This window comes from Psychrobacter aestuarii (genome assembly GCF_904846035.1).
Classification (GTDB): domain Bacteria; phylum Pseudomonadota; class Gammaproteobacteria; order Pseudomonadales; family Moraxellaceae; genus Psychrobacter; species Psychrobacter aestuarii.
Window position 1 is genome coordinate 1,672,474 of the sequence record NZ_CAJGYT010000001.1, and the last position, 57,126, is coordinate 1,729,599.

Below are 57,126 nucleotides of genomic sequence, written 5' to 3' on the forward strand. Positions count from 1 at the left end.
TCTATACTCACCCACAGAGCTTCAATCAACCCATACATAATGATGTAAGAACAAAACCAGACATAGAAAGATGGATTTTAAACAATTTTATATTAAAAGGACTTATGACGATGACAGCACCCCAGCAAGACACCATAAAGCAGCTATACGACAGCCACCCGCTATTAAATAGCCTGAGCGCGACCAAAGAAGTGTGCTGGCTCAATCCCAAGTTGCAGCGCTTTACAGACGTGCAAGTGTCACTACCGCTCGGCGCAAGTGATATCGCAGACGCCGCCGAGCGTTTACAGCGCTTTGCGCCTTATATCGCCAAGGTATTCCCCGAAACGGCGGCGAGCAACGGCATTATCGAATCGCCCTTAACCGCCATTCCGCAGATGCAGCAGACGCTGCAAGCGTTTTATGGTCAGACATTATCAGGGCGGTTATTTTTAAAATGCGACAGCCATCTGCCTATCTCTGGCTCAATAAAAGCACGTGGCGGGGTGTATGAAGTGCTCAAATACGCCGAGTCCGTCGCGATGGCAGCAGGGCTATTGACTCTAAAAGATAATTACCAAAAGATAGACAGCCCGCCGTTCAAGGCGCTGTTTGCCAAGCACAGCATCGTCGTTGGCTCAACGGGCAATCTTGGGCTGAGTATCGGCATCATGGGCGCACAGTTGGGCTTTAACGTGACCGTGCATATGTCTGCCGATGCGCGCGCATGGAAAAAAGACTTGCTGCGCAGTAAAGGCGTCCGCGTGGTCGAGCATCAAGATGACTATAGCAAAGCCGTTGAACAGGGGCGTATCGAAGCGCAGCAAACCCCAAATTGCCACTTTGTCGATGATGAAAATTCTCAAGATTTGTTTTTGGGCTATAGCGTTGCCGCCGAGCGCTTAAAGCGGCAGCTGGACGCGCAAGGGATTTGCGTCGATGCGGCGCATCCGTTATTTGTGTATTTACCTTGCGGGGTCGGTGGTGGACCAGGCGGCGTGGTCTTTGGTTTAAAGCAAAGCTTTGGCGATCATGTGCATTGTTTTTTTGCTGAGCCAACGCATTCGCCGTGCATGCTTATTGGCATGTACACAGGGCTGCACGATGGCGTGAGCGTGCAAGATTTTGGCATTGATAACAAAACCTGCGCCGACGGTCTGGCGGTCGGTCGCGCCTCTGCCTTTGTCGGTCGGGTGATGGAACCTTTATTAAGCGGCATTTATACGATGGATGATGAGCACTTATACCGCCTGCTTGCGCTGATGCGTGACAGCGAAGATATTGAACTTGAGCCTTCGGCATTGGCGGGCGTGGCAGGTATGGCTCAGGTTAAGGCAGCAAAAGACTATCTGGCGCAGCATAAACTTACGGACAACATGACTCAAGCGGTGCATATCGTATGGGCGACAGGTGGCAATATGGTGCCCAGCGCGGCGCGTCTTGAGTATTATGAAAAAGGAAAAGCGCTGTTGTAGAGCAAGTCTTTATCGACATCATTTTTAATGCTTCGATGCTATAAAAAAGACCGCTTATTAAAGCGGTCTTTTTTGGCTAAAAATACAGTCTTAAAAAAGGCTTAACGCTTACGCCCGAATTTGCGCTGTTTTTTATTGCTAATCTCGGTGATGGCGTGCGCGATGTCATCTTCATCAAGCGACGCCACTTGCTGCAAAATCTGCATCATATCAGGGTTCAGTACATATTTGGCATGATGCGCGATGTCATCGATACGCTGGTCAAAATGCAGCACGCCCGTCTCGCTATCAGGGGTGAGGTAATCCAGACGAATCAGCGCATTGATAAAGCTGATGAATAAGGCGCGGTCAAAGAAGTCAGGAATGTCATCAGCATAGAGTACCGACAGGCGCTGTCCGAGCAGATGACACAAATCGACCGCTTCTTCAGCCGTCAGATTGCCCGAGCCTTGCTGCGCAAGCAGTGCCAAGGTCAAGAAATAACGCTCAAGACTTTGCTCAACAGGGGCGGCCAAGACTTCGAGCTTTTGATAGCTGCTGGTGTTCGCCTCAGGCGCGCCCAACACGTCATCTCCCAAATCAACAATCAGACCGTGCGCGATAAGGTTGTCAATTTTTTGATTGAGTACCGCCATCAAGCCATGCGCGGGGTAATGCAAAAATAGCTCGCTTTGTAAAAACGGATACAGCTGGGTGACGATGTTGTCCAAGCGGCTGCGCTTAATGCGCCCATTGCGCGCGACCAATGCGGCGATAAACGACAGTAGAATAAAGACGTGCAAGATGTTGTTGCGGAAGTAGCTCAGCAGTGGCGCTTGCTTGCCCGCCACTTGAATGATGTCGCCCAAAATGTGCGGCGTGCGCTCAATGAGTTTGAGCTTAATACCATATTCAATAATCGCCTGCGGCGTCATGTCGGTGACGGTGGTGTCATCGGCATAGGGAATTTGACGCGCAATGTCTTGGTATAACGAGATTTGGTCGCGGCAGACCTCCTCATCCAGTGCCGATTTGGGCGAGGACAGCAGCACCAATGACAACAAGGACACAGGATTGATGACCGCTGCCTTATTGATGTTTTGCATGATTTTGATGCCGATATTGTCAATCATGGTCATCATGTTGGCATCGAACGGAGAGTCGGTGCGCCCTGCAGGTAGACTGCCCGCCTTAACATCGTACTTTTTCATAAAGTCTTCGATATGCAGCGGCGTACCAAAGCTCAGATGCACATGCCCAAAGATACGCTCAATCTTGCGGCTGACCTTGAGCAGCCCCATCAGTGATTCAGACTCTTTGGGCTTGCCTTTGAGCTCACCGATATAGGTGCCGCCTTCCATGATGCGCTCGTAGCCGATGTATGTGGGGATAAATACCACGGGCTTGTTCATCTGGCGCAGCTGGCTGTGTACGGTCATCGACAGCAGTCCCATTTTTGGCGGTAGCAGGCGTCCTGAGCGCGAACGCCCGCCTTCAATAAAGTATTCAATCGGGGTGCTGCGGGTGATGAGCGTGTGCATATACTCACGCAGCACCGCACTGTACAGATGGTTGCCACGGAAGCTGCGACGAATAAAGAACGCCACCGCGCCGCGCAAAAATGGTCCTAAGACAGGCACGTTTAAGTTATCACCTGCGGCAATGTATGGGATGCTCAGCCCTTGCTTATAAATCGCGTAAGAGAGCAGCAAATAGTCCACATGACTGCGGTGCGAGGGCACATAGATGATTTCGTGGTCGGTCGCCAGCTCGCGCACGCGCTCAAAATGATGCACATCAACGCCGTCATACAGCTGCGTCCACAGCCACGTCAAAAAGCGCTCACAGGCGCGAATCACAGGGTAGGAGTAGTCATTGACCATCTCATTGGCGTAGCCTTTGGCAACTGCACGCGCCTCGGTGACGGTGATGCCTTCACGCTCTGCTTCGGCCTGAATGGCGTGGGCAATGGCAGGCGAGTGAATCAACTTTTCGACCAGATTGCGGCGGTCGGACAAATCAGGACCAATCATGCTCGCGCGCTGCTTGTCCAAATAGGTATTGAGCTGGAGCTGCAAGGAGCTGACCAAAGCAATATTGCTGTCTGCCACAGGCACAAGGGCGTGACTGCTGTCTTTGACGATGCTGGCAGCGGCGCTATCTTCGCCGCCAATCAGATGCTCATTGACCAGCTCGCGCAAATCGCGCGGCGTATGAAACTGTACAAAGGTATCGCGTCCCATCACGCCGATGTTAAACAGCTGCTTTAAGATGCTGGGGTCTTGCCAGTTGTCACTCATCAAGAGCTTAAAGAGCGAGTCCTCTTTTTCTGGCGCACGTCCCCATAGAATAGATACAGGCACCAGCTGAATAGTCAGCTCAGGATTTTGTAATACTGCACTGACCAAGCGCGAAAGGCGCGGTGAGAGCTGACGGTCTCTTGCTTTGGGATGATGCAAAAATATCATCGCCGCATTTTCATCAATCTGATGCACCGCATCCTTGACAGGCTGCAAGGCAGGCGGCAAATGATGCTCTTGGGTCTGTAAATCAATCAATAAGCTGTTGGAGCGCGAATACTCTTGTAGCACATAAAAGGTCAAGACCTCATCACGGTTATCGAATGTCGGTAGTTCGCCCATATGCTGGACTTTGACCGCCACATCCAGCGCTTGTCCTGACAGCTTACGGTACAGCCGATTGATGGGAGGGGTGGCAGCCGTTTTGGATGTCGCAAGAGACTTTCGCGTCGACTTATTAAACAGGCTTTTTTTAAGAAACGTCGGTATCATAATCAAGCGTCAAATGTGTATTCAATAAAGGTGCGCTTATAATGCCATAAAAGCCATCAAAGCGATATATGATGTCCGTATCCGCACAAGCGTTCGGCAAGACAGGGGTCGGACTGGCTATTTTTTGCAAAAATGGGTATGGTAAATGAGCCTGTCGCCCATGCCGCCTACAGCCATCATAGGGACGCGCGCCCACCATCTATAAGGATGCGCATAAGAATAAGGATGTTGTTATGACCCCCGCCATCGTACTGGCCAAACGCCAAAAGCTGAGCCATCAGATTCATGAGTATACGCACGATGCGGCCGCGCCCTCATATGGGCTAGAAGCCGCCGAAAAGCTGGGCGTAGCGGCAGCATGCGTGTTCAAAACCCTCGTCGTTGAGACTGACAAACAGACCTTGGCGGTCGCCATACTGCCCGTCAATACCACCTTAAATCTCAAAAAAATGGCAAAAGCGCTGGGCGTTAAAAAGCTGCACATGGCCGACCCCAAACAGGTCGAGCGCGTGACGGGCTATGTGCTGGGCGGTGTCAGTCCGCTGGGGCAAAAAAAGCGCCTGCCGACCGTGATTGATAGCAGCGCTGCGGGGCAAGAGCGCATCTATGTCAGCGCAGGCAAGCGCGGCTTAGAGATTGAGTTGTCAGCAACTGACTTGGCGCGCGTACTAGATGCGCCATTCGCCGACATTACGGATACCGATTAAACGTATAGCGCATATGCTAATGAACACAATCAAGCGCAATAAAAAGTACAACCTGAACGTTATAACTGCAATACACACCCATACGCCGCGCGCGTAAACCTTGAACCTAAAAATAAATAAGGATATCCCATGCCACATCTGATTGTACAAGCCACGCCCAATGTCTACATTCCGCACGAAGAGTCGCTATTAAAGACCCTCAATACCGTACTCTGGGACAGCGGTGAGGTGCAGCAAAAAAGCGACATCAAAGCACGCATGCTGCCCATTACTACCTTTTTGGTCGGCACGGACGATGATGAGCAGCGTTTTGGCTATGTGTATATTGAGCTAAAACTGATGACAGGACGCAGTGAAGCAACCAAAAACGCCCTTGCCGAACAGCTTCTTATAGCGACTGAAGAAAAGCTGGCAAAGGCGCAATCGGGGCGCGTACAGATACAAGTCTGCGTAGAAGTGACTGAAATTAGCCAAAATTACCATAAAAAATTCATTACCCATATTGAGTAGCGGCTAGATACACGGCTATCTATACCGCGCACTAATGCAATTAAGCATAAGTACTGTAGTAATGAAATAGGGCATAAAACCAATCGAAACTGAGCTTAAGATAAACAGCGATTAAAAACATAAAACTCTATACTCTCAATGCAGATTCTTAGTGATGTTGAGGCTTAAGCGCCGCAAATGTCTTGGCTTGCGTATTTTGGCAAAATAACCACCTCGGCATCATAGCCTGCGGTTAAGCCTTGCGTCGCCATATTGTTGCGGGCGATACGCAGCTTATAAGTGCCAGTGGTGGGCAAGCAGCCTTGATAGACGATGCCGCCTTTATTGCCGTCATAACTGCCATCTGGCATGTGCAGCACACCGACGTTGGCAGTTTCTTTGGTGCCTGCTAAGGGCGCGATGTTAATCACCACGTATTGACCCGCAGCGGCACCAAACTGGTACCAGTCTCCCGTCTCTTTGGGTGCAAGTTTGCCCGTCACGTGTTGGCTGATGTGCCCTTTGGCAAAGTGAATAGTGTCCGCTGCTTGCGCGCTCGTTGCTGCTGCGCCCATACTAAGCACCAGCGCACTACTGACGCCAAGCGCCACCGCGCTGCGTTTTAATTGCGAAAACATAAGACGCTCCTTTGTTTATTTACCAAATCTTGATTGATGCAGCTTTTTATATTCAGCTTTTTTACTTATTAAGCTTTTCACTGGTTGAGCTTTTCTACTTATCACATTCAGTGTATGCCCCTGCCTTGTTACTGTCAGTACGCGAATGACAGCGCTTTGTGCCCAAGCTGTTGGTTTTGGTTAACAAAAACTGTCTGGTTTTGCCGCTGTCGTAATAAAGCCAGTGCAATAAAAAAGCGCCTGATAACAAGGCGCTTTTTTTTACATTGTAGCGATTGTCTTTGCCTAAATCAGTCTAAAAAGGCAAAGCTGTCAATATCCATCGCCGTCATGCTCTCGCTTGGCGCGACCATGCTTTCGGCATGACCTGAGGTGCGTGGCAAGATTTTGTCAAAATAAAACTCCGCCGTTTGCGTCTTCGCGGTATAAAACTCAGGCGATTCAGTGCCGCCGTTTTCGAGCTTGTCATACGCGACTGCCGCCATACGCGCCCAGTGATAGCCCATCATCACGTAGCCTGAGTACATCAAAAAGTCATCAGACGCCGCTGAGATAATCTCACGGTCTTTGCGCGCCATCAACATCAGACGCACAGTCAGCGTGTTCCATTCCGCACACAGTTTGGTGAGCGCCCATACAAATTTGCGCATGTCTTTATCAAGGGCATATTCGCCGCACCATTTCATGATGCTCGAGGTATAGTCGCGGATGATTTTACCGCGAGATTGCAAGATGACCTTGCGCCCGAGCAAATCGAGTGCCTGTACGCCTGTCGTGCCTTCATACAAGGTAGCGATACGTGCATCACGGGCAATCAGCTCCATGCCCCATTCTTTAATGTAGCCATGTCCGCCATAAATTTGCTGACCGTGTTTTGCCGCCTCGATACCAAGCTCGGTCAAAAAACCCTTGATAATCGGGGTATAAAAGCCCAGCTTGTCGTCCCATTTTTCAAACTCAGCGTCGTCACCACGGGTGATGCCTTGCGCCATTTTATCCGCGTAGCGAGCCGCATGATAAATCATCGAGCGCCCGCCTTCGGCAAAGGCTTTTTGTGTCAAGAGCATACGGCGTACATCGGCATGATGGATAATGGCATCAGCGGCTTTGTCAGGGTCTTTGGTGCCTGATAGGGCGCGCATAGAGCGGCGCTCTTTGGCGTAGGGCAGGGCATTTTGAAAAGACAGCTCGGTGTGTGCAAGACCTTCGATACCCGTGCCGATACGCGCGGTATTCATAAAGGTAAACATGGCTTTTAGACCCTTGTTTGGCTCACCAATCAGATACGCGGTGGCGGCGTCAAAGTTCAGCACACACGTTGCAGATGAGCTGATGCCCATTTTATGCTCGATAGAGCCGCAGGTGACGCCGTTACGCTCACCAATTTCGCCTTGAGCATCGGGCAAAAACTTCGGTACAATAAACAATGAAATACCGCGCGTGCCTTCGGGCGCATCGGGCAGACGCGCTAGGACGATATGCACGATGTTTTCGGTCAAGTCATGCTCGCCACTTGAGATAAAGATTTTGGTACCGCTTAATTGGTACGAGCCATCGTCTTGCGGGACGGCTTTGGATTTGACTTGTCCTAAGTCAGTACCACACTGCGGCTCGGTCAGACACATGGTGCCCGCCCACGTACCCTCAATCAATTTGGGCAAATAGGTGTTTTTTTGTGTTTCATCCCCATATTGCATCAAGGTGTTGATACACCCTGTAGATAACCCTGGATACATCGACCAAGGCCAGTTGGCGGTGCCTATCATTTCTGCTTTGATAAGATTCAAGGACATGGGCAGGTTCATACCGCCGTACTCTTCGGGATAAGAGATGCCATGCCAGCCGCCTTCGATAAACTGATCGTATGCTTCTTTGAACCCTTCAGGCGTGGTCACTTCGCCATTGTCAAAATGACAGCCTTCTGCATCGGCTTTTTTATACAACGGGGCTAGGACATTTTCAGAAAAATCTGCCATGCCTTGTAAAATCATGTCGACCGTCTCAGGATCGGCATTGCTGCCATTGTCTAGGTCTTTGTAGTGGGTTTGGAAATCAAACACATCATTAATCAAGAATTTCATATCGCGCAGTGGCGCTTTATAAGTCAGCATAATGGCTCTCTTTTCGTGGTTATTGTTGATGATTGTTATGTCAAGATAAGCGGTGTGACAAGGTTTTTCTACAGGCTTATCGCGCCTATTAAACGCCGATGACTGTCCTTGCCCAATTTTAGGGTAACCGACTCTTTGGATGATTTCAGTATAGTTTTTACGCCGAAACAAATATATAACATATAACCATTATTCATGATTATCGTATAAAGGTATGTCAATAAGTTTTCTTATCGCTGTGTACTGTTTTTTATAAGTCAGCAAATGCTGATAAACAGATGACGCGTGTCTGCTGCCGATTGCGCTGCACCGTCCATCAATGCGCCCTTTGCGCTTTGTTTATAGGATACAGATGACTAGGGATATGCCGACCACAGGAGAGACCATGCTCACTATCAAACAGATGCTCCACGCTGAGCTGACACATCTCACCGAAGTACGCCAAAGCAAGCGCCCGTGGCACATGCCATTGATTGCGGCATTGACCATCAGTTTTCCAGTATTCGTAGGGGTCTATTTTGGCGCGCTGTCTTCGGGCATTAAGGCGTCCCTTGGTGCGATGATTATTTTGAATCTGCCATTGATTGGTCACTTGGGTCATCGCTTGGTGACAGTGATGGCGTGGGGCTTTGCCATGGTGCTGTGTTTTGCGTTGGGGCTGATTGCGCAGCAGCTGCCGATACTGCGTCTGCCGCTGATCATGCTGATGACGTTTGGGGTGTGTATGTTTGGGCGTTATTATCGCCAGCCGCCGCCCGCAGGGCTGTTTGTGTTGATGTCGGGGGCGATTGCGCTGTTTATTCCGCTGCCCTTAGCGCAGGTGATGCCAGCGACAGGCTTGGTGATGCTTGGCAGTGGCTTTGCCTTATTGATGGCGTTTTTGTATTCGCTGTATCTGTTATTGACGCGCCCTGTTGCCCCTGTGCCCGCGTATGCTTATGAGCCTGATACCATCATTGAGAGTGTGATGATTACAGGTTTTGTCGGGCTGGCGTTGGCTATTGCGTTGGTGCTGGAGCTGTCCTATCCGTATTGGGTGGCGGTCAGCTGCTTTATTATTATCCAAGGCATTCATCTGCGTACCATCTGGGTCAAGCAGCTGCATCGGATATTGGGGACACTGCTTGGTACGGGCGTGGCTGCTATGATGCTGGCATGGCAGCTGCCTGTGTGGGGCGTGGCGGTGGCTATTTTGGTGATGATGTTTTGTATTGAGTCATTGGTCGATCGCCATTATGGTCTGGCGGTGATTGCGATTACGCCACTGACTATTTTTATTGCAGAGTATGGCAGTGGTCTGCCCATCAGTGCGCAGGGCTATCAAACGGTGATACACGTGCGTCTGGTCGATACGGCGCTCGGCTGCTTGGTGGCACTGGGCGGCGGAATGCTGATGCACGCCTTGGCGATTCGCCCGCCACTGCGCCGCATTGAAAACTGGCTGTTGGCACAGTTTCGCCGCGGCAATTAACAGTGAAGTAAAGCTAAGATAAGGCGCAGGTTAGGTCAACTGCGCACGCGCTGCCGTCACATCGATATCAGCGCCCGTCCATAATGCAAAGCTGAGCGCCGCCTGCCCAATCAGCATGCCATAGCCGTCCGAGGTCTTTGCGCCGCTGTCTGCAAAATGCGTCAAAAACGGCAGCTCGCGCCCGTACATCATGTCGTAGGCATGCGCGCATGTTAGATGTTCAGACAACGGCAAACGCTCGCCTGACAGCCCAATAGAGGTGGCATTGATAATGATGTCAAAGTGACCCGTCAAGGCATCAGTGGCACAAGTATCGATGGGGCAATGCGCCACCGTAGCGCTTTGTTCGCCGAGCGCTTTGACCAAGGTTTCGGCTTTAGAGACCGTGCGATTGGCAAGGGTTAGGCTTTTAATGCCCGCTTGTATGAGCGGTAGTATCGTACCGCGTGCCGCGCCGCCTGCACCGATGATGGCGACCGTTTTATCCTTCAGTATCCAGCCTTGGTGCTGCATGTCATTGACCAGACCTTGACCGTCGGTATTGTCGCCATACAGTTTGCCATCGCGCTGAGCCAGCGTGTTGACCGCGCCCGCCACCCTCGCATGGTCAGACAATGCGCCGTCTTCTAAGCAGTACTCATACGCGATTTGTTTAAAGGGTACAGTCACATTGGCACCGATGCCGCCGCCATTAAAAAAAGCATCGACTACAGCGCGAAAACTCTCAGCATCATCAGGGCAATACTGACGCGCGTAGCGGATAGCCAGTCCTGCTTGCTGCGCGAAGGCGTGGTGAATACTGGGGGACTTGCTGTGGGCAATCGGATTGCCAATCACAATAAAATGCTGGGTCATATCAAAGCTCGCGTTGTCGTCGATAGGCGTGTCGTAGAGGTCATGGCGCACGTGAGGCGGCTGCCGCCACTTATCAAAAAGTAGACTCATCATAAAAGATAATGCAGGCTTTAACAAATTTGCATCTGATACGATGACCACCTGTAACCTAAGCACTGGTCAAGCCTAGAGCAGTTGGGTACACTGTAGCTTATGGCATTCCCCCAGCAGATACCGCCTTGTATTGGTGCGTCTGCGGCAATATTTATAGAACCAACCCAATAGTGTGAGTATATCCATCATGCCAAAGCATACCCTACAGACGTTGTTTCTTAGCCTGACACTTGCAGCGGGCGTTTCTTTGACGGCGTGTAATGATTCTGCGCCCGATGCGGTCGATGAGCAGGTCACCGAGACCACAGAGACGCCAGCGGAGCAACAAGAGACCACAAGCGCACCCGAGGCGGACATGGATGGGGCGACAGCGATTGAGGGCACACCCATACAGTACGATGTCAGCGCATGGCAAGCGCAAGAAGTCACCCCCATCGCCGCCAGTGATTTGGACGCCATCAAATCGGCCTTTGGTAAAGTCACCAGCACCGATGAAAACAGTCTGGATTACGCGAGCAATCCTGCGACCAAATACCGCTTTATGGCCGCCGATGCGCCTTACTTGGACATCGTTGATTCAGAGCGTTATCTGGAGCTGGGCTGGTATTACGCCAACCCAACCGACAACGACAAAGAAAAAGCCATCAGTCAAGACCATGCCAAACACGCCTACACCCTAGCGCGTCAGCTGATGGGTGATGAAGGCGGGCAACTGGTCGCCGATATGCTAAACGGACAAATCATCAAAAATAAAACCATCGGTGAGCAGCAAGTCGAGCTGGCAAAATGTGAGTTTTATAGCTGTATGCTGATATTTAACAAAGCCACTAGCTAAATGGACATCCAGCGCCGCCGCCTTGATGCCCACTGGCATGCCCTATATCCGTCGTCCGCGCCCATAGAGGCTCATGAGCACTTTGCCATGGACAATCGCGGACTGGCGTATGGGGACGGGTTTTTTACCACCATGGCGGTGCAGGCAGGCTTGATAGGCTGGGCAGATTATCACCGTCAGCGCGTGCAGCAGCATGCCGCCGCACTAAGCTTACAGGTAGCTACCGATGCGCTGTGGCAAGCAATCAAGGCACAGGCTGAGCAGATGGGTGAGGGCATGCTCAAGCTCATCATCACCCGCGCGCCGCAGCACGCACGCGGCTATGGCGTCACCCCTGACGCACAGGGCGGCGCGTGGCAGGCATGGCTAAAGAGTATGCCGCATACCCTCGCGCATGAGGGCTATCAGCATCTGCCAAACGGACAGCGGGTACTCAAGCAAGCGCCCTGTGCCGCGGTATGTCTACGCGCTCAGCTGGCGTGTCTGCCAGCGCCTCTCGCTGGATTAAAAAGCCTCAACTGTCTGGACAATGTGCTTGCCTGCGCAGAGCTTGAGCGAATCAAGGCGACCGATAGTCGTATCGGCGAAGCGCTGGTCAGTGATGTCAGCGGACAATGGGTTGAGGGCAGCGCGAGCAATGTCTTTTATCAGTTGCAGCATCACGACGCCGAGCAAGCTGAGCAGTGGTACACGCCGCCCTTGACACAATCGGGTGTGGCGGGGGTGATGCGCCAAGTCATCATCGATGGCTATGCAAAAAGCGCACAACCCATCAGTATGCGCGCCCTACATGATGACGACCTACCGAACCTACGCGCTCTGTTTTTTTGCAATGCGGTAAAAGGCATCATTCCGATCAGTGCGCTGCATTTGCGGGGTGGGGATGTGCTGGGTTTGGCATCTGCGGCTTTATAAACCTTATATTGCTCGTCAGTCCCACCGATAGTGTTACCGCGTGATCGAAACTGATCGCTTTTTGTGATCTTCTATTGTGCCTGCTCATCATCTGATCAAAGATCTCCTTTTTTAACAAGGAGACTTCTATGCGTTCTACTTACGAAGACACCAGAATCCCGTTACAGCTGCGCCGTTTAATGGTATTTACAGAGATTTGCCAGCGTGCAAAAGCCAAACCCGACGAGATGGTGCATTTGTCTTCCTATACCCAGCTGTCACTGGGCGCAGTGTACATCAGCGCATTCAATGCCTTTATTGCTTATGGGGGTGTGTTTGAATACGCGCATACCCGCGATGAAGTGGAAGCGCAAGGCATTCAAGTCATACCCAATGATGAAGTGATTATGTGCGCCCTAACAACGACCATGACGGCGTTTACCAAACCTGCCCGCCATCCATTACAGCTGCTTTGGTACTGGAATCATTACGTCAAAAACCGTTTGCATGAATACGTCGATTCGCACGAGACGCATTTTTTTAAAATCAATGACGAAATTGACTGTGAATATGCGCCGCACCGCTACCATGAACGGCTGATTGCCACCGTCCATTTGCCGCTATGGGATGATGCGGTTTATCGCCGCGCTTATTGAATTTTTCGATACTGTCCCCGCCCGACAAACTCAATAAACCCTTTATCGCGCAGTATTTGCAGCTGTTGGCGGATTTTGGCGTGGATGTGCTGATTGTTCGGGTGTTTTTGGCGCAAAGTATCGCTAAAGGCGTACAGGTGCGTGAGTGAAAAGCGCGCTGGCAGCTGGTCAATACAGCGCCAGACATCGAGCGTCCAGCCACGCGCGGACAAGGACTGCGACTGTAAAAACGTGGTCTGTGCCAGCTGTGCGGTGACCGATTGCCGTGCGATCACTTGCTTATCTTTGACCAAAAATACCTTGCCCGACTCAGGCACATGGCGCAAATCAATATTGCAGCCGACCCAGCCTGCGCGCTTTGCTGTCGCGGATAGCGGCTTTCTTTTGATAATGATTTCAGGCGTAAAAAAATGCTTAGGAATGAGCAAAAAATTATTCACAAGGTAATCTTTGGCATAAGTTAAAAAGAAAAAGCTTGGATTGTCCGCGCTATTGATGCGCGCTATCATCGTCTCGTACGCACCATCGTTGATGACGTGACCGAGTCGGGCTTGTTTGCTTTTTAGCTCATATTGCGCCGCACACTGCGGGCAGTAAAAATCTGCAACGGGCTGGTTGTTGGCAAAATCATTTAAGCTATCGTGACCGCAATACGGGCAGTAGCCATTTTCCCGCACCCACGCTTCACTGAGCACGCGAATGATTTGCGGCTTGGCGCGATAGCGGGCAGCAAGTGCAGTATTAAACATCAAATTCATAGTCGTATGCCCAAGCAATCATCAAAATCTTCGTCCTTATGCGTCAGCACAAATGACAATGGTAAAGCAAACCTTATTGAAAAACCCACGGTACAATGCTAAATTCTAGCAAACTTCTGCCCTGCGAGTTGCCATGAGCAAACCAAACGCTGACAAACCTTCCTCGAAATCCAAACCTAAGAACGCACAGGCGGACAAAGCCCGTGCTACGGACATCTCATTGATTAACGGTAAGCAAAAGCCACGACGCTACAAAAAAAGTGACGTCTCATTTTTTATGCAGCGCGGCTATCAGATACTCTTGGTACTCGGCTTAATCGCCGCCTTTGTCTTATTTATGATTTATCAGACCTTGTTTGGACGCATCAGTCAGCCAGAAACCATGGTGACTATCGAGCAGGGCGATACCTATTATGGGCTCTTGCCAGACTGGCAGCCAGTGACGCTGTTTTCGCCCACCATTGCCAAGATGTACATCAAGGCGACCATCAATGCGCCTTTGCACGCCGGTATCTACAAGCTGCCTGAAAATCCAAGCCTTGTCGAAACCTTGCACGTCCTAGAGCAAGGGGCGGAAGTGGCGATGGTAAAGGTGCAGATTATTGAAGGCAAAACCGCAAAAGACTTGTATCAGACGCTGCGCGACACCAAAGGCATCGAAAAAGAAATCTTTACCACCGATAATGTCGGTAACAATGATATTGCAAGCGCGCTCGACTTGGCAGGGGTATTGCCTGAGCGCGTGCTGAGCAGTAGTGATGATATTGTCAATCACAACCTAGAAGGCTGGTTCGCCCCTGACACTTATTATTACGGCGAGGGCGCAAGCGACAAACAAATCCTGACCGACTTGTACAAGCGTCAGCAGCAGACCTTGACCGAAGCATGGGAAGGGCGCGATAAGGACTTGCCGTACGACAGCCCGTATGAGGCGCTGATTATGGCATCGATTATCGAAAAAGAAACCAGCGTGCCCGACGAGCGTCCCTTGGTCGCTGCGGTATTTATCAACCGTTTAGAAAAAGGCATGCGCATGCAAACTGACCCGACCATCATCTATGGTATGGGCGCACGCTATGATGGCAATATCCGCCGCCGCGATATTGACGAGACCACGTCGTACAATACCTATCAAATCGATGGTCTGCCGCCAACACCGATTGCCCTACCATCGGCGGAGTCTATCAAGGCCGCGATGCATCCTGCGGACAGTGATGCGCTGTATTTTGTGGCGACGGGTAATGGCGGGCACAAATTCACCAATAGCCTAAACGAGCACAACCGCGCCGTACAAGAGTATCTCAAAGTCATCCGCAATAAATAAGTAAGGCGTAGCATCCGTACAGGCAGCATCAAGTACCCCTTGAGCGCTGCCGTTTTGTTTTGCGCTTTACTCACAATATAAGGCAGTATCATGACCGTAGCCACGCCGCATCAGACAAGCCCCGTGCCGCATACCCAAGGGCGTTTTATCAGCTTTGAAGGGACAGAAGGGGTGGGCAAGACCACCGCTATAGAGCGTCTGTGCGCGCGTCTCGACGCCCTAGGCATTGAGTATGTACGCACCCGCGAACCAGGCGGCAGCACGTTTGCTGAGACGCTGCGTGCGATACTGCTTGACCCGCAGACCGACATCACTGACGATACCGAGCTGCTGCTGCTGTTCGCGGCGCGCTGTGACCATATCGCACAAGTGATTTTGCCAGCGCTTGCACGTGGAGCGTGGGTCATCTGTGACCGTTTTGTTGACTCTACCATTGCCTATCAAGGCTATGGCCGCGCGCACAACGACCCCGAGGTACAAGCAAAAATCACCCAGCTGACCGCGCAGTTTGTGCCGCGTCAGCCCGACGTCACGTTTTGGCTGGATTTACCGATTGAAGAGGGCATGCGCCGTGCGGGCAAGCGCGGGGCGGCGGATCGATTTGAGCAAGAGGCGATGGATTTTTTTGCGCGTGTGCGTGAGGGGTTTGAGGCGTGTCATGCGGCTGCGCCTGAGCGCATCGTACGCATCGACGCCGCAGGTGATGCCGATACGGTCAGTCAGCGTATCTGGCAGCAGCTGGGCATGTCTTAGCAGGTGCATCTGACCCAAAGGGGTGGGTCAAAAAAAACAGCATACCCGCATCAAAGCAGATGCGGGCATGCAAGATAGGTCGTACTACGGCTTATGTGTAAAGCCTGATTAGCGGGTAAACTCAGGGTAGGCTTCTTGACCACATTCTGACAAGTCCGCGCCTTCATACTCTTCAGCTTCACTGATACGTAGACCGACCACCGCTTTTAAAATGCCCCAAACGATGATACTGGTGACAAAGACCCACACAAAGATGACCACAGCGCCCAGCAACTGACCGCCAAAGGTCGCATCGCTGTTGGTAATCGGTACCAGCATCAGACCGAGCAGACCACAGACGCCATGCACCGAAATCGCACCGACAGGGTCATCGAGCTTGAGCTTATCCAGCGCCAGGATAGAGAAGACAACGAGCACGCCCGCCACCATACCGAACACCGTTGCCAATAGGGGCGTTGGGGTTAACGGCTCCGCAGTAATCGCCACCAGACCGGCCAGCACACCGTTTAACAGCATGGTCAAATCCGCACGACCAAAGATTAAGCGCGCTGTGATGAGTGCCGCAATCGCACCACCAGCCGCCGCAGCATTGGTATTTAAGAACACCATGGCGACCGAGTTGGCACTGCTCACGTCTGCCAGTTTTAGCACCGAGCCGCCGTTAAAGCCGAACCAGCCGAGCCATAGGATAAAGGTACCGAGCGTCGCTAAAGGTAAGTTTGCACCAGGAATCGCACGCGCTGCACCCGAGGCGGTGTATTTACCGCGACGTGGACCGAGTAGCAAGACGCCAGTCAATGCGGCAGTCGCACCTGCCATATGCACAATGCCTGAGCCTGCAAAGTCTGAGAAGTTCAGCTCACCGATAAGCGGTACGGCTTTACCGCCCCATGTCCATGCGCCTTCAATCGGATAAATAAAACCTGTCATCACCACCGCAAAGGCAAAGAATACCCACAGCTTCATACGCTCAGCCACCGCCCCTGAGACGATAGACATACAGGTTGCGACGAACACCACTTGAAAAAAGAAATCGGAGGCTTGCGAGTATACCGCATCGCCATTAAAGCCGTTTTCCGCCGCTTGGCTTAGTGCGTCAGGTACGAGTGACTCACCGCCTGCGATGCCTGAGAGCAGCAGCGAGCCGTCGTACATAAAGTAATAACCGCAGAGTAGGTACATTGAGCAGGCAATGGCGAACAGCCCAACGTTTTTGGTTAAAATTTCGGTGGTGTTTTTAGCACGTACCAAGCCTGCTTCGAGCATGGCAAATCCCGCCGCCATCCACATCACTAAAGCGCCACAAACCAAAAAATAAAATGTGTTCAATGCATATTGCATCTCAAAAATTTGACTTTGCATCTAAATTCCCCCTTGAATTGACAATGCAGGTATATGTAGGACAGCGCGTATCGAGCGAGCCGCGCTGTTAGCGCTTAGATGGCATCGGCACCAGTCTCACCAGTACGAATGCGGATGACCTGATCGAGTGTGGTCACGAAGATTTTACCGTCGCCAATCTTGCCTGTGCTGGCAATGCGGGTGATGGCTTCAATGGCAGGATCGACCATCTCGTCAGCGACCGCCACTTCGACTTTTACTTTTGGTAAAAAGTCCACCACGTATTCTGCGCCACGATACAGCTCGGTGTGTCCTTTTTGACGACCAAAGCCCTTTACCTCTGTGACTGTGACCCCTTTTACCCCGATATCTGATAGTGCTTCGCGCACATCATCGAGCTTAAATGGTTTTAAAATCGCAGTGATTAGCTTCATAAAAACATTTCCTTATAATGAGTGACATCGCAAGCTGCTGCATGCGTTTTGGTGCAGCGCACCATTATTATGCATACCATCTATGTATCAAAAACTGTGCCAAACACACACAAGGGGGTATGGTGCTGGTCGTTATCAATACAGAGAATGGATAATCGCATAATGCTTAGCGCTGCGTTTTAAAAAAAGATATTTGTCCACTAAAATTTGCAGCATGCCGCCTTTATGAGCGGCAGTGCCACAGGTGCCAAAGGCACAAAACCCCTTCATTATAACCAAATAATCTTAAGTTTAGGACGCTGTTCCTGTGATGTTTTGCTAACACTGCTGCCCGCGCTATTCGCTGATAACACGGGCAGTGCTGCGGTTTTTTATCAAAGCTTGCCTAAAAATATGCATTTTTTTAAGTCAAAAAAAATCGCCGTCATCCTTGATAGATAAAGGATGACGGCGATAAGGGTACGCTAGGCTTTATAGCGCCTCGCAATCAGAACTTTGGAAACAACAGATATGGGGTTTGTACGCAGTCGAGCAGTTTTTTTGTATCACTGCCTTGTAACAACTCACGCAAGCGCGATTGTCCAAACGCGCCACTCATCAATAAACCAATATTATGTTCGGCTTGATAGTAGCTAAGAGCAGCACTGACGTCGCGCGAATCCATAAGCTGGCGCTTACAGCGGATGCCCGCTTGTCTTAGGCGGGCGTAGGCTTCACGCAGCGCATCGCAGTTTTCTGTGGTTTCTTTGCCCACCATCACGATATGGATGGTCATGGTGCGCACCAATGGGGTTTTGCACAGCCAATTGAGCATTTTGTGAGCAGTGACGCGGTTATCAAACGCGAATAATGCCTCACTTGGGGGCGAAAATGGTGCATGCGTCACCAAAATGGGGCAGTGGCTAGAGCGTACCAGCTCACTGAGCGCCACTTTACAGGCCACATGATGACCGATAACCATCAGCTGTGCTTTATCATCGATATAGTCAATACTCTTGCCCAGCGTTTCGTGGCGGTAGAGGGTATAGACGCTTTGTTTGTGCAGCTGCTGCTCGCAATAGCTGCTCGCTTGACGCAGTAGGATTTTGCCTTGGGTTTTTAGCTCGCAGCTGGTCAGGTGCTCTTGGTTGGTAAACTGATCGAGCAGATAGCTTTCATCGTCGATGTTTAGGCAGCCTGAATAGTTGATGGCGCTTTTTTGATGCACGTTCGGCATGGCGTACAGCAGCCCAATCGATGCCTGTAGTCGCGACGATGCCCACATGCTGGCATCGAGTACCGCTTGCACATGCTCAGGACAGTCCAGACAGGCAATCACGCTGTTGGGTTTTAAGTTACTCATAACACCACCGCATCCTATGACAATACCACTGACGAAAATTCAGGGAAAAACGCGCTGTCACAAGCAGCCCTCCTCCCTGAGTATCCAAACACGCTGACTAATCCAGCAAGCCAATATCGCGGCGATCATGTACAGAAAAGCGGTCAATCAAGGTGCGACTGGCGCTGTTTAGTCCAATGACTTTGACATCAATCCCCTCGCGTTGCAAGCGCATGACCAGCTTATCTAGGGTATCGACGGCGCTGACATCCCAAAAATGGGCGTGCGTTACATCAATGTACACGCTATCGAGCGCCTCTTTGGTATCAAAACTGTGCAAAAAATAGGTGGTCGAGGCAAAGAACACCTGTCCTTGTACGTAGTAATAGCGCGCGTTGTTTTGCTCATCGTACTCGCTATAGACGTTAAGAAAGTGCCCGATTTTATTGGCAAAAAACAGCGCGGAGAGCAGCACGCCGACCAGTACGCCATACGCCAAGTTGTGCGTAAAGACGGTGGTAATCACGGTCGCTAACATCACGATGTTAAAAGACATCGGATGCGTTTTAAACTCGCGGATAGACTGCCAGTTAAAGGTACCAATCGACACCATAATCATCACCGCGACCAGTGCCGCCATCGGAATCTGGCGCACCCAATCGCTTAAGAACACCACCATAATGAGCAGCACCACACCCGCAGTCAGCGTGGAGAGGCGCGTACGTCCGCCTGATTTGACATTGATCATCGACTGACCAATCATCGCGCAGCCTGCCATGCCACCAAAGCAGCCCGCCACAAGGTTTGAGATGCCTTGTCCGCGGCATTCTTTGTTTTTGTTGCTTGGGGTGTCGGTCAGCTCATCGACAATCGTCGCGGTCATCATTGACTCAAGCAAGCCCACCACCGCAAGCGCGATAGAATAAGGGGCGATAATCAAGAGCGTCGTTAAATTCAAAGGAATGTCGGGGAACAAAAACATCGGCAGTGCATCTGGCAGCTCGCCCATGCTGCCGACATTACGAATATCCAAGTCCATACTGATCGCCACGATGGTCAAGCCAACAATACAGATGAGCGGCGAGGGGATGATACGACCAATCTTTGGAATCAGTGGAAACAAGTAAATGATACCCAAGCCTGCGGCAGTCATCATATATACCGTCATGCCCACGCGGTCGGTGGCGGGGTTGAGCTCTGGCAACTGCGCGGCAAAAATCAAAATCGCCAGCGCATTGACAAAGCCAATCACCACCGAGCGCGACACAAAGCGCATCAAATTACCAAGCTTGAGCACGCCCATCACAAACTGAATTGCCCCGCACAAAAGCGTTGCCGCGAGCAAATATTGCAGGCCATGCTCAGCGACCAAGTCAACCATCACCAGCGCCATCGCCCCAGTCGCTGCCGAAATCATGGCAGGACGACCACCAACAAAGCTGATGACCACCGCGATACAAAACGAGGCATACAGTCCGACCTTGGGGTCGACCCCTGCGATGATTGAAAAAGCAATGGCTTCAGGAATCAATGCCAAGGCCACCACTAGCCCAGACAAGATGTCGCCACGCACGTTAGAAAACCACTCGTCGCGCACATTATCAAAAAAAGAGGTCATAAATAAGCTGCATCTGGTTAGAGTAAAGACAAAAAAATCATCACCTTAATGAAATAAAGTGACGCGGGTATGAAAAAATCATCCGTGTAAGCGACCACGCGCACCGCCCATTGCGGTACGCCCAGCGTACTATCCTGTCAATCTAAAATCCGTTTGGACGCCACCTGATGGCTGCGTGTGCATTGAGCTGTCAATGACAAGCGACCGTCGGCACGGCACATAGACAGTCATGTCTGAAAGGCAACCAATAAATAGTCAATACCATCATCATGACGATAAGAATGCGTGTTAAGAATGGCATGCACAAGCTGACAACATGCTAAACTAAACAACTTGAGCGAAGCTGCCAGTAATAAGACATCAAAAACACGCGCATAATAGCACAAAGTGATAAAAAAGCAGTACCGAAACGTGAACGATACCGTTATGATGCATGCACGATGTTCATTGCCTGTGTGGCTATGTTGCTATTTATACCGCTTTGTTTTTGTTCGTTTATCAAGGAGAACCCCATGACCGATGCGCCGACCCCTCTCATTCAAAAAGGCAGTGGCCTACAAGTGGTCGTCGGATTGGGCGGCTCTGGCTTGTCTGCGGCGCGCTATTTGTGCCAAGAGGGCTATCGCGTGGCGGTCACCGATGGGCATCCTGCCCCGCCGCTGGCGTCTCAATTGCCAGAGGGCATCCATACGCGCTGTTTTGGCGGTATTGATGCCGATTTGCTACTGCAAGCCGCGCGTGTGGTCATCAGCCCAGGCATTTCTTTAGAGACCCCAGCAGTGCGCGCAGCTATTGACCAAGGCATTCCTGTGGTCAGTGACATTCAGCTGTTTTGTGATGCTTGCCGTGCGCCTATCGTTGCTATCACGGGCTCCAACGCAAAAAGCACCGTCACCACCTTGGTCGGGCAGATGGCAGCCGATGCGGGTATCAATGTCGGCGTCGGCGGCAATATTGGCATTCCTGCGCTTGAGCTGCTTGGTAATGAAGACATGGCGCTGGCGGTGCTTGAGCTGTCAAGTTTTCAGCTGGAGACGGTGAGCAATCTGAATGCCCAAGTGGCGTGCGTGCTCAATATGTCGCCTGACCATCTTGACCGTCATGGCGACATGCTAAGCTACCACCAAGCCAAGCACCGCGTCTTTCAAGGGGCAAAGTCGGTGGTCGTCAATCGCGACGACGCCTTGACCCGCCCGCTGATTGCGGACAATGTCCCGCGCCTGAGTATCGGTACTCAAGCACCTGATGCAGGGCAGTATGGCTTGGTGATTGATGCCGATGGTCAGACGCATATTGCGCGTGGTACCACACGCCTCATTTCTGCAGATGAGCTGCCGATTAAGGGTCAGCACAATCTATTAAATGCCGAGGCCGCGCTTGCCCTTGGTGAGCTGGCAGGCATTGAGATTGACAGTATGCTTGAGACGCTGCGCCAGTTTGAGGGCTTGCCGCACCGCTGCCAATATATCGCTAGCGTTGATGGTATCGATTATTTTAATGATTCAAAAGGCACCAATATTGGCTCGACCATGGCTGCGATTGTGGGCTTGGGGGCGGTATATGCGCCCAAAGACGGCAAGCTGTTGGTGATTTTGGGCGGGCAGGGCAAAGGTCAAGAGTTCGATGAGCTTGCGCCCTTAATCAATCAGTACGTAAGCCAAGTGCTGTGTATCGGCGAAGATGCGGCTGTGATTGAGCAGCACCTGCGCCGCGCCCAACTGGGGCACGATGTCGAAGTGCATCAGTGTCATGACCTTGCACGCGCCTTTGAGTGTATTGAGCGCGTCACCAAGAGCAGCTTGTCACAAGTGCAAGCGGTACTGCTGTCACCAGCGTGCGCAAGCTTTGATCAATTCAGTGGCTATGCGGCACGCGGTGATGCCTTTATTGACTTGGTGCAGGCTCTGGCAGATTAAATGTAACAAGTGACTGCAGCAGGGGCTTTTGCGCGCTCAGCTGATTGTTTTTATTATAGATTACTGCTACTGTCATGCAGGCAGTGATTGGGCTTGGCGGCGGCGCGCACGATAGCGGCTGTCGGTCAATGGCGATGACTCTGCATGGATGTAATGATAAGGCGTGCCCGTCACGCTGTGTTTTTTTTGGTGTATTTGACGATTATGGCGCTCTCATTTTTTTCTCGTTCGACCGCAAAGTCTCAGACCGACAACGACTTTGCTATGTATCCTTTTTTACCCTCTGCCCGTGCGACGCTGTTGTGTAGTGTCGGCTGCATGATGGTGATGAGCCTATTGATGGTGGCATCGGCATCGATTCCTTTTGCGCTCAGTCGCGGCATGACCGAGCTGTATTTTTTTGAGCGTCAGCTGTGGTATATGATTTTTGGGCTATTGGTTGCGGCCATTCCCTACCGCTTTGTGTCGTTAAAGACGCTTTATAAGACCGAAACCCAGTTTGTGCTGCTTGGGGTCACAGGGCTTTTGCTTATCTTGACGCTCTTTGGCACACCGATTAATGGCTCAAAGCGCTGGCTGAACCTTGGTATCATTAACTTTCAGGTGGCGGAGCTGGCGAAGCTGGTGGTCATTGTGTTTGTGGCGGACTTTGTGGTGCGCCGCTCCTTTGAGGTGCGTAATGGCTGGGATGGCTTTTTGCGTATTTCATTAGTGATGGGGCTGCTGACCATGCTGCTCTTGTTCCAGCCAGATTTTGGCTCGCTGGTGGTCATTGTCGGTACGGTATTTGCCATTTTTTACATCGCAGGCGCACCTTACAAGCAGTTTATGGCGCTTGGCGCGGTGGTTGGCTGTTTGGCGGTGCTCGCGGTGACGCTTGTGCAATACCGTCTGACCCGTGTGCTCTCCTTTGTCGACCCGTTTGATGATATTCAAGACACCGATTATCAGCTGGCGCGCAGTTTGATTGCTTTTGGTCGCGGTCAGTTTACAGGCGTGGGCTATGGCGAGAGTGTGCAAAAGCTGTCGCATTTGCCTGAGGCGCATACCGACTTTTTATTGGCGATTACTGGTGAAGAGTTGGGCTTTGTGGGCGTGGCGATGATTTTGATATTAGAGGCGCTCATCATTGGTAGCGCGATGCGCATCAGCTATAACGCGCTCAAGCGTCGGCAGATGCGGATGAGCTATACCGCCTTTGGTATTGCCATCATCTTTATTGCCCAGACCATCATCAATGCGGCGATGAATATGGGCGCGATGCCGACCAAGGGTCTGACCATGCCTTTCTTTAGTTATGGCGGCTCATCGATTGTCATCAGTATGATTATGGTGGCGCTGCTTTTAAAAATTAACAAAGAAAGCCCGCACATTGAGACCAGCCAATGCCGTTATTACTAGGCGGTTATTATTAAATAGGCTAAATAGGCAAACGACATTTGCCACACAAAAAAGCGCGATTCTGATTCGCGCTTTTTTTTATGCTGATGCTGAGTGCTAGGGCAGTGTGGGTACGTGTAGTACTTGTTGCCCAACCAGCGGCTGCTGGCACCACTGGCTGACCGCTTGCGCGAGCATGCGCTCAGGGGTATCGATGTCGATATCAGGCTGCTGGAGCAGCGCGAACGCATATTTTAGCAGCCTACTGGGGTCACGGGTATCGATAGGCTGCGCCAGATTTTGCTTGGAGAGCTTTTGTCCATTGTCGTGACAAATGAGCGGCAAGTGATACCAGTGCGAGATGGCAGGTACGCGTGCGGCGTGCATCACGCTGATTTGTGCGCTGGTCAATGGCAAAATATCGAGTCCGCGCATCACATGGGTCACCCCTTGCAGACCATCGTCAATACTGGCCGCCAAGATATAGTTGATGGTGCCATCCTCGCGGCGTACCACCATATCACCGACTGTCTGCTGCGGGTTTTGCCAGCAGTTGCCTTGGATACCATCAGCAAAGCCAATCAGCGTATCGGGCATTTGCAGGCGCAGCTTGTGCGCATTTTTATTCAGATGGGCATTTAGGCAGCAGCGCGGGTAGCGTTGGCGGTTGTCGAGCGCTTGCCGCAGACTGGAGTCATTTACATTGACTTGCTGCGCTTGCGCGTCCCAGTCGGCATTGAGCTGTTTACGCGAGCAGGCGCAGGCGTAGGTCAGCGGCGCAAGGTGGGTCGCCAGATAGTCGTTATAAATGTCGGTGCGCTCAGATTGGTAGATGACGTCGCCATCCCAAAACAGCGCTAAGGCTTCTAAATCAAGGAGGATTTGTTCACTAAACTGACGGTCACAGCGCGTGATGTCGGTGTCTTCCATACGCAAAAGCCATGTGCCACCTAGAGACTTGATATGACAGTAGCTGGCTAGGGCCGTGGTCAGCGAGCCTAAGTGCAGCTCACCTGTGGGCGAGGGGGCAAAGCGCCCAATCGGGGTGGACGCTTTGGTCAATGCAGGAGTAGCAGCCAAAATGGGTGCCGCCACGTTTAGGTGTGACCTTGGTTTTGACGCTCTTTCATCTCTGACAAGGTTTTGCAGTCGATGCACTGGGTTGCGGTTGGGCGTGCTTCGAGACGACGCAGACCAATCTCCACGCCGCATGTCTCACAAAAGCCGTAGTCATCATTGTCAATCTCTAAGATAGACTTGTCAATTTTACGAATCAATTTGCGTTCACGGTCGCGGGTACGCAGGGCAAGGGCGAACTCTTCTTCTTGCGTGGCGCGGTCATTGATGTCTGGCATGGCGCTAGATTCGTCTTGAATATAGCTCTTGGTACGGTCCGCCTCACCAATCAATTGGGTCTTCCAATCGAGCAACAGGGCACGAAAATGCTCAAGCTGCGCATCAGACATGTACTCTTCGCCTTCAGCAGGCTCATAGGGGGTGAATTTGACATCACTGGGATTGGGGGTTGGGGTACTCATATGGCTGTCCTATTTTTTCAATCAATCAATTGCAGCGCGTATCAAGCACGCTGCCAAAATGTATTCCTTTATCTACCCAAACAGGGTATCACTAATGGCTGGTGCCGCCTATCTGTCGTTATCTTTTCAAGGCATAATCTTACGTCTTTTTTATCGCAATCGTGCCAGCTGTCCTCGCTGGGTCATTGACAATCACGCAGACGGTATATCATGCATAATAGCCCTTTGACGGTCTACCAAATGGGCGTGGATGACCGTCAAGTATCCAATCTTTTCACCCAGCTTGCAACCTGTCCATTGTTAGCTAATTGCAACCAGCGCCAGCCGGGTTTTGCCTGCTCATCATAAGCAAAATCGTCGACCAGCGGCTTGAACTGATAGCAGGTCGACGGGGTGCTATAGACCGTCACGCCGTTATGGGTGTAGACCTTTTCTTGGTGCGTATGCCCACTGACAATGGCCTTGACCTGCGGGTGCGCGCGCAGCTGTTGCCAAAAGGGGCTGACATTTTTGGCGATATGCACATCTATCCACGCCGACTGCATCGGGATGATATGATGATGCAGCGCAATTAGGGCAGGTTTGGGGCACGCGGTCAGCTGTGCGTCTAGCCATGCAATGTCGGCATCTGCCAGCTCGCCGCTGATTTTGCCAGGCACGCTTGAATCGATCAGTAAGATTTGCCAGTGCTCGCTGACAATCGCGTGTTGATTGAGCAGCCGCGCGTCCGCCACTTTTGCTACAAGCGTACGCTCTGAGAACGGCACCGTGCTGTCGCGCTCATCGGTGACATCATGGTTACCCGCAATACAGGCAAAAGGGATAGTGGTGGCATCGAGCACGCTAAAGATATGGTCGTAGATATGCGGCTGTATCTTGCTGACCAAATCGCCTGTGACCAAAATCAAATCGCAGCGAATCGGCTCTGCCAAGGCTTGAGCCAACACCGCCTCAAAACGTTGATGACAGCAGCGGACATCGCCACAGCGTGCGATGTCTGATAAATGCAAATCAGTAATTTGTAGGACATTGACTTGACCATCGGCGGTACTGATATTGCGCGCAGGGTAGTTTTGCATGGGGTAAAAACCTCATCTGATCAAAACGTTTTGGCGGTTTAAAAAACATCACATCGCTTTATAGTAGCATTTTATCTTTTGTGATAAAGCCATAATCCACCACTATCGGCGTCTAAAAGCGTACTGTCGGCTTTATAGCACAGATTGTCCAAAACCTCTAGCATTATCTAAAAACAAAAGTAGGCTGAATAAAAAACCACCCAAACATAGGGTGGCAATTTGATATCACGTCGATAGCCAAGCACTTATCTGCCCGCGCTTCTTAGCAGCTGCCAAGTTTTGCTGACTATCAAGGTAGCAAAAAAGAGCAGTGCCAGTATCAATACAATCGACAGCCCCGTTTGGATGTCGAGCCAAATGCTGCCCCACACTCCAAGCGTCACCCCAATCTGCGCGACAATCAAAGCCGTGATAATCATCTGCCGCGGGGTATGGGTAAGTAAACGCGCGGTTAAGGCTGGCAATACCAAAAGCCCACTAATCAGTAGGCTGCCGACCGCTTGCAACGCCACAGCACAAAACCCCGCCAAAATACCCATAAAGTATAGCCGCTGGCGCATGGGGTGAATGCCCTGAATGCGTGCCAATGCCTCATGGGTGGCAAGCTTGATTTGTGCAGGCCAAATGTAGGCGAGCAAACCAATACCGACCACCACTGAGCCTGCCAGCATGGGCAAATCTGCCCAATCCAGCTCCAGCAAATTACCAAACAAAAAGCCCAGTACATTGGCCTGCTGGTCGGTCAGCTGAGTCAAAGTCAATAGCCCCAAACACAGCAAGGTCACCGCCACCACCGCCAGTACCGCATCAGCGGGCAAGCGCTCATCGTCCATCAGCACCAAGCTGAGCACCACCACCACGCTGACCAGTGCAACGCCAATACCCATCGGCAGCTGCCACCACGCCGCCAGCGCCACCCCAAGCAGTGTGCCGTGTGCCAACGCATCTGCAAAAAACGCCATACGTCGCCACAACACCAGACAGCCAAGCGGTGCAGACAGCAATGCCAAAATACTGCCCGCCAGCCATGCTGGGGCAATAATGCTCAACCATGCACCCATAATCAAAACCCACCAAAACCCAATAAAATTATGTCATTTGCAGCGCATAGAAACCTGCGCCCATCGTTATGCTCACATCTCATGCGGGGCATGATGCTCGCAAGCATGAGGCTTATGCACATACGGCTGCTCGTAATGATGACCGAACAAATCCTGAAATTCAGGCGTCACCGCAAGCTCGGCAGGTTGCCCCTCGCAGCAAATGTGCTTATTCAGACACACCACCCGCCGACTGCCGCGCATCACCCAATGCAAATCGTGTGAGACCACCAGCATCGCACAGCGCAAAAACTCTGGCAGCGCATCAATAAACGCATACAGCAGCGCCTCCGTATCTGGGTCCAAGCCCTGCATCGGCTCATCGAGTATCAGCAAGTTTGGCTTATCGAGCAGCGCCCGCGCAAGCAGCACCCGCTGCGTCTCCCCGCCAGACAGATGGTGCATCTGCCGTGACAACAAATCCGCCAAAGACAAGCGCTCCAAAATATAATCACGCTGCTCACGGCTCAAGCGGCGCTTGTCCGCCTGCGCCAACACGTCCTTGACTCGCAGCGGCAAAATGGCAGGCACGCTAAAGCGCTGCGGCACATAGCCGAGCTGTAACGGCTGATGCGCTTCAATACGACCCTCGGTTGGTGCAAGCAGCCCGAGTATCAGTTTTACCAGCGTCGACTTGCCCGCGCCATTGGGACCGATCACACTGATGGTCTCTTGCGCGCCGATATCCAAGCTGACATGCGATACCAGCCGCTGACGATTGATCAGATAGCTGACGTCGTGCAGGCTCAGCAGTGGTGTTCTCTCAGGCGATACGGGCTGAGCGTCCGAGGTGTGTTTGCGTGGTGATACATGGCTCATGACAGCGTTACCCTTTTTGCTCATGACATACAGACTCAGCGCCACTGAGCCACAATTTCAAAATGCGCATCAACCGTCACTTTTACTCAAGTGGTTTTGACACGCCTGACACCGACCACTCAGCTCAATCACACTGCGCGCCACCACAAAGCCTGCATCGGCCTCAGCAAAATGAATAATCTCTTTAGCAGGCATACTGCTGCACTCTTGCACGCTATGACAGGCGTCACAAATCAAAAAGGCGGCGGTATGCTGCGCCCGTGGATGACAGCACGGCACATAAGCGTTGATCGAGGTCAACTGATGAATCAGCCCCTCCGACAACAAAAACTCCAGACTGCGGTACACCGTCGGCGGCGCAACATTTTTGCTGGCAGGGGCTGGTGTCTCTGACTCATCGTCCAAGCGGGCTTGTTGCAGCAAGGTGATTAAGTCATAGGCACCCACAGGCGCTGCGGCAGACAAAATCAGCGCATAGATTTGCTGGCGAAGCGGCGTAAAGCGCACCCCGCGCGTACGGCAATGCTGCTGTGCGGCAACGATGCGCGCTTGCACCTCTTGGGCGGAGAAAGGCTGTACTTTATGGATATGCTTACAGTCTGCGGCCACGGTCGCTGTCCTCATATGCGTCGGTTAATAGCATAGCAATGCAGGTTCACTGGCTTTTTTTACAAACCAAAACCCACAGCACTGGCGATTATTAATGTTATAGTATAACATAATGCGTTAGGTAAATACCATTATGCCATTATTTAGGCGTCTTTTTGGCACCATTATTCATCATTGTGTTGTTGTTTTGGGCAGACGAGCACGGCATTGCTGATGCAGTCTGCCCCCTGATTTTGTGAGTCCGCATTATGAAGCCGTTATCCACCCACATCCACGCTCTGTCGCAAAAGCTACGCGCGCCCATGCGTCGTCTGAGTATCGTGCTGTGCGCCGCCGTACTATGGCAAGCACCCGCCTATGCCGCAGGCAGTGTCAGCGTCAGTAATCATCCGCTGTTTTTATTGAGCGAAGCCGTCACCAAAGGTACGCCCTCAGCGCATCAAATTTTACACGCAGGCGACGTCGGTCATCACGGCAGCATCAGTCCCAGCGACAAAAAACGCATTCAAGACAGCACCTTTGTGGTCTGGTTTGGGCATTCGCTCGAAAACAGCCTGTCAGGAACGCTTGAGACCGCGCCCAACGCCATCGCGCTATTGGACTTTGACGCGTTTAAACGCCATCCACTGCGCGATATACAGACTCAGCCCATCAGCAACACCGAAGACCCGCACATCTGGCTTGACCCCGATAATGCCAAAGCCATCACCCGTGCGCTTGCCGCCATTCACACCCATGCCAACCCGCAATACAAAGACATCTATCAAGCCAACGTCAAGAGCTTTGCCAAGCGTATGGACGCTGCCGTACAACAAGTACAAACCCGCGCCCCACAGCGCCGCGCGTATTGGGCATACCATGACGCTTATCAATACATTGAAAATGCGGCTAATATCCGTCTGGCAGGCAGCCTAAGCCCTGACCATCACCTAGCGCCCAAAGCCAGCCAGTTGCGCTGGCTCACCAGCAACCGTCCGCGTCCGCAGATGTGTCTGGTCAATCAAGGCGATACAGCAAAAGGGCTACAAGCCAAACTAAAACCACTACAAACCAGCGTACAGTTAGAGGACATGAGCGACAGCGATGACTTTGTGACAGGTTGGCTGACGATGGCGCAGCAAATCAACAGCTGTATCGATGGCGTATAGATAATCACAACCCATGCGCCCTGCGTTATTACTCATGACAGCGCAGGGCAGCGGTCACCTATTATAAAAAGAGGGCAGATGGACGCATAATGGCAGCACGGACAGCCAAAAAATGTTAAATAGTTGACAAACTTAATATTATGCTTGCTTAAAAGTGATGCACTCCTTATAATAAGTGGCGTTTTAAATGGGTTAAAAGGTAATACTGATATAGTGGCTTAGCAAAGTCGCGGCGTTGTTTTTGTCATATATAAGCAAACAACACACCGCATCCTATATGAAGGATATCTGATGACCCAACCTGCCAAACGTACAAAAAAAGACAAAATCGGCAGCGGTTTAAAGCAGCAATCATGGATTCTGCTCGCTATCGTTTTGCTGGCTGCATTGATAGATTATATCTGGTATGATGCCCACTGGGTAATTGCCAAAAGTGCCGCCTTAGGTGCTTGTTTAAGCTATCTTAGCCAAGCCATATTCGCAGGTTTTGTTTTTTGGCACACTGGATACCGCGCTCGCCGACACATTGTACGGCAGATGTACCGCGGTCAAATGGTCAAATGGCTATTGACAGTGTTCGGTTTCGCACTAATTTTTATTACCATACAACCCCTGTCAGCGCCCGCGCTTTTCATCGGTTTTATGGTAATGCAGATTAGTCACAGTTGGATGTTGTGGCGCATAGGCTAGCAGACCTTATTTTTTAGGTGTGTTAATTATTCTGTCATAAGAGTAATGCTTGATGTGTCATCTCGCAGTCCAATTTCTCTACGGCTAATTCATTAAAGTCAATGCATGTTTGCTTTGCATCCAAGCACGTTGTTTGAGTGGATGATAAAAGCAGCAGTACGCACAATGTAATAGGGTTTATACACATATATGCCTGTAGGTATATGTCGCCAAGAAGGGCGCAAAGTACCTACCGCATTGACGTGCGTGTTAAAAACCCTACTGGCAGTATAGATAAAGCAGATAATTGACTTTACACGAATACAACGCTGCATTAAGATAGGCAACAAATTTTTCTGCTTATGTGCGCCAATTGGCGTTATCGTTGCGACAGTTTATAAGTCACAAGATAATATAAGCAAACACTAACATAATGACTTTTTGTGTCTGTACCAAGGGCTGGTAGATGATATCCTTAAGCCCTTTTTTGATAACTAAAATTTATGCTTGGTTATCAGGTTGAGCGACACATAATAAGTTTCATAGGTTGGATGTTGTTGGTTACATGGTAGCTTTAACTGAAATAAAGCACTCGATAACAGGGTAGGGGAGCGTCAATCGCTTGCCTCCACGTATCGACCACTTTAATTCGTTAATCTACTCATCAGATGACAACCTTTTTTTTGGTAGTTGATTAAATCGTTGATTAATAAGAAGCTTATATTATGGCAGCCGAGCAACAAACATCATCAGACTATATCTCTCACCACTTAACGAACTGGACGTACGGCTACTTACCAGGCGAAGGCTGGACGGTTGCGCATAGCGCCGAAGAAGCCTCGCAAATGGGCTTTAAAGCCATTCATCTGGACTCTATGCTGTGGTCTTTTGGTCTTGGTATTCTTTTTTGCGCCGTTTTTTGGATGGTTGCCAAAAAAGTCACATCAGGTGTGCCAGGTAAGACCCAAGCTTTTGTTGAACTGATTGTCGAGTTTGTCGACAACAACGTCCGTGATTCCTACAGTGGTAAATCAAAACTGGTTGCGCCGCTTGCGCTGACCATTTTTGTTTGGATTTTCTTAATGAACTTGATGGATCTTGTACCCATCGATTTCATTCCAGTGCTGGCACAAAAAATCGGCGAGGCCATGGGTTATGACCCACACCACGTCTTTATGAAGATCGTTCCAAGTACCGACCCGAACGTCACTCTTGGTATGTCATTTTCTGTTTTTGCACTGATTATCTTTTATAGCATTAAAGAAAAAGGTTTTGGCGGCTTCTTAGGCGAGCTCACACTGCACCCATTTAGTGCCAAAAACCCAATCGCAAAAATCATCTTAATCCCCATCAACTTCATCCTAGAATTTGTGACCTTGATTGCAAAACCAATCTCATTGGGCTTGCGTCTGTTCGGTAACATGTATGCAGGTGAGTTGATTTTTATCTTGATTGCCCTAATGCCGTTTTGGATTCAATGGGCGTTATCTGTACCGTGGGCGATTTTCCACATCTTAGTTATTACACTTCAAGCGTTCGTATTTATGATGCTCACGATAGTTTATCTATCACTGGCGTCATCAACTGAACATTAATTAGACATTCAATAGGTAAATGAGGATACATCAATGGATCCAGTATTAGGTGGTTACACAGTTATCGCAGTAGCACTTCTGATTGGTTTGGGCGCTCTTGGCACCGGCATCGGCTTTGCTATCTTGGGCGGCAAGTTCCTAGAAGGCGTTGCACGTCAGCCAGAGCTAGGCTCACAGTTGCAAACGCGTATGTTCATCGTCGCAGGTCTACTTGATGCGGTACCGATGATTGGTGTTGGTATTGCTATGCTATTGTTATTCGCTAACCCTCTAGCAGGTTAATCTGAAGGCTCAGTTGTATATGGTTGACTGTATCTATAGTCGATGAATATAAATATGGTCAATAACACTGATGTTTCATTAACAAAGAGGTGATCACGTGAATATCAATTCTACCCTCATCGGTCAAGCCATTGCTTTTGCAATATTTGTGGTTTTTTGCATGAAATTCGTGTGGCCACCACTTATCGGCGCAATTAATGAGCGTCAGCGTAAAATCGCTGACGGCTTGAATGCAGCGGAAAAAGCAAAAGCAGATTTGGCGACCGCGGAGCAAGATGCCCAGCAGGAGCTTGAGCTCGCTAAGACCAAAGCTGCGGCATTGATTGAGCAGGCAAATAAAAGTGCCAATCAATTAGTTGAAGACGCTAAAGCGCAAGCCCAAGCTGAAGGTGAGCGTATCCGTCAACAAGCACAAGCGTCTATCGATCAAGAGATCAACCAAGCACGTGAGTCACTGCGTGCCCAAGTCGCTGAGCTGTCTGTTCTTGGTGCTGAAAAGATTTTGCAAGAAGAAGTCGATATGCAAAAACACGCCAGCATGTTAGACCAACTGGCGGCGAAGCTGTAATTGTGAGGATATAATGGCTGACTTATCAACCTTAGCAAGACCCTACGCTAAAGCCGCGTTTGACTATGCCAATGAACACGGGGTGGTCAATGAATGGGAAGATTTTCTATTTGTTGCCAGTACGATTGTCAACGACAAATCGTTCCACAGTTGGCTAGACAATCCAGCCGTTTCTGCTGAGCAAAAGTCAGCCGCTTTGGTCGATCTTTATGATACACAAGTTGCTAGTGACAATGATTCTGCGTTTAAAGAGTTGTTGGCATCAGCAAAAGGGCATCGTGATACCACGACAAGCTATCCTAAAGTATCAACAGCGCTTAGCAACTTCGTAAAACAGTTGTCAGAACAAGAGCGTCTGACGCTGCTGCCTGAAGTTTATGAGCATTATCGCCGTCATAAAGCCTTGGGCTTAAAGCAGCTTGACGCTTACGTGACTTCTGCCCATCCATTGACCGACGAGCAGCGCGAGCTTATCAAAACGCGTCTTGCCACCTCGCTTAATGCCAGTGTGGTTATTCATGAGTCGGTTGATCCAACCTTATTGGCAGGCGCTAAGATTAAAATCGGTGACAAAGTTATTGATGATTCTATGCGTGGCAAGCTACAACAGTTAAAAACACAGCTAACTGCTTAATGCCAACAGCGCAGATGGCTGCGCAATCCTAAGAGCATTTGAGTCAGTGGGCGGGTTATCATAAATTAAAGGAAACAAGGCAATGCAACAATTGAATCCAGCGGAAATCAGTAATCTGATTAAGCAGCGTATTCAAGACCTTGATGCGGGTGCAACTGCAAAGAATGAAGGCACGATTGTCAAAGTATCTGACGGTATCGTGCAGATTCATGGTCTTGAAGATGCCATGTACGGTGAAATGATTGAGTTTGAAGGCGACATCTACGGTATGGCGCTAAACTTAGAGCGTGATTCTGTCGGCGCGGTCGTACTTGGTGATTATCTAGAGCTACAAGAAGGTCAAAAAGCCTATTGTACTGGTCGTATTCTTGAAGTACCGGTAGGACCTGAGCTACTAGGTCGTGTTGTTGATGCTTTGGGTAATCCTATCGATGGCAAAGGCCCTGTCAATGCCAAGCTGACCGACAAAGTCGAAAAAATCGCACCAGGCGTTATTGATCGTCAATCAGTAGACCAGCCAGTAATGACTGGTTATAAAGCGGTTGATACCATGATTCCTATTGGTCGTGGTCAGCGTGAGCTTATCATTGGTGACCGTCAGACGGGTAAAACCGCACTTGCGATCGATGCGATTATTGCGCAGAAAGACTCTGGCATTAAGTGTGTGTACGTGGCCGTTGGTCAAAAACGTTCAACCATCGCCAACGTCGTACGTAAGCTTGAGCAAACAGGTGCCCTAGAGTACACCACTGTGGTTGTTGCATCAGCCTCAGAGCCAGCGGCACTACAGTACCTAGCGCCATACTCTGGCTGTACTATGGGTGAGTACTTCCGTGACCGTGGTGAAGACGCGCTAATCGTATTTGATGATCTATCAAAACAAGCGGTTGCTTATCGTCAGATTTCACTGCTGCTACGTCGTCCGCCAGGTCGTGAAGCCTATCCTGGTGACGTATTCTACTTACATTCACGTCTGCTTGAGCGTGCATCACGCGTCAACGCTGACTATGTAGAAAAGTTCACAAACGGTGAAGTCACTGGTAAAACCGGTTCACTAACCGCACTACCGATCATTGAGACTCAAGCGGGTGACGTTTCTGCGTTCGTACCGACCAACGTGATTTCAATTACCGATGGTCAGATCTTCTTAGAATCAAGCCTATTTAACTCAGGTATCCGTCCTGCAGTGAATGCGGGTATCTCAGTATCTCGCGTCGGTGGTTCAGCACAGACCAAGATCATTAAAAAGCTATCAGGTGGTATCCGTACTGCACTGGCTCAGTACCGTGAACTTGCTGCGTTCGCGCAGTTTGCCTCGGATCTTGATGACGCCACGCGTGCTCAGCTTGACCATGGTGAGCGTGTGACCGAGCTTATGAAGCAGAAGCAGTATCGTCCAATGTCGATCTCTGAGCAAGCGGCCGTTATCTATGCATCGAACGAAGGTTTCCTATCAGACGTGCCTGTTGAAAAAATCGGCTCATTTGAAGAAGCGTACCTACGTTACATGCATGACGAGCAAAGCGAGCTGATGAAAGAGATTGATGACACCGCCAATTACAATGATGATATTGCCGGTCGTTTGAAGTCAGCAGTGCAGACGTTTAAACAAAACCACAGTTATTAATTTAACGGGTTTGTTGATACAAGGCTTACACGCGTTATGAGTCATAAGCGTGTAAGCTGTTATCAACGGCATGTGACTGCGTAGTGCTGCAAGTCCTTGTTGCATTCGCCAATGCTTTTTTAACCCTCTTATATTGGAATCATTATGGCAAGCTTAAAAGAAATACGTGCCAAAGTCACCAGTATTAAAAGCACCCAGAAGATTACTCGTGCCATGCAGATGGTTGCAGCGAGTAAGATGCGCCGTGCCCAAGAGCGCATGGAAGTGGGTCGCCCGTATGCTGATAGTATGCGCCGGGTTATCTCACATTTGGTGCATGCGTCATCAGACTACAAGCATCCGTACATGGTATCGCGCCCTGTCAACAAAGTGGGCTACATTGTTATCACCTCTGACCGCGGTTTGGCGGGTGGTTTGAATATCAACCTATTCAAAGCCCTGACCAAAAGTATCCAAGAGTACCAATCACAATCGGTACAGGCTGAGTTTGCAGTCGTGGGTGCCAAAGGCGTCAGCTTTTTCAAAAACTTTGGTGGTAAAGTAACCTCAGCGATCACCGATTACGGTGACAACCCAACGTTTGAACAGCTCAACGCGCCAGTACAAGCAATGCTTGATGACTACAATCAAGGCAAATTAGATCGCATCTATGTGGTTTATAACCAGTTTGTCAACGCCATGACACAAAAGCCTAGAATCAATCAATTGGTACCGCTACCAGAGAACGCCTTTGGTGATGAAGAAAGTGGTATCCAAACTGAGCTGAGCTGGGACTATATCTACGAGCCGGACATCAAAACATTGATTGATGGGCTGCTCGGACGTTATATCGAGTCTATCGTTTATCAAGCGGTTATGGAAAATATTGCCTCTGAACAGTCATCGCGTATGGTTGCTATGAAAGCAGCGACAGACAACGCGGGCAATTTAATTAACGATTTACAGTTGGTTTATAACAAGCTGCGTCAAGCGGCGATTACTCGAGAAATCTCGGAAATCGTTGGCGGTGCTGCTGCTGTTTCATAATTGACTACACCTATATATAGAAGTTCAAGGAGAACGCAATGAGTAGCGGTCGTATTGTACAGATCATTGGCGCGGTTATTGACGTTGAATTTAACCGTGAAGACGTGCCTCAGGTCTATGATGCCCTACAAGTCGATGGTACCGAAACTACCCTAGAAGTACAGCAACAATTGGGCGATGGTATCGTGCGTACTATCGCGATGGGTTCAACCGAAGGTCTAAAGCGCAGCATGCCTGTGACCAGTACCGGTGCACCGATTTCTGTGCCAGTAGGTACAGCCACCCTAGGTCGTATCATGGACGTTCTAGGTCGCCCTATTGACGAAGCGGGCGAAGTTGCTGCAGATACCAAATGGTCTATCCACCGCGAAGCGCCAAGCTACGCTGAACAATCAAACAGCACTGAACTGCTAGAAACAGGCATCAAGGTTATTGACTTGCTATGTCCGTTTGCTAAAGGTGGTAAAGTCGGTCTGTTCGGTGGTGCGGGTGTTGGTAAAACCGTAAACATGATGGAATTGATCAACAACATCGCCCTAAAACACTCAGGTTTGTCTGTGTTTGCTGGTGTTGGTGAGCGTACTCGTGAAGGTAACGACTTCTATCATGAGATGCAAGAAGCGGGCGTTGTAAACACCGAAGACTTTAGCAAATCTAAAGTTGCGATGGTATACGGCCAGATGAATGAGCCACCAGGTAACCGTCTACGCGTTGCCCTGACGGGTCTGACTATGGCGGAATACTTCCGTGACAGTAAAGATCCAGAAACTGGCAAAGGTCGTGACGTACTGTTGTTCGTTGACAACATCTACCGTTACACGCTAGCGGGTACTGAGGTATCAGCACTGCTTGGCCGTATGCCATCAGCAGTAGGTTACCAGCCAACACTAGCGGAAGAGATGGGTATGCTTCAAGAGCGTATTACCTCAACCCAGTCAGGCTCAATTACTTCTGTGCAAGCAGTATATGTACCTGCCGATGACTTGACCGATCCATCACCAGCAACCACGTTTGCTCACTTGGACGCCACCGTCGTACTAAGCCGTGACATCGCGTCACAAGGTATTTACCCTGCGGTTGATCCACTAGATTCAACCTCACGTCAGCTTGACCCACAAGTCATTGGCGAAGAGCACTACAATGTTGCGCGTGGCGTACAGGAAGTCTTGCAGCGTTATAAAGAGCTAAAAGATATCATCGCTATCTTGGGTATGGACGAGCTGTCAGAAGAAGACAAACTGATTGTTTACCGTGCACGTAAGATTCAGCGCTTCTTGTCACAGCCATTCCACGTTGCTGAAGTATTTACTGGTGCGCCTGGTAAATATGTCTCACTACGTGACACGATTGCCAGCTTTAAAGCAATCATCGCAGGTGAGTACGATGACCTACCAGAACAAGCGTTCTACATGGCAGGCGGCATCGATGAAGTGGTTGCTAAAGCTGAAAAGCTAAAAGCAAAAGCGTCAGCATAAGCCGCTAACGACCGATAAGCGCCGATTCTGTGCGCTTATCGTATCCTGCATGGCAATTTTTAAAGTGAGGAGAGAGGGATGGCAACGTTTCAATGTCGCGTCGTAAGTGCCCGCGAAGAGCTATACTCAGGTGACGTCAGTATGTTAATCGCTACGGGTAGCGAGGGCGAGGTTGGTGTGCTATCAGGACACACCCCGCTTATCACATTGCTAAAGCCAGGTGCGATGCGCGTACAAACCCCAGACGGTCAAGAAGAAGTTATCTACGTGTCTGGTGGTGTACTTGAAGTACAGCCAAACATGGTCACCGTACTGGCAGACACTGCAGTACGTGCGCATAACTTGGATGAGAGCAAAATCATTCAAGCGCGTAAAAACGCTGAACAAGCTTTGGTCAACCAAAGTGACACCGTACAGGTGAATGCTGCTTTGGCATCATTGGCCGAGTCGGTAGGTCAGCTACAGACCATTCGCAAATACAAAAACCGCGCTTAATCGCCCGTATTTGTCGATATATTTAAAAACAGTCCTTTTAGGGGCTGTTTTTTTTATGTCTGACGCTCATATCTGCGCGCCGCGCGAAAGCTACTGGCAGTATTGATGATATTTGGTTATATTAGTAACAATCGCCTACTGGCAAGTGACCTACAGTATTATTATGAAGCGCAGCGGATGTGCTTGCGATAGGCTAAGGGTTACCAGTGAGGGCACCACCACAGTGCGATGGGCGTAGTTTATAGGTTTTGTTACTGGCCATCACCGACAGTATGGGTTATTGAGGTTTGATAGTATACTGTGCTGTTGATGCCCAATGGCAGTAACTGCAACACTTTAAGTGCTGATGATTGCCCCGCGCTTATTTTTTACAATTTAGAGGACATAACAATGACAATGACTGAAGAAGACAACACCCCCCGAATTTTGATTGTCGAAGATGATGAGCGCCTTGCGATGCTGACTCAAGATTATTTGGTCAAAAACGGCTTGGAAGTGGCTATCGAAACCGATGGTAACCGTGCGATTCGTCGTATTGTTAACGAGCAGCCAGACATGGTGGTGCTTGATGTGATGTTGCCAGGTAGCGATGGCTTGACGGTCTGCCGTGAAGTGCGCCCGCATTACCAAAATCCAATTTTGATGCTGACAGCCCGTACCGAAGATATGGATCAGGTTTTGGGTCTTGAGATGGGTGCAGACGACTATGTGGCAAAGCCTGCTCAGCCACGCGTTTTACTTGCGCGTATCCGTGCCTTGCTACGTCGCTCTGAAAACGCGCCTTCAGAAGATGTGCCACAGCGTCTTGAGTTCGGTGAGTTGGTCATTGACAATGGTGGTCGCTCAGTGACATTGGCAGATGAGTTGGTTGACTTTACCAGCGCTGAGTATGATTTGCTATGGTTATTGGCTTCAAATGCAGGTCGTATCCTATCGCGCGAAGACATCTTTGAGCGTCTGCGTGGTATTGAGTATGATGGTCAAGACCGCTCTATTGACGTGCGTATCTCGCGTATTCGTCCAAAAATTGGTGATGATCCAGAAAATCCAAAACGTATCAAGACCGTACGCAGTAAAGGCTACTTGTTCGTAAAAGAAGGCAATTAATTGCCATTCCTAGCGTCGCTATCCGCACCTGTATGTGCCAACGCTTAGCGGACGATGACTGAATAGAGCCACTCAAAAAAGCCAGCGCGATGCTGGTTTTTTTGCGATTGGAACCAAAAATTTTCAACTTATGCCAATCATTATGTGGTTTAATTAGGGCTGATAAGTGCCCCTCCGTTAGGGTGGGTGGCTGTCTTTGCATCCAAACCGCGCGATAAAAAGCCATGCGCTGCGTGCGTTTTGGTAAGTGATGCGGCACGCGAGACCATGGGACGGTTATCATCACGATAGACTGGTCTATCGGGGTGTCTCTTTAGGGTTTAATAGGTTGGTAACAGCAAGATATGTCATTAGTCTCATCTTTAAAACACAGTATATTTATTCGAATTTATGGCGGGCTATTGATTGTCTGCTTGTGCGTGGCATTGTTTGCACAGCTGCTCATGGATACCATTAACAAAGAGCGCGTGCAGTCGTACCGCGAGAGTATGGCGACAGGGGCGTTTTATTTGGTCGCTGAAGGCATATCGCATCAAAAAAGTGACATTCAGCGTGAGTATTGGCTCTCTGATGCCAGCAGCTTGTTCGGCTCGACCTTTCGTATTGTGCCCACCGAAGAGGTGGAATTTAGCTCAAGCGATTTGCGCCGTTTAAACAATGGCGAAGCGGTGGTGCGTTACGTCAATCAGCCCACCTATGCCGATGTGTACTACCTGCTGCCTGAGGGCAACAACGTGTTGACCGTGCGTATCTCACAGGTCAACGAGCAGCAAGTACGCGCCATGGCGGTGTTCTTATTGGATGATTTGTCGTACTACAACACGCTGTCTGAAAAGCGAGAGCGCTTGGCTGACTTAGAGGACAAGTTCTCGTTTCCGCTGTCTTTGCAGGCGGTCAGCAATTTAAGCTTAGACAGTGACCAGTTGGCGCGTCTGCGCCGTGATGAAGTGGTGATTTTGTTTCAAGACACCAGCTCCAGCCAAAGCAACTCATCAATCAAAGTGATTGTGCCTTCTGAAATTAATGACATGGCCGTATTGATGGGTCCTGTACCGCTTTTCAATTGGTTTCCACTGAATCTGATTGTCAGTATGGTGCTGATCAGTATGTTCCTCATCAGTCTTGGGGTCTATGCGCTGATTTTCCCACTAGAGCGTAAATTGCAGCTGATTCAAGTGGGCGTCAATGAGGTCAGTAAAGGCAACTTGGACGTACAGGTGCAGGTGATTGGTCAAGATGAAATCGCGCGTCTGTCAGCGACCTTCAATGCCATGACTGAGCACATCAAGCGCCTCATTGAGTCGCAGCGTGAGCTGACCCGTGCGGTATCGCATGAGCTGCGCACCCCTGTGGCGCGTATTCGCTTTGCCGTGGACATGCTCGCTGATACCGATGATGAAGACTCGCGGCAGATGCAGCGTGACTATATCGATGAAGATATCGAGTCGCTAAATGGTCTGATTGATGAGATTTTGACGTATGCTAAGCTTGAAGAAGGTTCGCCGAAGCTGGACTTAGAGTCGGTCAATCTTAAAGAGCTGATTGAGCAGATTGAACGTGAGACCAATGCGCTTGGTAAACCGATCAGAATCGTGGCAAAAACGCCTGCCTCTAAAGTCACCGCCATTGCCGACAGACGTTACTTGCACCGCGTTATCCAAAACTTGGCAGGCAATGCGCTGCGTTATGCGGACAGTACCATCATTATCAGTGGTGGCGTGCGTAAAGGCAATGCGTGGGTCAGCGTCGAAGATGACGGTCATGGTATCCCTGAAGCGGATCGCGAAAAAGTCTTTATCCCGTTCTCGCGCCTTGATGACAGTCGTACCCGCGCCTCGGGCGGCTACGGTTTGGGGCTATCTATCGTCTCCCGTATTGCCTTTTGGTTTAATGGCGGTATGAAAGTCGATGAGAGTCCTGATTTGGGTGGCGCGCGTTTTGTGATGACGTGGCCTGTCAAACCGCTCACCCAAGCCATTGCTGCTGATGAGTTGACTCAAGAAAAGAGCGACCGCACTTTAGAGAATGGTCAGTTTTCATAAGCTCAATAAAATACAGCGCAGTTACAAAGACGTTATCGCGCAAAAACAGACGATTGCTTGATGAATAAAGGAGACCCCAATGCCCTATATGTTCGGTGGACTGGTGGTGCTAAATGCATTGATGCTGGGCTACTACCTGTTTTTAAAGCAGCCCAGCCCCACCCAAAGCGTCCAGCAAGCCAAAACCGACTTGGTACAGCCTGTTGAGTTTAGCAACAGTGCGGTTTATATTCCGCCGCGTATCGGTACGAAAGAATAAGCACTGCCGCTGCATGAGTGTCCTGCCATGCAGCGGCAGTGTGTTTTAGGGTGTGGTTTCAGCCGATGGGGTTTCGCCAGCGACTTTGGAGATAAGGGGGATGCGCACGCAGACCTGTAGTCCACCATCAGGATGATTGATGGCCTCAACCGTTCCGTGATGTAGCCCTGCAATACGATTGACAATCGCAAGTCCCAGACCACTGCCTTGGGTGGTACGCGCCGTCTCACCGCGCTCAAAGGGCTGCATGATACGCTCGAGTTGGTCTTCTGCCACCCCTTCGCCGCAGTCGCGTACACAAATCATCAGCTGCTCTTGTGCTTCTTGATTGACCTCATTTTCACTAATCACCTCGCTGTCATGCGCCATTTGGTTGTCAATAAAGGTCGGTACTACGGTCGCAGACAGATAAATCGGCGGTTTACCGTAACGGTTGGCATTGTTCACCAAGTTGATAATCAAGCGCTTAATGGATAAAGGGCGTACAGGTACGGCCTTGTCACAATCGGACTGGTAGACGAACTCTGTCGGCGCAAATTGCACCATGATTTCATTAAAAATGGTGTCGAGCGTGGTCAAGCGTACGGGCTCATCTGAGCCATCTTTCATAAAGGAGATGAACTGCTCCAAAATGGCGTCCATGTCCTCAATGTCATAAATCAGCCCCTCACGAAAAAACTCATCAGGCAGCATCTCAGCAGTCAGGCGCATGCGGGTCAGCGGGGTACGCAAGTCGTGTGAAATACCCGCCAGCATAATCGTACGCTCTTTTTGTGCTTGATTGAGCGTGGTAAACAGGCGGTTAAAGGCGGTATTGACTTGGCGAATCTCAGTCGGTCCTTTGTCGGTCGGCAAAGTGGTGACATGACCTAGGCGGATATAGTTGGTCGCCGCGCGCTGCAAGTAGCGTAGCGGGCGGTTTAATTGCCGCGCCAGCATAATCACGGTCAGCAAGGTTAAAATCGGTAAGCCGAGCAAAAACAGCAGCAGCAGCGCAGGGCTGTACTGAGAGTAATAAATCATCGGCTCGCGAATCCAAAAACTGGTGTCGGCGCTGTCTTGTACCCACAGCTGCGGCGTCGGTTTAAACTTAAAATACACCTGCACAGGACGGCCAATCTGTGCGGTAATCTCGCGCTCTAAAACATTGGTGAACAAATCCACAAACACCTTGTCCTCGACCTGCGGAAAGTCGCGTGGGTTATTGACCACCACCACGTGTGAGTTGCGATATATCCAGCGCTGAAACGCAGGCTCACCGCGCCAATCGTCTTTGACCCGTTTGATTAAATGCAGCTCACTGCTTAAATAGCGGGCATGGGTTTTTAGCTCAGGCAAATACAGACTGCGCCAAAACAGCCACAGCGACAGCCCCACACTGATGCCGACAATAAAGGTCACCATCAAGGTGGTCAGCCAACTGCTGGAATACGAGCGTTGGCGCCAGCTGCGCCGACGAGAGCGGGGGGATGATGTCATGACAGACGCCTTTAGTGAGTCGGTGGACGAAAAATCAGGTGCGCACTGGGCGCATCAAATTCGGTGGCTACTACTATATCTGCAAAAAGCGGGTATCGGCCACACAATCGTCAAATAAGCGCTAACTGATTGTATCGCCACGCATAAAATAAGCAAATAAACACAGTTTATGTTTTCATAAAACTAAGACTATGGTATAATTATGCCCTTTTTGGTATACCTGCGAAAGAGAGAATTCACATGGTTGTTATTCGTTTAGCACGGGGCGGTGCCAAAAAACGCCCATTTTACCAAGTCGTTGTTGCTGATCAGCGCTGCGCACGCGATGGTCGTTACATCGAGAAAATTGGCTTTTTTAACCCACTAGCCAAAGCGTCAGAAGAAGGCGTACGTTTAGACATGGATGCGTATAACGCATGGCTTGCTAAAGGTGCCCAACCTTCAGACCGCGTTGCTGCTCTAGCAAAGTCTTACAAACCAGCGGCTGACACTGAAGCGACTGCTTAAGTAGATGCCCGTGTTTCCATTAGCAACTGCTAAAGGCTACATTTGGTTTTTTTGATGGCGTAACTGGTACTGCCAGTGTACGCGCTTTATCGTTTATGATGAAGTCATCATCAATTTTGTACGTATTTGCCATCTTATTTTGTCTAACATTAAGTACATCGTATGTCTACAACACCTAATGCCGATACACTAATGAAAGTTGGTCAGCTCAAAAAGCCTTACGGCATTAAGGGCTGGCTTTGGGTGTTTAGTGATACCGATGAGCGTGAGGCAATTTTTGATTGGCAGCCGTGGTGGATAAAAACCGCCACTGGCATCAGACCACTTACGGTAACCAACTGGCGCTCTCAAGGCTCAGGGTTGGTGGCTCAGTTTGAGCAAGTACCTGACCGTAATGTGGCAGAGACCATGCATGGCGTTGCCATCTGGGTGGCCAAAGAGTCCTTACCTGAACTGCCTGATGATGAGTATTATTGGTCAGATTTGGTAGGTCTTCAGGTCATCAATGAAGAACAAGCGTATTTGGGCGACATCGCCGAGATGTTTGAGACGGGGGCACACGATATCATGCGTGTGGCACCGACTGATGACAGCTTAGACAGCGAAGAGCGCCTAATTCCGTGGCATAAACAAACCGTCTTGAGCGTCGATATGGCGAGCAAGACTGTCCATGTGGCATGGCAAAGCGACTACTAACCGTCGTACTGAGGTCAGATGTATTTTGCAGTCATCAGTATCTTTCCTGAAATGTTCACCGCGATTCGTGATTTTGGTATCACAGCGCGGGCGTGCAATGAGGGTAAAGTGACGATTGAGTGTATCAATCCTCGTGATTATACCGCTGACAACTACCGCCGTATTGATGAGCGTCCCTATGGGGGCGGTCCTGGTATGGTGATGATGGCAGAGCCTTTGGCCAAAGCCATTGACGATGCACGCAGTCGCGCACAGGCGTATGGTTGCCGTATTGATGCGGCGCATTGCCCCGTGGTCTATCTGTCGCCGCAAGGTCGACAGCTGGATGAAGGTGGGGTGCTTGCGATGAGCAAGTACGAGGGCATGATTTTATTGTGTGGTCGTTACGAAGGCATCGATGAGCGCTTGTTAAGCCAATACGTTGATACCGAAATCTCCATTGGAGACTATGTGTTAACGGGTGGTGAGCTGCCTGCTATGGTCGTTATGGACAGTGTGATACGCCGCTTGCCTGAAGTGATGGGTGATGCCCAATCTGCAGAGCAAGATTCGTTCGTTGATGGCTTGCTAGACTGTCCCCATTACACCAAGCCGCATGTGTTTGCGGACATGCCCGTCCCTGAAGTACTGATGTCAGGTCACCATGCCAATATCGCCAAATGGCGATTTACCCAGCAGGTGCAACGTACAAAAGCGCGTCGTCCCGATTTGTGGCAAGCGTTTCGCCCGTCCGCCGAACAGGCAGCGTGGCTAAAAAAGATGCCCAAGGATAACGACGCCTCATAAGCATATGTATTGTTTATTGATGTTATAAAAAGCGGTCATAATGATGACCTCTAACCCATACCCTTTGACGTCATGGCTTTGTATTTGAAGTTATGACATTTATTACAAACAGGTGATACGCGTGAAGCCTCTATCATCTAATGTGAGGAGAGAACTCTCATGAGCAACAAGCATCCATTGGTTCAGGTCATTGAAAACGCTCAATTGCGTGAGCACCCAAGCTTCGCACCAGGCGACACTGTCGTGGTTCAAGTAAAAGTACGTGAAGGTGAGCGTGAGCGTCTACAGGCCTTTGAAGGCGTTGTTATCGCTAAGCGTAACCGTGGCCTAAACTCTGCATTTACCGTACGTAAAATCTCAAGCGGTATCGGTGTAGAGCGTGCCTTCCAGTTGCACTCACCACTTATCGACAGCATTGAAGTGAAACGCCGTGGCGCTGTTCGCCGTGCGAAACTATACTACTTACGTGAGCGTTCTGGTAAATCAGCTCGTATCCGTGAAAAGCTTGGTGCGCGTCCAGCACAGACCAAAACTGACGCTGGTGTACCTGATGCGGTTGAGACTGCACCTGGTATCTAAGTACCAAGATAGCCTTGTGACGATACTTCGCAGGTCGTGACAAGGCAAAGAGATACAAGCCCTTATTCATAGGTTTATTTATAAATAAGCAGGCGTACCAAAAAAGACAAAACCCCAGTTTGTGCTGATGCCAAACTGGGGTTTTTGTTTGTTAAAAACAATCATAAAGGATGTAAATCCTTTAGCCTTCATGCGCCTCGTTGATGATTTGGCTGGATTGATCTGCCGATTTGCTGTGCTTACGCAGGCGGATATAGACGGTTTTGCTGACCGTCGCCACCACTTTTTGTTGGTCATCGACGATATCGACCGTGTATTCACGAAACACAGGTGCGCCTTCTTTTGCCAGCTCTTGAATGTCGGAAATCTCCGAGCTTGGGATTTTGATACGTGCAGTGACCTTGTCGTGACCCGGCGCGATAAAGTCAATCTTGGCGCTTTTGTCCCACACCACGTAGCCGCTACCCAGCTGGCGCATCAATATCAGCATATAAAATGGGTCGGTCATTGAGTACAGACTGCCACCAAACTGAGTGCCCACCACATTCTTATTAAGCGCGGTTAACGGCATGCTCACCACACACAGCCCTTGGTCCAAATCAATGTGCTCAACCTTGATACCTGCACCCACATAAGGGGCGTAGGTGTTGATACGCAATTTAAGCAGATGAGGCGTGAGTAGGGGTATGATGTTTTTTTTCGCATTGCGCTTTAGGGTCTCTAATCTTTTCGGCAATAAACTCATGTACTTATCCTTTCATCCTTCATATAAAATCCATGGCCGAACACCATCCCTAGTGCCGTGCCATTTAACAATCAAAAGATTTCTATCATAATTAAAAACGCGCTTATCAGCCAGTTGTAAAGCGTAACGAGCCGTGTATCGGCGCGCAGATGGCTTGCAAAACCGTGGCGATTCCCCATAATAAAAGCACTCATTTTGTTTGATAAGCAGGGTTTTATGGCAGAGACACAAGCATCGACGTCTAAGGACGACAAGCAAGCAAGGCTTAAGCACTTAATCAAACGGCTGCCCAATTTGCCTGGCGTTTATAAGATGCTCGGTAAAAATGGCGACATTTTATACGTTGGTAAGGCAAAATCACTAAAAAGCCGCGTCAACAGCTACTTTGCCAAAACCATCGACCACCCAAAGACGCGTGCCTTGGTGGCGCGTATTCACGATATCGAAACCATCATTACCCGCAGTGAGACCGAAGCGCTATTGCTCGAGCAGAATCTGATTAAAGAGCATCGCCCGCCGTATAACGTGCTGCTGCGCGATGACAAGTCCTATCTGTATGTGTTTATCTCAGCGGACAAGCCCTATCCGCGTTTGGCTTATGGACGCGGCAAGGGCAATCATCAAAAGGGGCGTTTTTTTGGGCCGTTTCCGTCCGCGCACGCGGCAAAAGAAACCTTACTGCTTATGCAAAAAATGTTTCAGATGCGCCAGTGTACCAACACCTTTTTTCGTCAGCGTAAGCGCCCTTGCCTTGAATATCAAATCAAACGCTGCCGTGCCCCTTGCGTGGGGCTGGTGTCGCCTGAAGAATACAATGAGGATGTGAACAACACCATTCGCTTTTTAAAAGGTGACTCCAGTGACATCCACGGCGCGCTTATTGACAAGATGGAGCATGCGGCAGAGGGGCTGGACTTTGAAAAAGCGGCTTTTTATCGCGACCAGCTGTCGATGCTGCGCGAGGTGCAAGCCAAACAAGCGGTCTACACCGTGCAAGGCGAGGCTGATGTCATTGCCATTGATAGCCAAGCGGGCATGACCTGCGTTAATGTGCTGACGGTACGCGGCGGGCGGGTGCTTGGTGGTAAAAACTATTTTCCTGACATCGACAGCAGTGAGCCGATTGAAAATAATTTATCGGCGTTTATCACCTCGTTTTATTTTCAGGTGACCGACGACTTGCCCGCCGAGATTATTTTAAGTCACGACACCCCAGACCGTGCGGCACTGGCCGAAGCGCTCAGTACGCATTTTGGCAGTAAGGTGGTGATTAAGGTCAATGTACGCGAGCACCGTGCAGAATGGCTACAACTGGCGAACCTCAATGCCAGCAACGCGCTAAAAACCAAACTCGGTGACTATCTGGAGCTGCACGCCCGCTTTGGTGCGCTCAAGTCGGTACTGGCAGACGTCAGCGAGCGCGAGATTGACCGCATCGAATGCTTTGATATCTCGCACACCATGGGCGAGGCAACGGTCGCCAGCTGCGTGGTGTTTGACCAAGGCGGCGCGCGCAAACGTGACTACCGTCAGTATGCCATTCACGACATTCAAGGTGGCGATGACTATGCGGCGATGAAGCAAGCGCTCACGCGCCGTTATAAAAAACAGCCACTGCCTGATTTATTATTGATTGATGGCGGTAAAGGTCAGCTGAATATGGCAAAAGAAGTGCTGACCGAGCTGGGTATTTTGGATGACACTTTATTGATTGGTGTGGCCAAAGGCGAGGGGCGCAAGGCGGGACTTGAGGTGTTACACTTTTTGCAGCATCCACCGCTCGATTTACCGATGGACAGCAAGGCGCTGCATTTATTGATGCATATTCGTGATGAGGCGCACCGTTTTGCCATCACCGCGCACCGCAAAAAACGCGACAAGCGTCGCTCGTCATCGGTATTAGAAGTCATTCCAGGATTGGGGGAGAAGCGCCGCCGCGATTTGCTGAACCACTTTGGCGGGATACAGCAGCTGTTGGGCGCATCGGAAACCGAGTTGGCAGGTGTGCCGGGTATCGGTAAAGTGCTGGCGCGTACCATTTATAAAGTCTTGCACGAATAGTGATTGTACCAGACGTTATAAACGGCGCACGCGTGGTGTCAATGTGCTTTACGCAGAGGCGCTGCGCTCATAGCGCACGAACCGATAGCTCAGATTGCTGTTGTCATCGTGCTGCTCAGCGCTTTCTTCTGCGGTGCTAAAGGCAGGCGGCAGCTCAGGATAAAACGCGTCGCCGTCTTCGATATCGGTATCTACCAAGGTCAGCTCTACGCGGTCGGTGTAGCGCAGCGCGTCACGGAACACACGCTCGCCACCAATCACCCATACGGTGTCTAAATGCATGCCATGTGCCAAGCTCGCCGCAGACGTCAGTGCGTCATCCAGATTGTGCATCACGTGTACGTACGGACGCATGTCTAAGGCATGTGTCTTGGCATAGTCCATATCGCTTGTGATAATAAAACAGACGCGCTTTGGTAGTGGCTTGCTGCCCATCGATTCAAACGTTTTACGCCCCATAATCACAATGCCGCTCATACCATCGGCATGGTCGTTGTCACTGGTAGTCAGCTGCTTAAAATGCTGCAAATCGGCTGAGATATGCCAAGGCAGCGCATTGTCTTTGCCAATGCAGCGGTTGCGGCTGATGGCAGCGATTTGGGCGACTTGTGTACCGGCGTAACTCATAATGAATCCTTGTTTTTGTTCATTTTATTATGCCCGAACGCACGCACAGCGCAGGTTATACCGCGACGGGTGCCTTGATGGTCGGGTGCGATTCATAATTATGAACGTGGATATCCTCATAAGTAAAGGCAAAAATGTCTTTGACTTGTGGGTTTAACTGTAACGAAGGTAAGGGCATAAGTTCACGCCCAAGCTGGGTTGCCACTTGCTCAAGGTGGTTTTGATAAATATGGCAATCACCGCCCGTCCACACAAACTCGCCAACCTCAAGCCCGCACACTTGGGCAATCATGTGCGTGAGTAGCGCGTAGCTGGCGATATTAAAGGGCACGCCCAAGAACAAATCTGCCGAGCGCTGATACAGCTGGCACGATAATTTATTGTCCGCCACAAAAAATTGAAACAGCGTATGACACGGCGGCAGCGCCACTTGGTCCGCCTCGCTGGGGTTCCAGCCTGAGACAATCAGACGGCGCGAGTTGGGGTTATTTTTTATCTGCTCAACAAGGTTGGCAATTTGGTCAACACCATCGCGGTTATAGTCGCCATCGGCGTTTTTACTCGCGCCATAGTTGCGCCATTGATGTCCATAAATCGGACCCAAATCGCCTTCGCGGCGGTTAAAGCGCGCGGTTTGCGCGGCGGTCGCCCACTCATTCCAAATGCGTACGCCGTGTTCTTGTAGATAGCCCACGTGCGTATCGCCGCTTAAAAACCACAGCAGCTCATACACGATGGATTTAAAATGCACTTTTTTGGTGGTCAATAGCGGAAAGCCATCGCTTAAATCAAAGCGTAATTGCGCGCCAAAATGACTGAGCGTGCCTGTGCCTGTGCGGTCGCCTTTGACCGTGCCGTGCTCGCGCACATAATCTAGCAGCTCAAGATAAGCGCGCTCGTTTTTACTGTGTATCATAACTGTCGTACCTAAAGCTTAAAAAATGTGCCCGTATTTATCAATGATATAGCCATTACTTAATAAAAAAGACACATCATGACCAACTCGCTCGATTTAATAGTATTTTTCTTGCTTGCTGTGACTGCGTCTCCAGAGGCTACGAAAAATACCATTAAGTCTCGCTTTGTCTTATTTATAAAGAGTTTACTATAACTATGCTGAATAAGTGGCCTGTTTGCCCCAATCATAGATGCCGCGCTTGTATGCGTAGGCGAGCATAAACAGCCCCAAAATAATCATCGGTGCGGTTAGGATTTGTCCTTTAGTCATCCAGCCAAAGAGGATAAAGCCTTGGTCGGCATCGGGCTGGCGGAAAAATTCGATAATAAAACGGCTCAAACCATAGCCCAATAAGAACAGCGCAGAGACCGCCATACGCGGACGCGGCTTGCTTGAGAACCACCACAAGATGATGAATAACAACAACCCTTCGGCAAAGGCTTCGTACAGCTGCGATGGGTGGCGCGGCAGCACGTACTGACCGTTTACTTCAATCGCCAAGCGCTGCAAGCTTGGGTCTTGTTGCAGCAGCTCGGCATCAAAGGGCGCGGCTTGCGGGAAATACGTCAGCCAGTTGTAGCCGCCATCAGAGACGCGTCCCCACAGCTCGCCATTGATAAAGTTGCCTAGGCGACCAAAGAGTAAGCCTGTTGGTACACATGGCGCGATAAAATCGAGCACCTGAAACGGGGTCTTTTTGTACTTACGTGCAAAAAACCACATGCCCAGCACCACGCCGATAAAGCCGCCGTGGAACGACATGCCGCCTTCCCACACGCGCAGCAAGTAGGCAGGGTTTTGTAGCAGCTCGCCGAACTGGTAAAAGAGCACATAACCAATGCGCCCGCCCAGAATCACACCCAGCGCCCCATAAAACACCAAGTCCGACACCATATCCGCTGACCACGCATCACGCTTGGTACTGCGATACCATGCCAAGCCATAAGCGGCGGCAAAGGCGAGCAAATACATCAGTCCATACCAATGGACTTGTACAGGCCCAAGAGAGAGGGCAACAGGGTCAAACTGAGGATGAATCATCATAATGAGTACTTAGTGACGCGCGTTGGCGTGTGTAGTGAGACAGTTGAAAACCAAACCATAAGGCGACACATCGCCGTGGCGCTGGCTTGTAGCGGTCATATATCAGGGTGACAACGGCAATCAGTTGCCCAAAATTGACCAGCGTATCATAGCAAAAAACGACATAAATAATAAGTCATGTCTGAGTGAGATGCGTAACCAGACCTCGCATCACTGTAGCCATGCAGGGTCATCAGCGCGGTAGAGGCTGTGCTATAGTGGCGTGTAACATCATGGTCACCATCTAGGAGCGCTTATGTGTATTGTCGCCATCGCTTGGCAGTTGTTTGATGAGCTGCCATTGGTGCTATTGTCCAACCGCGATGAGTTTTTCCAGCGTCCAACCAAGTCGCTACATCAGTGGTCTGATCAGCCCATCTATGCAGGTCGTGATGAAAAAAGTGGCGGGACATGGCTGGGTATTCATCAGCAGCCGCTAGCAGAGGCAGAGGCAGCGGGCGAGCATAGTACCGTTTATCAACAAAACGGACGTTGGGCGGCGGTACTCAACTTTCGTGATGGGGTGCAGGCGAACAGTCAAGAGCGCTCACGCGGTGAATTGGTGACGCATTTTTTGACCAGTGCGCTCAGCCCGATGGCGTTTGCACGGCAAATTGATTTACAACAGTATGCAGGTTTTAATTTGATTGTCGGTGACGCTGGGCAGGCGGTCATGGTGAACAATCGCGGACATGCGCCGACGCCGCTCTATGCAGGACTGCATGTGATTTCAAATGGTCAGCCAGAGGAGCGCTGGTTTAAGACTGAGCGCTTGCGCGCGCGCCTGCGTCAAGAGGTGCTGCCGCTGATTGCGGAAGACCCTACGCCAGAGTACTGGCAGCCTGCTGCTTTTGCTGTGTTGTCCGACAGCACCTTAGCCACTGCCACTGAGCTGCCTGATACAGGTATTGATAAGGCGATTGAACACGCGCTGTCGTCGATTTACATTCGTACAGGTGAGCCTCGCGCAAAGGATGGCAAAAACCTGCTGTCCAATTATGGTACCCGCACGCAAAGCATTTTGACATTATGGCGCGTTCTTGATGCTAAGCCATCTACCGTCGATATAAGTGCCTGTCTTATCAGCCGTGAGACTTAGGGCATGTCATCAATGAGACCATTCAAGAATGTAGCGGTCTTAAACTGGCTAAATCTTGCCAAATATCGTCAAAAATTTTGTGAATATACCGATATTCTCTGCAATTTTTTCCTTGTTTGACTGCGATTTATCTTATTTTAAGCCTCGCTATCTCAATGATGACACGCCCAAAAAGCTTAAAGATAAAGGTTTACTTCGCCCATAAAAAAAACCTGCCGCTTTACCTCACAAAATGAGCTAAAGCGGCAGGTAAGGCAGCGTCACACAATCAAATGATTGTCTTGCTTGGGCAAAATCAGCTCAGGCTTGAGTGGCAGCTCACGCGCAAGCTCTTGCAATGCCCGACGGTAGACGCCGCGTTTAAAGTGAATGACTTGACCGAGTGGATACCAGTAGCTGACCCACTGCCAATGGTCAAACTCAGGTTTACTCGCATCAAAGCGAATGTGTTGTGTGTTCGGCTCATCTAAGCGCAGCAAAAACCATTTTTGTTTTTGCCCAATACACAAAGGTTGTTGTCCATGACGTACGTAACGTTTAGGTAGCCGGTAGCGCAGCCAGTCTTGAGTGACTGCCAACAGCTCGACATGGCGGGGATACAGTCCCACCTCTTCCCAAAGCTCGCGATACATCGCATCCATCGGCGTCTCCCCGCGGTCGATACCGCCTTGAGGAAACTGCCAAGCGTTGTGACCAATTCGTTTTGCCCACAGAACTTGCCCTTGTGTATTTGCCAAGATGATGCCGACGTTGGCGCGAAAGCCATCTGCATCTATCATGACGTGACCTTATAAAAAATTAAAATGACTCGTTTTATGTCCTGCATCACGTATCGACCATAGTTATTATTGGGTGGCAGATACAAACAAAAACCATAAAACCAGTGTGATTACTGTTATTAAACCAAGAATCGAGCAAAATGTGTAACAATATTTTGCTATAAAATGTTTCACAAGATTAAATCAATAAAATCATTGATTTATGCAAAGCAGGCACTGCGGGCAATTTTGGACAAACTGGCGCAAATTTTGGTATTTTTTACCGCTTTTAGACAGGCAGTTGTGTGCCGTATGCGCCTTACCCATAAGGCAGCAATGCGCTGGGCACAATCTTGGTTTTTGCTTGTGCTACACTAATGCCCTTTGGCAACGATTTTTAAAACCACCGTAAAAGATGATGAGTATAAGGACGGGTTATGGCAGAACTTAAAGCAAGCGTAACGTGGCAAGAAGACAAAGCCTTTTTGGGCGTGGCACCCTCAGGGCACGAGGTACAGCTCGATGCCAATAAAGAAAAAGGCGCAAGCCCGATGGAATTGGTACTGCTCGGTTTGGGCGGCTGCGCAAGCTACGATGTGGTGTCTATTTTACAAAAATCGCGCCAAGAGGTGACCGACGTGCGCTGTGAGCTGACCGCGCAGCGCGCTGATACCGTACCTGCGGTATACACCGACATTCACCTGCATTTTATTGTCACAGGTAAGGATGTTAAAGAAAAGCAAATCGAGCGCGCGATTCATCTGTCTGCCGATAAATACTGTTCAGCCAGTCGTATGCTGGTCGATGGCGGCGTGAACATCACGCATGATTACGCATACATCGCAGAATAAAGGCAGTAGAGATTATGAGTGCATGGGTTGAGATGATGACGGACAACCGCGCAGCGGGTGCCATATGGGCGATGGTGGCGGCGTGCTTGTTGCCGTTTGTGATGACGATGGTCGCCAAGCTGGCAGGCGGGTTTCGCCCGTCGGACAACGCCTATCCGCGCGAGTTTTTGTCACGCACCTCAGGCATGGCCGCTCGCGCCAATGCCGCGCAGCAAAACAGCTTTGAGACGCTGCCTATCTTTTTGGTGGCGGTGGTGGTCGCTATGCTGTTTTTTGTGCCGCAAGGGGTGATTAATAAACTGGCGTGGCTGTATGTGCTGATTCGTATCGGCTACTGCGCCGCGTACGTGAGCAATTTTGCTTTGTTTCGCTCGATTTTATGGCTGTTGTCGATGGCGTGCCCTGCCATGCTGTTTTATCTGGCGATACGCATCAGCGGTTAAGCCATCGTTAGTGAACCATGCGCACGCAAGGTGTTTTGTAAGGCAGCAATAATGGCTGCCTTATTTTTTTCGCGTTTAATGTCATTCCATATCGTCTGCGCTTCAGGATAGCCTTTGCTCAGCATCCCCAGCCACTGCTTATAGCGTCCGATCAGCACCGTATCGTTTTTCGCTTCACCTTGTAAAAAGGCAATTTGATGCGGCACGAGCGCCTGCCAAGACAGCGTGCGCGTATCATCAATATCAGGCGTATCAATACGCGCCACCAAGTCAGGGCGCGTCACCGCCCCGCGTCCGAGCATCAAATGCTGCGTGCCTGCCTGCGCCATACACTGCGCGGCGTGACTGTGCTGCCAAATCTCACCATTGGCAATCACGGGTATCGGCAAGCTGTTAAACGCCAAGATTTTATCCCAATATGCAGGCGGCTTGTAGCCTTGGGTCTTGGTGCGAGCATGGATGGTCAGCCAATCCGCGCCGCTGGCTTCAATCGCTCCGCGAATGTCGTCCATGCGCGAGGTGTCAGTATAGCCCAAGCGAATCTTTGCCGATACAGGAATGTCGTCAGGGACAGCGCGGCGTACGGCATGGATAATCTCGTACATCACCTCAGGCTCATCGAGCAGTACCGAGCCGCCACGGTGGCTATTGACCGTTTTTGCGGGGCAACCAAAGTTAATATCAATGGCAGGCGCGCCAAGCTCGGCAGCGTAGGCGGCGTTTTCTGCCATCAGTTGCGCGTCACTGCCGAGTAGCTGCACATGAATCGGTGTGTTTGATGCGGTCTTAGATGCCGTTAATAGCTCAGGCACGTATTTATAAAACACGTGCGCGGGCAAGACGTGCTGCGTCACCCGAATAAACTCACTAACCGACCAATCATAAGGACGCCCCAAATCAGTTGCAATCTGTGTAAGAATCTGGCGCATCAGCGGATCGGTCAAGCCCTCCATGGGCGCAAGGAGACGGACGGGGTGGGGGAAGAGTTTATTTGAAAAATTCATTAGGCTTATACAAACATAAATAAATGAGGCATATGATAACGTATCTGTATTTTAATAGTAGACCAAAAGGAAACAGTCATGGGTATAGATGTAGAAAGTGCTTGTTCAACCTGTAAGGAAATATTTTGGCTAGGATCTGCTAAAGAATATAAATGGTCAGGATTTCAGTTTGGTAATCGGCAGGTTTTTTCTTGGTTTGCCAGACATGCGCACCCTAACTGCAAGGTCTTTATAGGCAATGATCATGGATCATTATATTTATGGGAAGCTGATTTAACAGAGGAGCAAAGGAAGCTTTTTAAGTATATGGCTTACGATACAGAAAATAGTCACTGGTACTGTGTTTATACTGAAGAAAGTCAAGATGATGTTGACTCACTAAGTTATTTCCCTAATCTATACGTTAGAGATCATGAAGTCAGCCAACCTACAACTTCAGAAGGTGAAACTATACAGGCATTATCCATTGCTTTCAACGTGTCTGATATAAGTGCAGTAGATGCGAACGAAGATGACCTTAGAGAAATTAAACGCTTTAAAAATCCTTTAATCGTACGCTATAAGGACTTGGCAATAGAAGACACTACTACTGAGTGGGCACATCAAATTTTTTATCTTTCATCTTATTCTGTTTTTTTGTCTGTGAGCTTAGCCAATAATTTAAATTGCTAGTACAAAACATGATGAGTGTCGAATAAGCAACGGGCTTACGTTAAGCGATTCAAGCCAGACTTAAGACCCATAAATCACCTTTTTACCTGCCTGCAATCCTGAAATCAAGCCTTGGATGTTTTGAATATCGAGCGTGCCTTGGGCGCGGGTGCAAGCAACGTACAACAAGCGCAGCTCCTCAGGACTGATTTTAATACCATGCGTGGTGAGGTCATAATAAAAGTCATCATCGAGCTGTACGCGTCCCCATTCCAGCCCCTTTGCCTTGTGCGCAGTTGAGATAATGTAGTCGGCATTATTGACCTCGGTCAGGCTATTGACCGCTTGGCTCAGTACCTGCGTGCCGTGGTCATCGACCAGCTTGACCAGCGTTTTTAGGTCGCTGCCCTCACTGGTCTCGGCGTACTCTTGCACATCGGACCAATTATAAAAATACGCCAGCTCAGGCACGCCATACGCGGACTTGCCATGTTTTAAATTTTCAGCGGCTTGGCAAAATTTCAGCATACGCTCGGTGTCGGCTTGTAATGCCACACGGTGTCCGAGCTTAAGCCCTGTCAGCAGTTGCACCATCGCAGCGGCATTGGTACGGCACAAGATGGCGTCTTTACTGCCGTGTGCGGAGATGCGTTCGGTGCTAGAGGTGCGCGCAGGATTGCCCTTTAAAGGAATGTCTTCTTGCAAGGCTTTTAATAAGGTATTGGCAACCTCGGCAATCGGCTCACCAAAGCGGAACGACTGCGTCAGTAGCGTTTGCGGCAAAGGCAGCTTTTTCATGGCATTCACCGCGCCGCGCCACTCATAAATCTGTTGGTGCGCATCGCCCACATAGATGACCTGTTTAGATTGCTGAGTCAAAATACCCATCATCAGCGGGTCGGCATCTT

At 50.1% G+C, this 57,126-nt stretch carries 56 protein-coding genes (1 of these 56 only partly in view); 33 read left to right on the forward strand and 23 right to left on the reverse strand.

Annotated features, from left to right (window positions below):
- Positions 1 to 110 precede the first annotated feature (110 nt).
- The gene (locus JMW05_RS07045) at positions 111 to 1,454 is read left to right on the forward strand and encodes a D-serine ammonia-lyase (RefSeq protein ID WP_201504614.1); all 1,344 of its coding nucleotides are present in this window, start codon (positions 111 to 113) and stop codon (positions 1,452 to 1,454) included.
- Between the two features lie 101 nt (positions 1,455 to 1,555).
- On the opposite strand, the gene plsB is transcribed toward JMW05_RS07045, so the two are convergent.
- Positions 1,556 to 4,225, reverse strand: coding sequence for a glycerol-3-phosphate 1-O-acyltransferase PlsB (gene plsB, locus JMW05_RS07050; protein ID WP_201504615.1), 2,670 nt, complete (start codon positions 4,223 to 4,225; stop codon positions 1,556 to 1,558).
- A 233-nt stretch (positions 4,226 to 4,458) separates the two neighbouring features.
- On the opposite strand from plsB, the gene ybaK reads away from it, so the two are divergent.
- Positions 4,459 to 4,932 (forward strand): Cys-tRNA(Pro) deacylase, encoded by a 474-nt coding sequence (gene ybaK, locus JMW05_RS07055; protein WP_201504616.1) that lies wholly within the window; start codon positions 4,459 to 4,461, stop codon positions 4,930 to 4,932.
- Between the two features lie 129 nt (positions 4,933 to 5,061).
- Positions 5,062 to 5,442: a tautomerase family protein gene (locus JMW05_RS07060; protein WP_201504617.1), complete on the forward strand. Its 381-nt coding sequence runs from the start codon at positions 5,062 to 5,064 to the stop codon at positions 5,440 to 5,442.
- Between the two features lie 164 nt (positions 5,443 to 5,606).
- Here JMW05_RS07060 and JMW05_RS07065 read toward each other — a convergent pair whose 3' ends face one another.
- Positions 5,607 to 6,059: a hypothetical protein gene (locus JMW05_RS07065; RefSeq protein WP_201504618.1), complete on the reverse strand. Its 453-nt coding sequence runs from the start codon at positions 6,057 to 6,059 to the stop codon at positions 5,607 to 5,609.
- Between the two features lie 290 nt (positions 6,060 to 6,349).
- Entirely contained in the window at positions 6,350 to 8,170 is a 1,821-nt protein-coding gene (locus tag JMW05_RS07070) for an acyl-CoA dehydrogenase C-terminal domain-containing protein (protein WP_201504619.1), read from the reverse strand.
- A 352-nt stretch (positions 8,171 to 8,522) separates the two neighbouring features.
- Here JMW05_RS07070 and JMW05_RS07075 point away from each other — a divergent pair, with 352 nt between their 5' ends.
- Positions 8,523 to 9,641, forward strand: a complete 1,119-nt coding sequence (locus tag JMW05_RS07075; RefSeq protein WP_201504620.1) for an FUSC family protein — start codon at positions 8,523 to 8,525, stop codon at positions 9,639 to 9,641.
- 30 nt (positions 9,642 to 9,671) lie between these two features.
- Here JMW05_RS07075 and aroE read toward each other — a convergent pair whose 3' ends face one another.
- Positions 9,672 to 10,496 (reverse strand): shikimate dehydrogenase, encoded by an 825-nt coding sequence (aroE, locus tag JMW05_RS07080; protein ID WP_201505562.1) that lies wholly within the window; start codon positions 10,494 to 10,496, stop codon positions 9,672 to 9,674.
- A 280-nt stretch (positions 10,497 to 10,776) separates the two neighbouring features.
- On the opposite strand from aroE, the gene JMW05_RS07085 reads away from it, so the two are divergent.
- The 3 genes from JMW05_RS07085 (at position 10,777) to JMW05_RS07095 (ending at position 12,974) form a co-directional block, all read left to right on the forward strand.
- On the forward strand, positions 10,777 to 11,424 hold the full coding sequence (locus tag JMW05_RS07085) for a hypothetical protein (RefSeq protein ID WP_201504621.1): 648 nt from the start codon (positions 10,777 to 10,779) through the stop codon (positions 11,422 to 11,424).
- Positions 11,425 to 12,339: an aminotransferase class IV gene (locus JMW05_RS07090; protein WP_201504622.1), complete on the forward strand. Its 915-nt coding sequence runs from the start codon at positions 11,425 to 11,427 to the stop codon at positions 12,337 to 12,339.
- 128 nt (positions 12,340 to 12,467) lie between these two features.
- Positions 12,468 to 12,974 (forward strand): hypothetical protein, encoded by a 507-nt coding sequence (locus JMW05_RS07095; protein WP_201504623.1) that lies wholly within the window; start codon positions 12,468 to 12,470, stop codon positions 12,972 to 12,974.
- Here the strand turns inward: JMW05_RS07095 and JMW05_RS07100 are convergent.
- A complete protein-coding gene (locus JMW05_RS07100) occupies positions 12,968 to 13,732 on the reverse strand; it encodes a DpnI domain-containing protein (RefSeq protein ID WP_201504624.1) in 765 nt (254 codons plus the stop codon). The two genes, JMW05_RS07095 and JMW05_RS07100, sit on opposite strands and share 7 nt — an antisense overlap.
- Before the next feature lie 133 nt (positions 13,733 to 13,865).
- On the opposite strand from JMW05_RS07100, the gene mltG reads away from it, so the two are divergent.
- Positions 13,866 to 15,056, forward strand: coding sequence for an endolytic transglycosylase MltG (gene mltG, locus JMW05_RS07105; protein WP_201504625.1), 1,191 nt, complete (start codon positions 13,866 to 13,868; stop codon positions 15,054 to 15,056).
- A 90-nt stretch (positions 15,057 to 15,146) separates the two neighbouring features.
- Complete coding sequence (gene tmk / locus JMW05_RS07110) at positions 15,147 to 15,809, forward strand: dTMP kinase (RefSeq protein ID WP_201504626.1); 663 nt, start codon at positions 15,147 to 15,149, stop codon at positions 15,807 to 15,809.
- Positions 15,810 to 15,917: 108 nt separating this feature from the next.
- Here tmk and JMW05_RS07115 read toward each other — a convergent pair whose 3' ends face one another.
- From JMW05_RS07115 to JMW05_RS07130, 4 genes are all read right to left on the reverse strand, one after another.
- Positions 15,918 to 17,171, reverse strand: coding sequence for an ammonium transporter (locus JMW05_RS07115; protein WP_201504627.1), 1,254 nt, complete (start codon positions 17,169 to 17,171; stop codon positions 15,918 to 15,920).
- Positions 17,172 to 17,245: 74 nt separating this feature from the next.
- Positions 17,246 to 17,584, reverse strand: a complete 339-nt coding sequence (locus JMW05_RS07120; protein ID WP_201504628.1) for a P-II family nitrogen regulator — start codon at positions 17,582 to 17,584, stop codon at positions 17,246 to 17,248.
- A gap of 487 nt (positions 17,585 to 18,071) precedes the next feature.
- The gene (locus JMW05_RS07125) at positions 18,072 to 18,926 is read right to left on the reverse strand and encodes an adenine nucleotide alpha hydrolase family protein (RefSeq protein ID WP_201504629.1); all 855 of its coding nucleotides are present in this window, start codon (positions 18,924 to 18,926) and stop codon (positions 18,072 to 18,074) included.
- A gap of 97 nt (positions 18,927 to 19,023) precedes the next feature.
- Positions 19,024 to 20,523: a SulP family inorganic anion transporter gene (locus JMW05_RS07130; RefSeq protein WP_201504630.1), complete on the reverse strand. Its 1,500-nt coding sequence runs from the start codon at positions 20,521 to 20,523 to the stop codon at positions 19,024 to 19,026.
- Positions 20,524 to 21,035: 512 nt separating this feature from the next.
- On the opposite strand from JMW05_RS07130, the gene murD reads away from it, so the two are divergent.
- Positions 21,036 to 22,439: a UDP-N-acetylmuramoyl-L-alanine--D-glutamate ligase gene (gene murD, locus JMW05_RS07135; RefSeq protein WP_201504631.1), complete on the forward strand. Its 1,404-nt coding sequence runs from the start codon at positions 21,036 to 21,038 to the stop codon at positions 22,437 to 22,439.
- Between the two features lie 264 nt (positions 22,440 to 22,703).
- Positions 22,704 to 23,840: a putative lipid II flippase FtsW gene (gene ftsW, locus JMW05_RS07140; protein WP_227691472.1), complete on the forward strand. Its 1,137-nt coding sequence runs from the start codon at positions 22,704 to 22,706 to the stop codon at positions 23,838 to 23,840.
- A 96-nt stretch (positions 23,841 to 23,936) separates the two neighbouring features.
- Here ftsW and gluQRS read toward each other — a convergent pair whose 3' ends face one another.
- The 6 genes from gluQRS to JMW05_RS07170 form a co-directional block, all read right to left on the reverse strand.
- Complete coding sequence (gene gluQRS, locus JMW05_RS07145; protein ID WP_227691473.1) at positions 23,937 to 24,914, reverse strand: tRNA glutamyl-Q(34) synthetase GluQRS; 978 nt, start codon at positions 24,912 to 24,914, stop codon at positions 23,937 to 23,939.
- Positions 24,915 to 24,916: 2 nt separating this feature from the next.
- Positions 24,917 to 25,357 carry an RNA polymerase-binding protein DksA gene (gene dksA, locus JMW05_RS07150; protein WP_201504634.1) on the reverse strand — a complete coding sequence of 147 codons (441 nt, stop codon included), beginning with the start codon at positions 25,355 to 25,357 and terminating at the stop codon, positions 24,917 to 24,919.
- A 257-nt stretch (positions 25,358 to 25,614) separates the two neighbouring features.
- The gene (locus tag JMW05_RS07155; RefSeq protein WP_201504635.1) at positions 25,615 to 26,436 is read right to left on the reverse strand and encodes a metallophosphoesterase; all 822 of its coding nucleotides are present in this window, start codon (positions 26,434 to 26,436) and stop codon (positions 25,615 to 25,617) included.
- 245 nt (positions 26,437 to 26,681) lie between these two features.
- A complete protein-coding gene (locus JMW05_RS07160; RefSeq protein ID WP_201504636.1) occupies positions 26,682 to 27,497 on the reverse strand; it encodes a metal ABC transporter permease in 816 nt (271 codons plus the stop codon).
- Positions 27,498 to 27,569: 72 nt separating this feature from the next.
- Positions 27,570 to 28,355: a metal ABC transporter ATP-binding protein gene (locus JMW05_RS07165; RefSeq protein WP_201504637.1), complete on the reverse strand. Its 786-nt coding sequence runs from the start codon at positions 28,353 to 28,355 to the stop codon at positions 27,570 to 27,572.
- A gap of 69 nt (positions 28,356 to 28,424) precedes the next feature.
- Positions 28,425 to 28,979: a helix-turn-helix domain-containing protein gene (locus JMW05_RS07170; RefSeq protein ID WP_201504638.1), complete on the reverse strand. Its 555-nt coding sequence runs from the start codon at positions 28,977 to 28,979 to the stop codon at positions 28,425 to 28,427.
- 233 nt (positions 28,980 to 29,212) lie between these two features.
- Here JMW05_RS07170 and JMW05_RS07175 point away from each other — a divergent pair, with 233 nt between their 5' ends.
- The 13 genes from JMW05_RS07175 (at position 29,213) to JMW05_RS07235 (ending at position 41,891) form a co-directional block, all read left to right on the forward strand.
- Positions 29,213 to 30,112, forward strand: coding sequence for a metal ABC transporter solute-binding protein, Zn/Mn family (locus JMW05_RS07175; RefSeq protein ID WP_201504639.1), 900 nt, complete (start codon positions 29,213 to 29,215; stop codon positions 30,110 to 30,112).
- 291 nt (positions 30,113 to 30,403) lie between these two features.
- Complete coding sequence (locus JMW05_RS07180) at positions 30,404 to 30,802, forward strand: ATP synthase subunit I (RefSeq protein ID WP_201504640.1); 399 nt, start codon at positions 30,404 to 30,406, stop codon at positions 30,800 to 30,802.
- 704 nt (positions 30,803 to 31,506) lie between these two features.
- Positions 31,507 to 32,376 (forward strand): F0F1 ATP synthase subunit A, encoded by an 870-nt coding sequence (gene atpB, locus JMW05_RS07185; protein WP_201504641.1) that lies wholly within the window; start codon positions 31,507 to 31,509, stop codon positions 32,374 to 32,376.
- Between the two features lie 33 nt (positions 32,377 to 32,409).
- On the forward strand, positions 32,410 to 32,658 hold the full coding sequence (gene atpE / locus JMW05_RS07190) for a F0F1 ATP synthase subunit C (RefSeq protein WP_025651437.1): 249 nt from the start codon (positions 32,410 to 32,412) through the stop codon (positions 32,656 to 32,658).
- A gap of 97 nt (positions 32,659 to 32,755) precedes the next feature.
- Complete coding sequence (locus JMW05_RS07195; protein ID WP_201504642.1) at positions 32,756 to 33,226, forward strand: F0F1 ATP synthase subunit B; 471 nt, start codon at positions 32,756 to 32,758, stop codon at positions 33,224 to 33,226.
- A 13-nt stretch (positions 33,227 to 33,239) separates the two neighbouring features.
- Positions 33,240 to 33,860 carry a F0F1 ATP synthase subunit delta gene (locus tag JMW05_RS07200; RefSeq protein ID WP_201504643.1) on the forward strand — a complete coding sequence of 207 codons (621 nt, stop codon included), beginning with the start codon at positions 33,240 to 33,242 and terminating at the stop codon, positions 33,858 to 33,860.
- Between the two features lie 82 nt (positions 33,861 to 33,942).
- Positions 33,943 to 35,487, forward strand: a complete 1,545-nt coding sequence (gene atpA / locus JMW05_RS07205) for a F0F1 ATP synthase subunit alpha (RefSeq protein ID WP_201504644.1) — start codon at positions 33,943 to 33,945, stop codon at positions 35,485 to 35,487.
- A 144-nt stretch (positions 35,488 to 35,631) separates the two neighbouring features.
- Positions 35,632 to 36,513, forward strand: coding sequence for a F0F1 ATP synthase subunit gamma (gene atpG / locus JMW05_RS07210; RefSeq protein ID WP_201504645.1), 882 nt, complete (start codon positions 35,632 to 35,634; stop codon positions 36,511 to 36,513).
- A 38-nt stretch (positions 36,514 to 36,551) separates the two neighbouring features.
- Positions 36,552 to 37,988, forward strand: coding sequence for a F0F1 ATP synthase subunit beta (gene atpD / locus JMW05_RS07215; protein ID WP_201504646.1), 1,437 nt, complete (start codon positions 36,552 to 36,554; stop codon positions 37,986 to 37,988).
- 78 nt (positions 37,989 to 38,066) lie between these two features.
- Entirely contained in the window at positions 38,067 to 38,483 is a 417-nt protein-coding gene (locus JMW05_RS07220) for a F0F1 ATP synthase subunit epsilon (RefSeq protein ID WP_201504647.1), read from the forward strand.
- Positions 38,484 to 38,879: 396 nt separating this feature from the next.
- Entirely contained in the window at positions 38,880 to 39,590 is a 711-nt protein-coding gene (locus tag JMW05_RS07225; RefSeq protein ID WP_201505563.1) for a response regulator, read from the forward strand.
- A gap of 344 nt (positions 39,591 to 39,934) precedes the next feature.
- Positions 39,935 to 41,632, forward strand: a complete 1,698-nt coding sequence (locus JMW05_RS07230) for an ATP-binding protein (protein ID WP_201504648.1) — start codon at positions 39,935 to 39,937, stop codon at positions 41,630 to 41,632.
- 79 nt (positions 41,633 to 41,711) lie between these two features.
- Positions 41,712 to 41,891, forward strand: coding sequence for a hypothetical protein (locus JMW05_RS07235; protein WP_201504649.1), 180 nt, complete (start codon positions 41,712 to 41,714; stop codon positions 41,889 to 41,891).
- A gap of 45 nt (positions 41,892 to 41,936) precedes the next feature.
- On the opposite strand, the gene JMW05_RS07240 is transcribed toward JMW05_RS07235, so the two are convergent.
- Positions 41,937 to 43,370: an ATP-binding protein gene (locus JMW05_RS07240; protein WP_201504650.1), complete on the reverse strand. Its 1,434-nt coding sequence runs from the start codon at positions 43,368 to 43,370 to the stop codon at positions 41,937 to 41,939.
- Between the two features lie 240 nt (positions 43,371 to 43,610).
- On the opposite strand from JMW05_RS07240, the gene rpsP reads away from it, so the two are divergent.
- From rpsP to rplS, 4 genes are all read left to right on the forward strand, one after another.
- The gene (gene rpsP / locus JMW05_RS07245; RefSeq protein WP_201504651.1) at positions 43,611 to 43,877 is read left to right on the forward strand and encodes a 30S ribosomal protein S16; all 267 of its coding nucleotides are present in this window, start codon (positions 43,611 to 43,613) and stop codon (positions 43,875 to 43,877) included.
- 162 nt (positions 43,878 to 44,039) lie between these two features.
- Complete coding sequence (gene rimM / locus JMW05_RS07250; RefSeq protein ID WP_201504652.1) at positions 44,040 to 44,573, forward strand: ribosome maturation factor RimM; 534 nt, start codon at positions 44,040 to 44,042, stop codon at positions 44,571 to 44,573.
- An 18-nt stretch (positions 44,574 to 44,591) separates the two neighbouring features.
- On the forward strand, positions 44,592 to 45,359 hold the full coding sequence (trmD, locus tag JMW05_RS07255) for a tRNA (guanosine(37)-N1)-methyltransferase TrmD (RefSeq protein WP_201504653.1): 768 nt from the start codon (positions 44,592 to 44,594) through the stop codon (positions 45,357 to 45,359).
- Between the two features lie 159 nt (positions 45,360 to 45,518).
- Positions 45,519 to 45,938 (forward strand): 50S ribosomal protein L19, encoded by a 420-nt coding sequence (gene rplS, locus JMW05_RS07260; protein WP_201504654.1) that lies wholly within the window; start codon positions 45,519 to 45,521, stop codon positions 45,936 to 45,938.
- Between the two features lie 181 nt (positions 45,939 to 46,119).
- Here the strand turns inward: rplS and JMW05_RS07265 are convergent, their stop codons facing one another.
- Entirely contained in the window at positions 46,120 to 46,683 is a 564-nt protein-coding gene (locus tag JMW05_RS07265; RefSeq protein ID WP_201504655.1) for a DUF4442 domain-containing protein, read from the reverse strand.
- A 216-nt stretch (positions 46,684 to 46,899) separates the two neighbouring features.
- Between JMW05_RS07265 and uvrC the strand changes: the two genes are divergently transcribed.
- Positions 46,900 to 48,744: an excinuclease ABC subunit UvrC gene (gene uvrC / locus JMW05_RS07270; RefSeq protein ID WP_201504656.1), complete on the forward strand. Its 1,845-nt coding sequence runs from the start codon at positions 46,900 to 46,902 to the stop codon at positions 48,742 to 48,744.
- A 48-nt stretch (positions 48,745 to 48,792) separates the two neighbouring features.
- Here uvrC and JMW05_RS07275 read toward each other — a convergent pair whose 3' ends face one another.
- The 3 genes from JMW05_RS07275 to lgt form a co-directional block, all read right to left on the reverse strand.
- A complete protein-coding gene (locus JMW05_RS07275) occupies positions 48,793 to 49,371 on the reverse strand; it encodes a dihydrofolate reductase (RefSeq protein WP_201504657.1) in 579 nt (192 codons plus the stop codon).
- Between the two features lie 55 nt (positions 49,372 to 49,426).
- Entirely contained in the window at positions 49,427 to 50,287 is an 861-nt protein-coding gene (locus JMW05_RS07280; RefSeq protein WP_201504658.1) for a thymidylate synthase, read from the reverse strand.
- Positions 50,288 to 50,482: 195 nt separating this feature from the next.
- Positions 50,483 to 51,373: a prolipoprotein diacylglyceryl transferase gene (lgt, locus tag JMW05_RS07285; RefSeq protein ID WP_201504659.1), complete on the reverse strand. Its 891-nt coding sequence runs from the start codon at positions 51,371 to 51,373 to the stop codon at positions 50,483 to 50,485.
- A gap of 295 nt (positions 51,374 to 51,668) precedes the next feature.
- On the opposite strand from lgt, the gene JMW05_RS07290 reads away from it, so the two are divergent.
- Entirely contained in the window at positions 51,669 to 52,511 is an 843-nt protein-coding gene (locus tag JMW05_RS07290; RefSeq protein WP_201504660.1) for an NRDE family protein, read from the forward strand.
- A gap of 260 nt (positions 52,512 to 52,771) precedes the next feature.
- On the opposite strand, the gene JMW05_RS07295 is transcribed toward JMW05_RS07290, so the two are convergent.
- Positions 52,772 to 53,290: an RNA pyrophosphohydrolase gene (locus tag JMW05_RS07295; protein ID WP_199507516.1), complete on the reverse strand. Its 519-nt coding sequence runs from the start codon at positions 53,288 to 53,290 to the stop codon at positions 52,772 to 52,774.
- A 416-nt stretch (positions 53,291 to 53,706) separates the two neighbouring features.
- On the opposite strand from JMW05_RS07295, the gene JMW05_RS07300 reads away from it, so the two are divergent.
- Positions 53,707 to 54,120, forward strand: coding sequence for an OsmC family protein (locus JMW05_RS07300; RefSeq protein ID WP_201504661.1), 414 nt, complete (start codon positions 53,707 to 53,709; stop codon positions 54,118 to 54,120).
- Between the two features lie 14 nt (positions 54,121 to 54,134).
- Positions 54,135 to 54,563 (forward strand): MAPEG family protein, encoded by a 429-nt coding sequence (locus JMW05_RS07305; protein WP_201504662.1) that lies wholly within the window; start codon positions 54,135 to 54,137, stop codon positions 54,561 to 54,563.
- On the opposite strand, the gene JMW05_RS07310 is transcribed toward JMW05_RS07305, so the two are convergent.
- Positions 54,560 to 55,567, reverse strand: coding sequence for a tRNA dihydrouridine synthase (locus tag JMW05_RS07310; protein ID WP_201504663.1), 1,008 nt, complete (start codon positions 55,565 to 55,567; stop codon positions 54,560 to 54,562). The genes JMW05_RS07305 and JMW05_RS07310 overlap by 4 nt on opposite strands.
- 78 nt (positions 55,568 to 55,645) lie before the next feature.
- Between JMW05_RS07310 and JMW05_RS07315 the strand changes: the two genes are divergently transcribed.
- Positions 55,646 to 56,239, forward strand: coding sequence for a hypothetical protein (locus JMW05_RS07315; protein WP_201504664.1), 594 nt, complete (start codon positions 55,646 to 55,648; stop codon positions 56,237 to 56,239).
- Between the two features lie 60 nt (positions 56,240 to 56,299).
- On the opposite strand, the gene JMW05_RS07320 is transcribed toward JMW05_RS07315, so the two are convergent.
- Positions 56,300 to 57,126, reverse strand: partial view of a UvrD-helicase domain-containing protein gene (locus tag JMW05_RS07320; RefSeq protein WP_201504665.1) — the 3' portion only. The gene runs 670 nt beyond the window's last position; only the last 827 of its 1,497 coding nucleotides appear in the window; its start codon lies beyond the right edge, outside the window; it ends in the stop codon at positions 56,300 to 56,302.

Excerpts from the sequence above, each read along its gene's own strand:
- JMW05_RS07045 (WP_201504614.1), top strand. The coding sequence starts at position 111 with ATGACAGCACCCCAGCAAGACACCATAAAGCAGCTATACGACAGCCAC.
- plsB (WP_201504615.1), bottom strand. The coding sequence starts at position 4,225 with ATGATACCGACGTTTCTTAAAAAAAGCCTGTTTAATAAGTCGACGCGA.
- ybaK (WP_201504616.1), top strand. The coding sequence starts at position 4,459 with ATGACCCCCGCCATCGTACTGGCCAAACGCCAAAAGCTGAGCCATCAG.
- JMW05_RS07060 (WP_201504617.1), top strand. The coding sequence starts at position 5,062 with ATGCCACATCTGATTGTACAAGCCACGCCCAATGTCTACATTCCGCAC.
- JMW05_RS07065 (WP_201504618.1), bottom strand. The coding sequence starts at position 6,059 with ATGTTTTCGCAATTAAAACGCAGCGCGGTGGCGCTTGGCGTCAGTAGT.
- JMW05_RS07070 (WP_201504619.1), bottom strand. The coding sequence starts at position 8,170 with ATGCTGACTTATAAAGCGCCACTGCGCGATATGAAATTCTTGATTAAT.
- JMW05_RS07075 (WP_201504620.1), top strand. The coding sequence starts at position 8,523 with ATGACTAGGGATATGCCGACCACAGGAGAGACCATGCTCACTATCAAA.
- aroE (WP_201505562.1), bottom strand. The coding sequence starts at position 10,496 with ATGACCCAGCATTTTATTGTGATTGGCAATCCGATTGCCCACAGCAAG.
- JMW05_RS07085 (WP_201504621.1), top strand. The coding sequence starts at position 10,777 with ATGCCAAAGCATACCCTACAGACGTTGTTTCTTAGCCTGACACTTGCA.
- JMW05_RS07090 (WP_201504622.1), top strand. The coding sequence starts at position 11,425 with ATGGACATCCAGCGCCGCCGCCTTGATGCCCACTGGCATGCCCTATAT.
- JMW05_RS07095 (WP_201504623.1), top strand. The coding sequence starts at position 12,468 with ATGCGTTCTACTTACGAAGACACCAGAATCCCGTTACAGCTGCGCCGT.
- JMW05_RS07100 (WP_201504624.1), bottom strand. The coding sequence starts at position 13,732 with ATGAATTTGATGTTTAATACTGCACTTGCTGCCCGCTATCGCGCCAAG.
- mltG (WP_201504625.1), top strand. The coding sequence starts at position 13,866 with ATGAGCAAACCAAACGCTGACAAACCTTCCTCGAAATCCAAACCTAAG.
- tmk (WP_201504626.1), top strand. The coding sequence starts at position 15,147 with ATGACCGTAGCCACGCCGCATCAGACAAGCCCCGTGCCGCATACCCAA.
- JMW05_RS07115 (WP_201504627.1), bottom strand. The coding sequence starts at position 17,171 with ATGCAAAGTCAAATTTTTGAGATGCAATATGCATTGAACACATTTTAT.
- JMW05_RS07120 (WP_201504628.1), bottom strand. The coding sequence starts at position 17,584 with ATGAAGCTAATCACTGCGATTTTAAAACCATTTAAGCTCGATGATGTG.
- JMW05_RS07125 (WP_201504629.1), bottom strand. The coding sequence starts at position 18,926 with ATGAGTAACTTAAAACCCAACAGCGTGATTGCCTGTCTGGACTGTCCT.
- JMW05_RS07130 (WP_201504630.1), bottom strand. The coding sequence starts at position 20,523 with ATGACCTCTTTTTTTGATAATGTGCGCGACGAGTGGTTTTCTAACGTG.
- murD (WP_201504631.1), top strand. The coding sequence starts at position 21,036 with ATGACCGATGCGCCGACCCCTCTCATTCAAAAAGGCAGTGGCCTACAA.
- ftsW (WP_227691472.1), top strand. The coding sequence starts at position 22,704 with ATGTATCCTTTTTTACCCTCTGCCCGTGCGACGCTGTTGTGTAGTGTC.
- dksA (WP_201504634.1), bottom strand. The coding sequence starts at position 25,357 with ATGAGTACCCCAACCCCCAATCCCAGTGATGTCAAATTCACCCCCTAT.
- JMW05_RS07155 (WP_201504635.1), bottom strand. The coding sequence starts at position 26,436 with ATGCAAAACTACCCTGCGCGCAATATCAGTACCGCCGATGGTCAAGTC.
- JMW05_RS07160 (WP_201504636.1), bottom strand. The coding sequence starts at position 27,497 with ATGGGTGCATGGTTGAGCATTATTGCCCCAGCATGGCTGGCGGGCAGT.
- JMW05_RS07165 (WP_201504637.1), bottom strand. The coding sequence starts at position 28,355 with ATGAGCCATGTATCACCACGCAAACACACCTCGGACGCTCAGCCCGTA.
- JMW05_RS07170 (WP_201504638.1), bottom strand. The coding sequence starts at position 28,979 with ATGAGGACAGCGACCGTGGCCGCAGACTGTAAGCATATCCATAAAGTA.
- JMW05_RS07175 (WP_201504639.1), top strand. The coding sequence starts at position 29,213 with ATGAAGCCGTTATCCACCCACATCCACGCTCTGTCGCAAAAGCTACGC.
- JMW05_RS07180 (WP_201504640.1), top strand. The coding sequence starts at position 30,404 with ATGACCCAACCTGCCAAACGTACAAAAAAAGACAAAATCGGCAGCGGT.
- atpB (WP_201504641.1), top strand. The coding sequence starts at position 31,507 with ATGGCAGCCGAGCAACAAACATCATCAGACTATATCTCTCACCACTTA.
- atpE (WP_025651437.1), top strand. The coding sequence starts at position 32,410 with ATGGATCCAGTATTAGGTGGTTACACAGTTATCGCAGTAGCACTTCTG.
- JMW05_RS07200 (WP_201504643.1), top strand. The coding sequence starts at position 33,240 with ATGGCTGACTTATCAACCTTAGCAAGACCCTACGCTAAAGCCGCGTTT.
- atpA (WP_201504644.1), top strand. The coding sequence starts at position 33,943 with ATGCAACAATTGAATCCAGCGGAAATCAGTAATCTGATTAAGCAGCGT.
- atpG (WP_201504645.1), top strand. The coding sequence starts at position 35,632 with ATGGCAAGCTTAAAAGAAATACGTGCCAAAGTCACCAGTATTAAAAGC.
- atpD (WP_201504646.1), top strand. The coding sequence starts at position 36,552 with ATGAGTAGCGGTCGTATTGTACAGATCATTGGCGCGGTTATTGACGTT.
- JMW05_RS07220 (WP_201504647.1), top strand. The coding sequence starts at position 38,067 with ATGGCAACGTTTCAATGTCGCGTCGTAAGTGCCCGCGAAGAGCTATAC.
- JMW05_RS07225 (WP_201505563.1), top strand. The coding sequence starts at position 38,880 with ATGACTGAAGAAGACAACACCCCCCGAATTTTGATTGTCGAAGATGAT.
- JMW05_RS07230 (WP_201504648.1), top strand. The coding sequence starts at position 39,935 with ATGTCATTAGTCTCATCTTTAAAACACAGTATATTTATTCGAATTTAT.
- JMW05_RS07235 (WP_201504649.1), top strand. The coding sequence starts at position 41,712 with ATGCCCTATATGTTCGGTGGACTGGTGGTGCTAAATGCATTGATGCTG.
- JMW05_RS07240 (WP_201504650.1), bottom strand. The coding sequence starts at position 43,370 with ATGACATCATCCCCCCGCTCTCGTCGGCGCAGCTGGCGCCAACGCTCG.
- rpsP (WP_201504651.1), top strand. The coding sequence starts at position 43,611 with ATGGTTGTTATTCGTTTAGCACGGGGCGGTGCCAAAAAACGCCCATTT.
- rimM (WP_201504652.1), top strand. The coding sequence starts at position 44,040 with ATGTCTACAACACCTAATGCCGATACACTAATGAAAGTTGGTCAGCTC.
- trmD (WP_201504653.1), top strand. The coding sequence starts at position 44,592 with ATGTATTTTGCAGTCATCAGTATCTTTCCTGAAATGTTCACCGCGATT.
- rplS (WP_201504654.1), top strand. The coding sequence starts at position 45,519 with ATGAGCAACAAGCATCCATTGGTTCAGGTCATTGAAAACGCTCAATTG.
- JMW05_RS07265 (WP_201504655.1), bottom strand. The coding sequence starts at position 46,683 with ATGAGTTTATTGCCGAAAAGATTAGAGACCCTAAAGCGCAATGCGAAA.
- uvrC (WP_201504656.1), top strand. The coding sequence starts at position 46,900 with ATGGCAGAGACACAAGCATCGACGTCTAAGGACGACAAGCAAGCAAGG.
- JMW05_RS07275 (WP_201504657.1), bottom strand. The coding sequence starts at position 49,371 with ATGAGTTACGCCGGTACACAAGTCGCCCAAATCGCTGCCATCAGCCGC.
- JMW05_RS07280 (WP_201504658.1), bottom strand. The coding sequence starts at position 50,287 with ATGATACACAGTAAAAACGAGCGCGCTTATCTTGAGCTGCTAGATTAT.
- lgt (WP_201504659.1), bottom strand. The coding sequence starts at position 51,373 with ATGATGATTCATCCTCAGTTTGACCCTGTTGCCCTCTCTCTTGGGCCT.
- JMW05_RS07290 (WP_201504660.1), top strand. The coding sequence starts at position 51,669 with ATGTGTATTGTCGCCATCGCTTGGCAGTTGTTTGATGAGCTGCCATTG.
- JMW05_RS07295 (WP_199507516.1), bottom strand. The coding sequence starts at position 53,290 with ATGATAGATGCAGATGGCTTTCGCGCCAACGTCGGCATCATCTTGGCA.
- JMW05_RS07300 (WP_201504661.1), top strand. The coding sequence starts at position 53,707 with ATGGCAGAACTTAAAGCAAGCGTAACGTGGCAAGAAGACAAAGCCTTT.
- JMW05_RS07305 (WP_201504662.1), top strand. The coding sequence starts at position 54,135 with ATGAGTGCATGGGTTGAGATGATGACGGACAACCGCGCAGCGGGTGCC.
- JMW05_RS07310 (WP_201504663.1), bottom strand. The coding sequence starts at position 55,567 with ATGAATTTTTCAAATAAACTCTTCCCCCACCCCGTCCGTCTCCTTGCG.
- JMW05_RS07315 (WP_201504664.1), top strand. The coding sequence starts at position 55,646 with ATGGGTATAGATGTAGAAAGTGCTTGTTCAACCTGTAAGGAAATATTT.